This window comes from Brevibacillus panacihumi W25 (genome assembly GCF_000503775.1).
GTDB lineage: Bacteria > Bacillota > Bacilli > Brevibacillales > Brevibacillaceae > Brevibacillus > Brevibacillus panacihumi_A.
In genome coordinates this window covers 1-57,671 of the sequence record NZ_KI629782.1, presented here as the reverse complement: position 1 = coordinate 57,671, position 57,671 = coordinate 1, and the positions used below count along the sequence as shown (strand labels likewise).

At 48.5% G+C, this 57,671-nt stretch carries 32 protein-coding genes and 1 pseudogene (1 of these 33 running past the window's edge); 25 read left to right on the top strand and 8 right to left on the bottom strand.

Going from position 1 to position 57,671, the window contains the following annotated elements; all coding sequences use genetic code 11:
- The 15 genes from T458_RS29835 to T458_RS29775 form a co-directional block, all read left to right on the top strand.
- Nucleotides 1-1,935, top strand: partial view of a type I polyketide synthase gene (locus T458_RS29835; RefSeq protein ID WP_023554134.1) — the 3' portion only. The gene continues 726 nt to the left of window position 1, outside the view; 1,935 of the gene's 2,661 nt are visible here — the last part of the coding sequence; its start codon lies beyond the left edge, outside the window; it ends in the stop codon at nucleotides 1,933-1,935.
- 4 nt (nucleotides 1,936-1,939) lie between these two features.
- Nucleotides 1,940-6,628 (top strand): type I polyketide synthase, encoded by a 4,689-nt coding sequence (locus tag T458_RS0128190; RefSeq protein ID WP_031305268.1) that lies wholly within the window; start codon nucleotides 1,940-1,942, stop codon nucleotides 6,626-6,628.
- Nucleotides 6,625-11,334, top strand: coding sequence for a non-ribosomal peptide synthetase (locus T458_RS0128185; RefSeq protein ID WP_031305267.1), 4,710 nt, complete (start codon nucleotides 6,625-6,627; stop codon nucleotides 11,332-11,334). The genes T458_RS0128190 and T458_RS0128185 overlap by 4 nt, the downstream gene beginning before the upstream one ends.
- A gap of 28 nt (nucleotides 11,335-11,362) precedes the next feature.
- Nucleotides 11,363-13,075 carry a condensation domain-containing protein gene (locus T458_RS29830; protein WP_031305266.1) on the top strand — a complete coding sequence of 571 codons (1,713 nt, stop codon included), beginning with the start codon at nucleotides 11,363-11,365 and terminating at the stop codon, nucleotides 13,073-13,075.
- A gap of 13 nt (nucleotides 13,076-13,088) precedes the next feature.
- Nucleotides 13,089-17,735, top strand: coding sequence for a type I polyketide synthase (locus tag T458_RS29825; protein WP_023554133.1), 4,647 nt, complete (start codon nucleotides 13,089-13,091; stop codon nucleotides 17,733-17,735).
- Nucleotides 17,736-17,752: 17 nt separating this feature from the next.
- Nucleotides 17,753-18,265, top strand: coding sequence for a DinB family protein (locus T458_RS29820; RefSeq protein ID WP_171819344.1), 513 nt, complete (start codon nucleotides 17,753-17,755; stop codon nucleotides 18,263-18,265).
- A complete protein-coding gene (locus T458_RS29815) occupies nucleotides 18,262-20,199 on the top strand; it encodes a CocE/NonD family hydrolase (protein WP_023554131.1) in 1,938 nt (645 codons plus the stop codon). The genes T458_RS29820 and T458_RS29815 overlap by 4 nt, the downstream gene beginning before the upstream one ends.
- 34 nt (nucleotides 20,200-20,233) lie before the next feature.
- On the top strand, nucleotides 20,234-21,331 hold the full coding sequence (locus T458_RS29810) for an aminoglycoside phosphotransferase family protein (RefSeq protein ID WP_023554130.1): 1,098 nt from the start codon (nucleotides 20,234-20,236) through the stop codon (nucleotides 21,329-21,331).
- Nucleotides 21,321-27,875 (top strand): non-ribosomal peptide synthetase, encoded by a 6,555-nt coding sequence (locus T458_RS29805; protein WP_023554129.1) that lies wholly within the window; start codon nucleotides 21,321-21,323, stop codon nucleotides 27,873-27,875. Before T458_RS29810 ends, T458_RS29805 begins: the two co-directional genes overlap by 11 nt.
- Nucleotides 27,876-27,895: 20 nt before the next feature.
- Nucleotides 27,896-28,159: an acyl carrier protein gene (locus T458_RS29800; protein ID WP_023554128.1), complete on the top strand. Its 264-nt coding sequence runs from the start codon at nucleotides 27,896-27,898 to the stop codon at nucleotides 28,157-28,159.
- A gap of 20 nt (nucleotides 28,160-28,179) precedes the next feature.
- Complete coding sequence (locus T458_RS29795) at nucleotides 28,180-29,460, top strand: ABC transporter substrate-binding protein (RefSeq protein WP_023554127.1); 1,281 nt, start codon at nucleotides 28,180-28,182, stop codon at nucleotides 29,458-29,460.
- A gap of 18 nt (nucleotides 29,461-29,478) precedes the next feature.
- Entirely contained in the window at nucleotides 29,479-35,322 is a 5,844-nt protein-coding gene (locus T458_RS29790) for a non-ribosomal peptide synthetase (protein ID WP_023554126.1), read from the top strand.
- Nucleotides 35,323-35,422: 100 nt separating this feature from the next.
- Nucleotides 35,423-35,548 (top strand): hypothetical protein, encoded by a 126-nt coding sequence (locus tag T458_RS57735; RefSeq protein ID WP_290367260.1) that lies wholly within the window; start codon nucleotides 35,423-35,425, stop codon nucleotides 35,546-35,548.
- Between the two features lie 14 nt (nucleotides 35,549-35,562).
- Complete coding sequence (locus T458_RS29780; RefSeq protein ID WP_023554124.1) at nucleotides 35,563-36,426, top strand: 3-hydroxyacyl-CoA dehydrogenase family protein; 864 nt, start codon at nucleotides 35,563-35,565, stop codon at nucleotides 36,424-36,426.
- A 2-nt stretch (nucleotides 36,427-36,428) separates the two neighbouring features.
- Nucleotides 36,429-37,148: a thioesterase II family protein gene (locus tag T458_RS29775; protein WP_023554123.1), complete on the top strand. Its 720-nt coding sequence runs from the start codon at nucleotides 36,429-36,431 to the stop codon at nucleotides 37,146-37,148.
- A gap of 242 nt (nucleotides 37,149-37,390) precedes the next feature.
- Here the strand turns inward: T458_RS29775 and T458_RS29770 are convergent, their stop codons facing one another.
- The 3 genes from T458_RS29770 to T458_RS29760 form a co-directional block, all read right to left on the bottom strand.
- The gene (locus tag T458_RS29770) at nucleotides 37,391-38,851 is read right to left on the bottom strand and encodes a vWA domain-containing protein (RefSeq protein ID WP_023554122.1); all 1,461 of its coding nucleotides are present in this window, start codon (nucleotides 38,849-38,851) and stop codon (nucleotides 37,391-37,393) included.
- A gap of 177 nt (nucleotides 38,852-39,028) precedes the next feature.
- The gene (locus tag T458_RS29765; RefSeq protein ID WP_035316088.1) at nucleotides 39,029-39,370 is read right to left on the bottom strand and encodes a hypothetical protein; all 342 of its coding nucleotides are present in this window, start codon (nucleotides 39,368-39,370) and stop codon (nucleotides 39,029-39,031) included.
- A 258-nt stretch (nucleotides 39,371-39,628) separates the two neighbouring features.
- Nucleotides 39,629-40,582, bottom strand: a complete 954-nt coding sequence (locus T458_RS29760; protein ID WP_023554120.1) for a helix-turn-helix transcriptional regulator — start codon at nucleotides 40,580-40,582, stop codon at nucleotides 39,629-39,631.
- A gap of 91 nt (nucleotides 40,583-40,673) precedes the next feature.
- Between T458_RS29760 and T458_RS29755 the strand changes: the two genes are divergently transcribed.
- Nucleotides 40,674-42,941 (top strand): ATP-binding cassette domain-containing protein, encoded by a 2,268-nt coding sequence (locus T458_RS29755; RefSeq protein ID WP_023554119.1) that lies wholly within the window; start codon nucleotides 40,674-40,676, stop codon nucleotides 42,939-42,941.
- Between the two features lie 533 nt (nucleotides 42,942-43,474).
- Here the strand turns inward: T458_RS29755 and T458_RS56255 are convergent.
- Complete coding sequence (locus tag T458_RS56255; protein ID WP_246001054.1) at nucleotides 43,475-43,684, bottom strand: phospholipase A2 family protein; 210 nt, start codon at nucleotides 43,682-43,684, stop codon at nucleotides 43,475-43,477.
- Between the two features lie 322 nt (nucleotides 43,685-44,006).
- Here T458_RS56255 and T458_RS56250 point away from each other — a divergent pair, with 322 nt between their 5' ends.
- The 9 genes from T458_RS56250 to T458_RS29705 all read left to right on the top strand — a co-directional run bounded on the left by T458_RS56250 (nucleotide 44,007) and on the right by T458_RS29705 (nucleotide 52,999).
- Nucleotides 44,007-44,090: a YjcZ family sporulation protein gene (locus T458_RS56250; RefSeq protein WP_084567887.1), complete on the top strand. Its 84-nt coding sequence runs from the start codon at nucleotides 44,007-44,009 to the stop codon at nucleotides 44,088-44,090.
- A 508-nt stretch (nucleotides 44,091-44,598) separates the two neighbouring features.
- The gene (locus tag T458_RS29740; protein ID WP_023554115.1) at nucleotides 44,599-45,165 is read left to right on the top strand and encodes an SLOG family protein; all 567 of its coding nucleotides are present in this window, start codon (nucleotides 44,599-44,601) and stop codon (nucleotides 45,163-45,165) included.
- A gap of 1,030 nt (nucleotides 45,166-46,195) precedes the next feature.
- Nucleotides 46,196-46,870, top strand: a complete 675-nt coding sequence (locus T458_RS29735; protein WP_023554114.1) for a TnsA endonuclease N-terminal domain-containing protein — start codon at nucleotides 46,196-46,198, stop codon at nucleotides 46,868-46,870.
- On the top strand, nucleotides 46,852-48,798 hold the full coding sequence (locus tag T458_RS29730) for a hypothetical protein (protein ID WP_023554113.1): 1,947 nt from the start codon (nucleotides 46,852-46,854) through the stop codon (nucleotides 48,796-48,798). The genes T458_RS29735 and T458_RS29730 overlap by 19 nt, the downstream gene beginning before the upstream one ends.
- Nucleotides 48,799-48,814: 16 nt before the next feature.
- Entirely contained in the window at nucleotides 48,815-49,783 is a 969-nt protein-coding gene (locus T458_RS29725; RefSeq protein ID WP_023554112.1) for an ATP-binding protein, read from the top strand.
- A complete protein-coding gene (locus T458_RS29720; protein ID WP_023554111.1) occupies nucleotides 49,731-51,350 on the top strand; it encodes a TniQ family protein in 1,620 nt (539 codons plus the stop codon). The genes T458_RS29725 and T458_RS29720 overlap by 53 nt, the downstream gene beginning before the upstream one ends.
- A gap of 289 nt (nucleotides 51,351-51,639) precedes the next feature.
- Entirely contained in the window at nucleotides 51,640-52,176 is a 537-nt protein-coding gene (locus T458_RS29715; RefSeq protein WP_023554110.1) for a dihydrofolate reductase family protein, read from the top strand.
- 186 nt (nucleotides 52,177-52,362) lie between these two features.
- Nucleotides 52,363-52,584 carry a helix-turn-helix transcriptional regulator gene (locus T458_RS29710; RefSeq protein ID WP_023554109.1) on the top strand — a complete coding sequence of 74 codons (222 nt, stop codon included), beginning with the start codon at nucleotides 52,363-52,365 and terminating at the stop codon, nucleotides 52,582-52,584.
- Nucleotides 52,565-52,999, top strand: a complete 435-nt coding sequence (locus T458_RS29705) for a hypothetical protein (RefSeq protein WP_023554108.1) — start codon at nucleotides 52,565-52,567, stop codon at nucleotides 52,997-52,999. The genes T458_RS29710 and T458_RS29705 overlap by 20 nt, the downstream gene beginning before the upstream one ends.
- Nucleotides 53,000-53,301: 302 nt before the next feature.
- Here T458_RS29705 and T458_RS29700 read toward each other — a convergent pair whose 3' ends face one another.
- The 4 genes and pseudogenes from T458_RS29700 to istA form a co-directional block, all read right to left on the bottom strand.
- A complete protein-coding gene (locus T458_RS29700) occupies nucleotides 53,302-54,453 on the bottom strand; it encodes a DUF4362 domain-containing protein (RefSeq protein WP_023554107.1) in 1,152 nt (383 codons plus the stop codon).
- A 195-nt stretch (nucleotides 54,454-54,648) separates the two neighbouring features.
- The gene (locus T458_RS29695) at nucleotides 54,649-55,029 is read right to left on the bottom strand and encodes a DUF6262 family protein (RefSeq protein ID WP_023554106.1); all 381 of its coding nucleotides are present in this window, start codon (nucleotides 55,027-55,029) and stop codon (nucleotides 54,649-54,651) included.
- Nucleotides 55,030-55,826: 797 nt separating this feature from the next.
- Nucleotides 55,827-56,553: pseudogene (gene istB / locus T458_RS58020) on the bottom strand (IS21-like element helper ATPase IstB).
- A gap of 1 nt (nucleotide 56,554) precedes the next feature.
- Nucleotides 56,555-57,671, bottom strand: a 1,117-nt coding sequence (gene istA / locus T458_RS29680; RefSeq protein ID WP_023554104.1) for an IS21 family transposase, incomplete at its 5' end; no start/stop codon positions are given.

Genomic DNA, 57,671 nt, shown 5'->3' with positions numbered 1-57,671 from the left:
GCGAACGGAACGGTGTTTGGCAGCGGAATGGGCATCGTCGTCCTCCGTCGTCTGGAAGATGCGCTGCGCAGTGGCGATCAGATCCTCGCGGTGGTGAAAGGCTCTGCGGTCAATAACGATGGCTCCCTGAAGGTTGGATATACAGCCCCCAGTATCGACGGTCAGGCTGAGGTGATCGCGGAGGCAATTGCCAATGCAGGAATCGAGGCAGACAGCATCACCTACGTGGAAGCGCACGGGACAGGAACTTCCTTGGGGGATCCAATTGAAATTGCGGCACTGACACGGGCTTTTCGTCTCAGTACAGATAAAAATGCATTTTGCCGGATTGGCTCCATCAAATCCAATCTGGGTCATCTCGCGCACGCGGCAGGAGTTACTGGCTTGATCAAAACAGTTCTGGCGCTCCACCATCAAAAAATTCCGCCTAGCCTTCATTTCCGGGAGCCGAATCCCCAGATTGATTTTGCCAATAGTCCGTTTGTAGTCAATACCCGTCTGGTTCCCTGGAAAAGCCAGCATCAAGAAAGGCAAGATCAACCGCGTAGGGCAGGAATCAGCTCTTTTGGATTCGGGGGAACCAATGCTCATGTCGTTCTGGAAGAAGCGCCTACGTTGATTGCAGACCAGCATAAGCGAAAGGACCATCTGCTGATTCTTTCCGCAAAAAGTATGGATGCCTTGAAGAATGCCTCTTTACGACTAGCGGACTATTTGCAAAGGAATGCAGCAACCAACCTGACGGATATCGCCTATACGCTGCAAGTAGGTCGCCAAGTATTTCGTTTTCGTCGAGTAGTTCTTTGCCGTTCGGCAGAAGAAGCGTGCTCAGTCCTGAAAGATCCGAATCGCACCCTGCCTACAAAGACTAGACAGGAAACATCAGTATTTTTTTCTATGCGGTCATTCGTACATCCGGTTGTCTACTATGGCCATGATTTGTATGAGACAGAAGAAATGTTTCGCCATTCGTTCGATCAGATGTCAGGACTATTGAGGAAATACAAAGGAAGTGATGCGAAGTCGCTTCTTTACCCCGCAGCGGACAAGATATCGGACGCGGCAAGACAATTGCTGCTCCCAGCCAATCAAGCAGTAGTCAGCTTTGTTTTCCAGTACGCCCTGGCACATCTCCTGACGCATTGGGGCCTTTCGCCGCACACACTCATAGGCGACGAGGCAGGGAGACTGGTATCGGCAACTTTATCCGGCACACTATCCCCTGAAGAGGCTGCCATTCAATATCTCCGCAAGACGTCGGCATCCAGCACGGTGAATTTTGTTCAGCAGGACAGTGGGAAGTCGGAAGAAGGGTTTGTCGTGGACTTATGGGACGGTAGCCTGTACGAAAAGCACTGCGGGGTGTCATCCGAGATTCATGACAGTCTGGTCAGGAACCTGTTATCGACAGTAGGAACGCTTTGGAGCAACGGGGTCTCCATCGCGTGGGATCGATTATATGAAGGAGAGAGGCGGCAACGAGTCTCGCTGCCTACCTATCCGTTTGAACGGAAAAAGTACTGGATCGAAGCCAACACACCTACCCATGGCGAGAGTTCTGCCAAGGACAGAAGCATACCGGAGAAGGTCATTTATACCAGAGAAGAGATAGAGTCCATATTGACAGATATATGGAAAGACAAGATCGGACTTGAGCATGTTGGCCTTCACGACCATTTTTTCGAAAGCGGTGGCGACTCCTTTTTGGCGATCCAGGTCGTGAATGAATGCAGGCGAATCTTTCAAATCGATCTGCCTGTGGTACATGTCTACGAAAAGCGGACCATATCGGAATTGGCTGCCTATATCGAGACCTTGCTGGTAAATGAACCTTCTGTATTGGAGCCGGACAGGGAAAATATATTGACCGAAGCAGGACATGTTCAGCGGCGTAAACAACTGCTCCTGCAGCAGCGGTCGCGAGGAAGGAGATAAACGCATGGAGGAGAGGGACTGGTCCGTTTATAGGAATGGGTCCGAAGTTGCTATCATCGGGATGGCGGGAAGATTTCCAGGAGCCAAAAACCTGGAAGAGTTTTGGCAAAATCTCTGCGACGGAAGAGAAACCATCAAGCATTTCAAGGAGGATGACCTCAAAGGTTACGTAGATCCCGAGAAACTCCGGCATCCCGATTATGTCCCCCGGTCTCCAGTGCTGGAGGATATAGATTGCTTCGATGCGTCTTTCTTTGGGTATACGCCAGGGGAAGCGGAAATCATGGACCCTCAGCAAAGGCTTTTACTAGAATGCGCATGGGAAGCACTCGAGGCGGCCGGCTACACGCCGGACCAATGCCCGGGTAAGGTCGGTGTATTTGCTGGTTCCCGAATGAACACCTACCTGTTTCAGCTCATGACCAATCGAGAGATGATGGAACGGCTCGGAACGGTCACGATCGGCGCCGGGAACGATTTCGGTCTGCTGGCACCGCGCATCTCGTACAAAATGAACCTGACAGGTCCTAGCTACTCCATTCATACCGGCTGCTCCACCTCACTCGTGACTGTCCATCTCGCTTGCCAGAGTCTATTGATTGATGAATGCCAGATGGCGTTAGCCGGAGGAGTAGCCCTCTACACCCGGCCAAGCGGTTATGTATATCAACCAGGAGGAATGCTTTCTGCTGACGGGCATGTCCGGTCTTTCGATGAACAGGCAAGTGGCACGAATTTTGGAAGCGGAATCGGCATGGTTGTTCTTAAACGCTTGGAAGATGCTCTGGCTGACGGGGATGAAATCCATGCGGTCATCAAAGGATCTGCCTCCAACAATGACGGCTCGCGCAAGGCTAGCTTTACAGCTCCCGGCATAGAAAGCCAGCGAGCCGTGATCGAAGAAGCTCTGTCAGTGGCGGAGGTTCATCCAGAGACGATACGCTATGTCGAAGCCCATGGAAGCGGAACTCCCTTGGGTGATAGCATCGAAATGCACGCCTTGACCCAGGCATACCGTACACATACTGCACAAGTGGGATATTGTGCGGTCGGTTCCGTCAAAACCAATGTCGGACATCTGGAGGCGGCTGCAGGAATGGCTGGGCTCATCAAAACTGTCATGGCGCTCAAGCACAAAAAAATCCCCCCCAGCCTTCATTTCAGCAAACCGAATCCGGAGATTGGGTTTACGCAGAGTCCCTTTTATGTGAATACCCGGCTGACAGAATGGGAGGATGATACGGATTTCCCCAGACGGGCAGGGGTCAGCGCTTTTGGAATGGGTGGAACGAACGTACACCTCATTCTCGAAGAAGCGCCTCCGAGAAGTGAGCCCGGTCCGAGCCGCCCGTGGCAGCTATTGCTCCTCTCCGGCAAGACAGAGACTGCCTTGGAGCAACAGATGGAGGATATGGCACACTTTCTTTCCCGACAATCCGATTCCAAACTGGCAGATATCGCCTATACAAGCAAGGTCGGACGCAAAGCACTCGAGCAGCGCTGCGCAATCCTTTGCCGTGATCACAACGAAGCCCTACAAGCCTTGAATGGGCTTACTCCGGGCAAGCTGTTCAGACGGGAATGCGTGGACAAGCATCGTAATGTCACTTTCCTATTTCCGGGTTTGGGGGATCACTATCTCAACATGGGTTATGGACTCTATCAAAGCGAATCCATCTTTCGGGAAGCCGTGGATCAATGTGCAGTCAGCCTCCTTTCCAGTATTGGGGAAGACATTCGCGAAGTCCTTTTTGACCCTTCGCAGATCGTTTCAGAGGGTGATGGCCGGCTGGATTTGCGCGGTATGCTAGCCAGGGGTACAGCAGAATCATGTAAAGAGGATACTCGGTTGAATCAAACCCGGTTAGCGCAGCCTGCTTTATTTGTGATTGAATACGCACTTGCGAAGCTATTGGAATCATGGGGAATCCGTCCGAAAGCCCTCATCGGATACAGTATCGGCGAGTATGTGGCTGCTGTGTGTGCAGGCGTGATGACGTTGTCGGATGCCCTGACGCTCGTAGCCAAGCGCGCCGAGATGATCCAGAGGCTTCCGGGGGGAACCATGCTGGCTGTCCATCTTTCTGAAACGGAGATGTCCACGCTGCTGAATGAGCATGTGTCCATTTGCGCGGTGAATGGTGACACCATGTGCGTCATAGGCGGCCCCGAGGATGAAATTCTTCGTCTTGAACAGCAAATGCAAGTTCGCAAAGTGGCGTCCAGCCGCCTACCGACCACTCATGCTTTTCATTCTCGAATGATGGAACCGATTCGGGAGGAGTTTCGTCGGCTCGTGGATGGCATAGCCTTATTTCCGCCGAAGCTGCCTCTCGTTTCGACAGTAACAGGAGATTGGATGACGAAAGAGGAAGCGACCAGTCCTGACTATTGGGCAGAGCATCTGTGCGGAACAGTGCGTTTTCATTCTGCCTGCCAGCAGCTTTTCCGCAAGCATCCCAATCAGGTTATGATCGAGGCCGGTCCCGGATATTCACTAAGCAGTCTGATTATGCACATGCTCGATCAAACACAGGCCGAAGAAATCTGTGCGATCGCTTGTTTACGAAACCGCTACGAGAAAAAGGATGATCAGGAAGTGCTTATTGGTGCTGTTGGCCAACTCTGGCTTGAGGGAGTAGAGATCGATTGGCATGGATTTTATGCCGCTGAACAGCGCTTGCGAATTCCCTATCCAACCTATCCCTTTGCCAAGGAGCGCTATTGGATCGATTCGATTGAAGAGGGGACTGCTCCTCGTAAATCCGCGAAATCTGCAACTCGGTTGGAATCCGATAAATGGCTGTATACCCCTTCATGGATACGAAAGCCGATTACAGATGTAGATATGCAAAAGCCTGGAAACGCCCGAACCTGGCTGCTGTTCCTACCCGAACTGACATGGGCTGATGCGCTCGCATCCCAACTGAACGACAGAGGAGATACCGTCTTTACGGTGAGGATGGGAACCGATTTCGGGAACCTTTCCATGAATACGATGGTCATTAATCCTGCCAACCCAGCAGATTACCAGAAAGTGATCAAATCGTTGCTGGAAACCGGGCATCTTCCTACCGATATCGTCCATGCATGGAGCGTCACTGCTCCGAAAGAAGAGGAGACTCCTGCATTTGATGAGCTGCAATCACGAGGCTTTTACAGCCTTCTCTATCTGGCGCAGGCATTGGCCAAAAACCATGTGACGAGCGAGATTGCGTTACACGTCTTCTCAACCGGCTTGTATGACGTATTAGGAGATGAAGAGCTGATCCCGGAGAAAGCGACCCTCATCGGTCCGTTGAAGGTCATCCCGCAGGAATACATGAATCTTAGCTGCAAAAGCGTCGATTTTCTCCTGCCTGACGCGGAACAGGAGGGAGTGCTGGCGGCCAAGCTGATAAAGGAGATCATGACACAACAGGACGAAAAGGTCGTTGCTTATCGAGGAGGACAGCGATGGTGCCAGAGATTTGAACCGATTGAATTACCCGAGCCTGATACAGCTCCTCGTCTGCTTCGCAAGGAAGGCGTCTATTTGATCACCGGTGGATTGGGCAAAATCGGGTTGGTTCTGGCAGACTATTTGGCGAAAACGATGCAGGCTAAGCTGGTGTTGCTCTCACGCACCGGGCTGCCTCCGCGCACGGAGTGGGAAGCATGGCTGTCAGCGCATGGGGAAAACGAACAAGTCTGTCAGCGCATCCGTGAGGTCAAAAACTTGGAGAAAAACGGAGGAGAAGTGCTGATTGTCCAGGCCGATGTGACGTCCAAGAAGGACATGGAGGCAGCAGTCGAAAAAACGTTGATGCGATTTGGCACGATTCATGGCGTGATTCATGCTGCAGGTCGACCCGACCACGATGCACAGAAAACCATCCAAGAGACGGGAGTGGTAGAAGCGGACTGGCATTTTTCACCGAAGATCAAGGGACTCGCGGTCCTCAGAGAAGCGCTTCGAGACGTGCGGCTTGATTTTTGCTTGTTGACATCATCGCTATCCCCCATTCTCGGAGGATTAGCTCACGTGGCCTATGCTTCGTCCAATGCCTATCTTGATCTGTATGCTCACAAGTTTAAAGCGGGTTCTGAAGATGGTTTCCCCTGCTGGGTGATCAATTGGGAGGCATGGCATAAGGACGAAGAAATTTTTATCCAGACTGGACTAGGTGCGACCCTAAGTCCGTACTTCCTGCTTCCGGAAGAAGGTCAGGCGATTTTTGCCCGCCTGCTGTCCGCACCGGCGGTACCTCAGGTGATTGTTTCCACGGGAGAGCTCGAGGCGCGTATCGACCAATGGGTGCGAATTTCTCAGAAAGACGGTATGTCAAATCAGGTGGATTCCGACTCTGACCAGCGTCGTCCCCGTCCAAAAACCAGGACCCCTTATGTCGAGCCGTCCAATGAAATCGAGCGGAAGCTGGAAGGAATTTGGTCCCAGCTGTTGGGAATACAGGGAATCGGGGTTCAAGATCACTTCTTCTTTGATCTGGGAGGTCATTCCCTGCTCGGAACCCAGTTGATCTCTCGCATGCGGGAAGCCTTCCAGATCGATATCCCGCTCCGGGTCCTGTTTGAAGCACCGACTATTGGAGAATTGTCTACTCTTGTATTGGAAGAGCTGGTACGGGATCTTGATCCAGAGATATTGCATGAGCTGGAATTGATGGAGGAAAGGGAGGGACTGCTGTCTTGAGGGAAGACTTGCAAAAGCGCATCCGTGAACTGACGGCACACAATCTGGATCAGCTGATTAGGCTGAAGAAGAAGCGAAAACAAGGGGAGCGCCCGATTAAGAGACGCCCGCTTCATGCAGATCATCACCCGCTTTCCTTTTCGCAGCAGCGACTGTGGGTGGTAGACCAGTTGGAGCCCCATCATCCGGCGTACAGCATCGTAACCTCCGTCCGGATGCGCGGCCCAGTGGATGTAGAGGCGTTGAAAAGGAGCTTTGACCAGTTGGTTGTACGGCACGAGATGCTGCGGACGCGATTTCTGACAGTAGATGGGGAAGCGAGACAGATCATACAGCCAGCAGAGCCCTTTCATTTGCTGACCCAGGATCTGCGGGGACTTTTGACTGGAGAGAGAGAAAAAAAGTGGCAGGAAATTCTGACTCAGGAGTCGCAGCATCCATTTGATCTGGAAAAGGGGCCTTTGCTCCGCGCTAGTTTGTTTCGGATAGCTGAAGAAGAATACCGCCTACTCATCACCAAACACCATATCATTACTGATGGCTGGTCTTGCGGGATCATGGTACAAGAAATTATCCTTTGCTATGAAGCTTTTTCCACCGGTGCGAATCTAAGACTTCCGGAGTTGCAGATGCAGTACATCGATTATGCTTATGAACAATTGGAGGTATGCCAGGGAGAAAAACTGGAATCGCTCACCACCTATTGGAAGAACAGGCTGGGTGGAGAGCTGCCGGTTCTTCAGCTTCCTTCCGACCGTCCACGTCCGAGTACACAAAGCTATCGCGGTAATCTTATCCGCTTTTCCATACGAGCCGAACTGGCTGAGAAACTGCGGTGTCTGTTCCAACGTGAAGGCATCACGCTGTTCATGGGACTTCTGGCAGCCTACCAAACATTGCTCTATCGTTATTCCGGACAAGAAGACATTTTGGTAGGAACCCCTGTAGCAAATCGCCATCAGACAGCTGTGGAAAATATCATCGGTTTTTTCGTCAATACCCTGGTCATGCGTGTCGATCTTTCTGACGCTCCTAGCTTTCGGGAGCTCTTCCAACGCGTTCGTGAAACGGTGCTTGAGGCGTTTGAACATCAGGCGCTCCCTTTTGAAAAACTGGTAGACATCTTGCAGCCCGAGCGGAATCTCAGCTATCAGCCAATCTTTCAGGCTGAGTTCGCCGTCCAGAACTCTCCTATGCAAACAGCACAGGTCTCCAACCTGGAGGTGCAGATGGAGGAGGTGGGTAAGCACACTTCCAAGTTTGATCTGTCGCTCTTTATCCGGGAGCAAGGAGCGGAGCTGCTGGGGGAGCTGGAATACAGTACCGATTTGTTTGACGCAAGCACCATAGAACGAATGATCGATCATTTTGTCATCATTCTGGAAACGATGGCCAAGTCACCCGAGATCGGAATCAACCAGTTTTCTATTTTAACTGAAAGAGAATCCGAGCTGCTTTTGCATACATGGAACCAGACTCAGGTAGTCTATGAACCTAGTCTGCTTCTGCCTCAGCTCATTGAGGAGCAGACTGAAAGAACACCTGACAGAGAAGCGATTGTTTTCGGAACCGATCGTCTGACCTACCGGGAGCTGAACAGCCAGGCGAATCAGCTAGCGCATTACTTGCGACACCTGGGAATCAAGCCCGATGATCTAGTCGGTGTCTACATGGCTCGTTCCGTAGAGATGGTCATCAGCCTGCTGGCGATCATGAAAGCAGGTGGCGCCTACGTCCCGATCGATCCCGATTATCCTCGCGAACGAATTAGATACATGCTGGAGGATACACAAGCCAGCGTGGTTCTCACCCAGGAGACTCTTCGCCATACCCTGCCCGAAATAGAGAATTTGTGCCGAATCATTGCAGTCGACGGGGAAAATAGACCGTGGAATGCTTTATCCACAAACAATCTGTCGGTTCTAATCGAGGATACACATCTCGCATATGTCATCTATACATCGGGATCGACAGGAACGCCAAAGGGCGTTATGAATACGCACGCGGGGATACGAAACCGTCTTTTGTGGATGCAGGATGAATATGGGCTGGATGCCACTGACCGAATATTGCAAAAAACTCCGTTCAGCTTTGACGTCTCGGTCTGGGAGTTTTTCTGGCCGTTATTGGCGGGAGCGACGTTGGTCGTGGCTCGTCCGGACGGACACCGCGATCCTGAATATTTGAGGGAGGTCATGTTGTCGGAACGGATCACGACGCTCCATTTCGTCCCGTCCATGCTCATCCTGTTTTTGGAGCAGTCAAAGAGGGGGACATTTCCTCATTTGCGACGCGTCTTTTGCAGCGGCGAGGCGTTGCCGTATGAGTGTAAAGAGCGATTTTTCGAGGCACATCCCGAGACTGAACTCCACAATCTCTACGGTCCCACTGAGGCAGCGATTGACGTCACCTTCTTTTCCTGTCAGCCCGGGGACGAACGAAGGACAGTCCCGATTGGACGGCCCATCGCCAATACCCGCATCTACCTTTTGGATGGCGAAAAAAATCCGGTTCCCGTCGGAGTGACAGGGGAGCTTTACATCGGGGGCGTCAATCTGGCGCGCGGCTATTGGGGACGTCCCGACTTGACAGAAGAAAAATTTATCGCCGATCCGTTTTCTGTTCAAAACGGAGAACGATTGTACCGTACCGGGGATTTGGCTCGCTGGCAGCCAGATGGAAACATCGAGTATCTTGGACGTGCCGACTTTCAAGTCAAGCTCAGGGGACTTCGCATCGAACTTGGGGAAATCGAACATGTTCTTTGTCAGCATAAAGACATTCGCGAAGCTGTCGTCACCGTCGTTCAGGACCGTAAAGCTGCCCATCTTGTGGCTTATGTTGTGACCTGCGAAGGTGCTCAGTCAGACTCGGGGGCATGGCGGATTCATATCCTGAAGAAATTGCCGGATTATATGGTTCCGTCCCGATTTGTGATTCTCGATGAAATTCCGCTGTCCCACAATGGGAAAGTAGACCGAAAACGATTGCCCGAGCCTGAGTGGGAGCAGGAAACTAGGCAGGCTGTGCATATAGCCCCAAGAAATGACGTCGAGAAGATCATAGCCGAGATTTGGGCGGAACTCTTTCAATTGGAGCAGATTAGCGTTCATGACAACTTTTTTTCATTGGGCGGAGATTCGATCATGAGCATTCAGGCAGCGTCTCGTCTGAGGCAGGCGGGGTTGAAGCTGACACCCAAACAACTGATCCAGCACCAGACGATTGCCGAGCTTGCCCAAGTGGCCGTAACCAATCAACTTCCCCCGTCCGCTCCGGAAACTGCTTTGCATGGGAAAGTTTTGCTGACTCCGATTCAGCGCTGGTTTTTTTCGCGACAGCTCGCACACCTGCATCATGAGAACCAATCCATGCTGCTAGAGGTGTCTGCTGAGCTGGAAGCGACAACTATCCGACTCGGTTGGGAAGCGTTGGTTCGCCATCACGACAGTTTGCGTATGCGTTTTGTTCCTTCTGCGGGGGGCTGGAACCAGCAATATGAACATGTAACAGATTCTGTCTCCTTTTCCATCGAGGATCTTTCCAGGCTGCCGCTGGATGACCAGGAGAGAATCCAGCGGCAGAGAAGTGACGAGGCTCAAGCTTCTCTGGATATATCCAAGGGTCCATTGCATCGGCTGATCCTGTTTGAAAAAGGGGATCATCGCCAGCTACTCATTATCATCCATCACTTATTGGTCGACAGTGTCTCCTGGCGAATCCTGCTGGAGGATCTGGAGCATGTGTGCCTGCAGCTTTCCCGCGGGGAATCGATTTGCTTGCCGGCCAAGACTACTTCGTACCAGGAATGGGCAGATCGGTTGGCGACGTATGCCCGATCCGAAGTAATTCAGCGTGAGACAGGATACTGGATGGAGCAGGAACTATATGCTCCAGAGGACGAGTCGGGAGTAGAGCTATGCCTCAACACCGGGGACATGGCGCAGCGGTTCATAATAGAGTTGGACACGCACCATACGGACAAGCTCGTGCGTCTTTTACCGAAAATCAATCGTCTCAAAATTCAGGAAGTGGTATTGGCTGCCCTGATCCGTAGTGGCGCACTCGGTTCAGGTAATGAGGACTTTACAATCGACATGGAAAGTCACGGCAGGGAAACACTAGAGGAAGGGATGGACCTGTCCCGAACGGTCGGCTGGTTTACCAGTCTTTATCCGATTCGATTCTCGCCCGCAGTAGGCATGAGCCGGGAAAACACCCTGCTGCTTGTCAAAGAAAAATTGCGACGTGTACCTGCCCAAGGTATCGGGTACGGCATCATTCGCTATTTAGGCGAAGCTGAAGGTGTTCGCAACAAGTCGGAATCAACCACGTCACGGCTGCTGCTTTTCAACTATCTGGGGCAAATAGACTCCTCCATGGGGCAAAACGGTTTTTTCCGGCCCGTGCACAGATATGTCGGTCTTGATCGCAGCCCGAAAAATCAACGGTCGCATTGGCTCGAATTGAACGTTTCCATTTTCGGTCAACGTCTGCGTATGGAGTGGACTTACCATCCTCTTGTTCACTCCCCAGCGGAAATGCAAATCTATGCCGAAGCGACCTTGGAAGAAATAAAGGCGATGATTAGGCTGAGTGAACAACCTGACGCCATCGGTTACGCACCTGTCGATTTTCCGTTGACAAAGCTATTGCCAGAAGAGTGGAAGGAGATTGAACGACAGCTTGTCCGACTTGAATCCTAGGAGGTGAACAATACTGAAGCTGCCAAACGTGGAAGATATCTATCCTTTGACACCGATGCAAAAGCTGATGCTCCTGCATACGTTGTCCTCTCCTGATTCCGATGTTCTAATCGACCAGTTCCGTTGCACGCTTTGCGGAAGCATGAATATTCCAGCTTTTCAGGCTGCCTGGCATCGGGTCGTCAGACGGCACACCATATTTCGCACATTGTTTTTGTGGGAGGGCCTGCATGAGCCAGTGCAAGTTGTGAGACAAGAGGCGACCTTGCCTTGGGAGTTTTATGATTTGCGCGGAATGCCAGAATCAGACCAGGAAACTATAGTTTCCAGAAGCCAACAGGAGCGTCAGAATCAAGGCTTTATACTGACCCAGGCTCCCTTGATGCAGGTTACCTTGTTCCAGTTGTCAGATCACCGCTTTGAGCTAATATGGACCTTTCATCATCTCATTGCGGACGGTTGGTGTCATTCTCTTGTCCTGCAGGAGGTCTTTCAGTCCTATGGTGCTTCTGCTCGAGGAGTCGCTCTGGACGAAACCCCCACGGTACCCTACCTTTCTTATATTGCCTGGCTGCAACAGCGGGATCACGAGGAAGCCAGGGCGTTTTGGCGGGAGTACTTGGCCGGATTCACGGAGCCAACACTGGCGATTCCAAACAGCCAGATACGGATGAGGAATACCGCAGGTTTCCGCGAATACCAGACTGCCCTGACACCAGAGGATACCCAACAGATCGGGCGAAGTACGCGCGGGCACCAGGTTACGCTGACCTGCCTGCTCCAAGCCGCATGGTCATTCGTCCTCGCACGTCATACACAAAAAAATGACATCGTATCGGGTTCCACGGTATCCGGGCGACCACTTGATCTGCCCGGTGTTGAAAGCATGATCGGAATGTTGATCAACAATATTCCGATTCGAGTCAGGGTAGATGGTGATCGCCCAGTGGGGATGTGGCTGAGAGAACAGCAGCAAAAGCAATTGGAAATGCGGGAGTACGAATATATGCCACTCGGGGACATCCTGCAATGCAGCACCATCAAGCGGGGATCGCCTTTATTTGAGAGCTTGGTGGTCGTAGAAAATTATCCGGTCGGCCAACTGGCCCAACAACAAGATGCCGGATTTCGCATCGAGAACATCCGGGACAATCTCAAAACCGGATATCCGATAACGATTGTGGCTATCCCGGGGACAGAGCTCCAGTTCCGCGTGCTTTATCACGAAGAACTATTTTCTGTTCCGGACATTCGCCAGCTTGCAGAAGACCTGCTGACCATGTTGCGAACATTGGCAAAGGGAGAGGCAGAAACGGTAGGGGAAGCAATCGCCTGCATTCCTGCTCGATCGGAGCTGTTACGCTTTCCCTTTCCGGCGACCGAACCAAAAGCATTACCGGCATTTCGACTCTCACCGTCAACAGACACAGAGCGTACCATAGAGGCTGTGCTTGGGGAGTACCTCCAGTTGGATGCGATCGCATGTGACGAGCACTTTTTTGATCTGGGCTGCACCTCACTTCTGTTGGTTGAGATTCATGCCCGTCTGCAAAAGGAGCTGTCCCGTACCTTTCCCTTGGTGGATATGTTTACTTACCCGACGATCGAGGCGCTTGCCCGCCATCTGACTCCTGCGTCAATGGCAGAGAAACCATCCAAGGTGGCATCCGCATCGAATCGCGGGCAGATGCAGCGGGAGGCCATGAACCGGCAAAGACAGTTGATGTTGAAGAAAAAATGAGGTGGAAATCACGATGAGTATGGACGATACCCAAGCGTATCTTGGAGGAGTTGCCATAATCGGCATGTCGGGACGCTTCCCGGGTGCGCAAAGCGTCAGTCAGTTTTGGCAGAATCTTGTGAACGGCAGGGAAACGATTACGTTTTTCAGCAAAGAGGAACTGCTCGCAGCAGGAGTTGCGGAAGAACTGATCAACCATCCCGACTTCGTGCCAGCACAAGGAGTGCTAGAGGGGATTGAATGGTTTGACGCCTCTTTTTTTGGCTTCTCTCCTCGGGAAGCAGAGCTGCTTGATCCGCAGCAGCGATTGTTTCTGGAATGCGTATGGGAGTCGCTGGAAATGGCGGGCTACTCTCCCTATGATACGGAAGCCATCATCGGTGTATTTGCGGGAGCCCCTTCCAGTACCTATTTTCTTCACAATCTTCTGCCCAATCTGGAGCATTTGAGCTCGAGCGGAGCCTGGCAAATTGCCATCGGAAATGAGAAGGACCACATGCCTACGCGCACATCCTACAAGCTGAATCTGAGAGGACCAAGCGTCAACGTCAATACCGCCTGCTCAACGTCTCTAGTCGCAACCCATCTAGCTTGCCAAAGTCTGCTCAGCTACCATTGCGACATGGCGCTGGCGGGCGGCGTGACGATCAAGGTTCCGCAGCATACGGGCTATCTCTATCAGGAGGGCTGGATCGCTTCACCTGATGGCCATACTCGTGCTTTTGACAAAAACGCGCAAGGCTCCGGGTTTGGAAATGGGGTCGGAGTCGTTCTCTTGAAGAGGCTTGAAGACGCAATCGCCGACCGCGATTTGATCTATGCTGTGATCAAGGGCTCCTCCATCAACAACGACGGTTCCAGCCGCGTCGGATATACAGCTCCCAGTGTAGAAGGACAAATCGAAGTCATTGCTACAGCTCAGGCTGTCGCACAGGTTGAACCAAGAACGATTGACTACATTGAGACACACGGTACGGGAACTGCACTGGGAGATCCCATTGAAGCTTCGGCATTGATCCGCGTTTTTGAGGAAAATACCGATGAAAAGCAGTTTTGTGCACTCGGTTCGGTCAAAACCAACGTCGGTCATCTCGATTCTGCTGCCGGTATGGCAGGATTGATCAAGACAACCATGGCGTTGCACCATAAACAAATTCCTGCAACCCTTCATTTTCAGGAACCCAATCAACAAATTCCGCTCGCAGACAGCCCGTTTTACATCAATACCGAGCTGATGGAATGGAAAAGCAGCGAGGGTCCACGCAGGGCGGGAATAAGCTCCTTTGGAATCGGAGGAACGAATGCTCATCTAATCCTCGAAGAAGCCCCGCCTCGGGAAAAAACAGGATCTTTTCGTCCGCATCAACTGATTTTGCTTTCGGCTAAAACAAAGGATGCATTAGAACAAATGACAGATCGTCTGATCCGTCATATGGAAGAACAGCCACAGCAATCGCTTGCTGAAATCGCCTATACACTTCAGACAGGCAGAGCTCATTTTCCCCACCGTCGAATGCTTGTTTGCCAGACAGCGAAAGAAGCAAGGGAGAGGCTTGCCTTACGAGACGCAAGGAGAGTCTTGTCAGGTGAAATGAGCGGCACGAATAAGGAAGTAGCCTTTTTGTTTCCCGGCCTCGGAGAGCAGTATGTGAACATGACTTTGGGATTATACGGTCAAGAGCATGTGTTTACGCAAGAAATCGATCATTGCAGCGAACTCCTGAAACCACACTTGGGGGAGGATCTGCGGAACATTCTGTTTCAACCACAACAGCAAAAAGAGGTAGAGACATCCGAGCCCGGACGATTGGATCTGCGAAAGTTGCTCGGCCGAAGCCAGGAGGGAAATGATCCTGCACAGGAGTTGCTAAACCGCACAAAGTATGCGCATCCTACTCTCTTCGTTCTGGAATACGCCTTGGCACAACAGTGGATGGCATGGGGGATCAAACCCGCAGCGATGGTCGGCTACAGCATTGGCGAGTACACAGCTGCTTGCCTATCCGGTGTGATCAGCAAGGAAGACGCGCTGTACTTGATCGCCAAACGGGCAGAGTTGATCGAAACCCTGCCTCCCGGTGCCATGCTCGGGGCACCGATGTCCGCTGACGAGCTAATTGAACTACTGAAACCGGGACTGTCACTGGCGGCAGACAATGCTCCCGACCTGAGTGTAGCAGCAGGACCAGTTCATCTTATCGCTGCTCTCGAAGCAGAATTGGCCATGCGTGAAATTCCAACACGTCGATTGCAGACAACCCATGCGTTTCATTCTGCTATGATGGAGCCCCTGCGAGATGCCTTTCAAAGCATGGTGGCAGGCATCCGACTACATCCTCCGCAGATTCCTTATGTGTCGACGGTCACGGGGACGTGGATTACACCAGATGAGGCGACGGATCCCCGTTATTGGAGTGAGCATATGTGCAAGCCTGTGCGCTTTGGAAAAGCCGTACGCTCCCTTCACGAAGCATTCCCGGGTCAGGTCTGGCTGGAGGTTGGTCCTGGACACTCGCTGGGAAATCTGGTTATGCACAATGAGGAGGCGCTGTCCGGTGAAAGGCCAGCTGTGATTCCAACAGTCCGACACCTATACGATCTCTCTTCTGACGCTGAATTTCTTCTTCAGTCGATCGGCAAGCTCTGGCTCGAAGGGGTACGATTCGATTGGCATCATTATTGGGGAGAGGACAAGCCCTATCGCGCAAGCCTCCCCACTTACCCATTCGAAAGGGAGAGGTACTGGGTGGATCCTGTGGTGGCAAGAGAGGAGAAAAATGCGACCACAGTAGATGTCCGACTAGCGGTGAAAGATTGGTTTTCCTATCCCATTTGGGAGCAAAACGTGCAACCGGAGCGTCTTCCGCTGGAAAAACAGGCATCAGGAAAGACTCGGTGGCTCTTCTTTGCGAATGAATCTTTCGTCAGTCGGCATGTTCACACCGTACTGCGACAAGAGGATTCTGAGGCGGAAGTTTACACGATTTTCGCAGGGACGGATTATAAGCAAGCCGGACCCTATGAATTTACGATTGAGCCGGACAATCCAACACATTACGAAATGCTGGTGAAAGCTCTGCACAGCGGTTCCAGCCCGTTTCCTTCTCGAATCGTGCATGCCTGGCACGTGGACCACGACGAGGAGTCGAATGAGGAGATCACTTGGCCGCATGCGTTTTGGCAGCAGCAACGGCTCGGGTTTCGCAGCCTGCTTTCCCTGACACAGGCCATGTCCAGGCAACATGTCGATCAGAACTGCATGATTTCCGTCATCACCTCAGGATTAAGTGATGTGACCGGAGATGAAATACTTGTTCCCGAGAAATCAACCTTGCTCGCTCTACTCAAGGTCATTCCGCAAGAGTACCGGAACATGACATGCAGACATATCGACATCCCCGTAGCCCTTGCAAACAAAAGGGGAACGGAACGTTTACTCGCACAGCTGACGGAGGAAATTCTGTACCCGTCTGTGGATCCGACCGTTGCCTTGCGTGGGGCTCGCCGGTACCGGCAAACCTATGAAGCCGTTTCCTTGCCCAAGTCCGACACTACTCCTGCCATTCTTCGTCAGGGAGGAGTGTATCTGATCACAGGCGGATTGGGCCGCCTCGGGATGCTATTCGCTGATTATCTGGCGCAACAAGTACAGGCAAAGCTGGTCCTCACTGGCCGCACCATCCTTTCTGCGCTTGAGAATGAGGATAATCGTGGCTGCGAAGGGGACCAGTCACTTCGGGCGATCATCGAAAAATGGCAGAGCATCGGGGGAGAGGTGCTAATGCTGCAGGCAGATGTTGCATCTCTTGAGCAGATGCGTGCGGCAGTTGCTCAGGCAATCCATCGCTTTGGGCGCATCGATGGCGTAATTCATACAGCAGGTATCATGGGAGAAGCGGCTCATGCAGACATTCTGGATACGGATGAAGAGATGATCCAAAAAAATTTCTTGCCAAAGGTGCAGGGATTCTACGTCTTGCAGGACGCTCTGAAGGATGTGCCGCTTGATTTTACTCTCTATTTGTCTTCCTTATCTGCCACATTGGGGGGACTGGGAGCATCAGCATACGCGGCGGCTCATACTTTCCTGGATTACGCAGCTAGAAATTCGAGTCATGCAAAATCGTCCCCGGTGATCAGTGTCGATTGGGATGGAGCGGCAACGGATACTGAAACACTAGACGCGATAGATCGCATATTTGCAGCCAAGAGTCACGAGATACCACTAATCGTGTCTACCCGGCGGCTGAGCGATATGGTGAAAAAATGGCTCACTTCCGCACCTGATCCGCTTCATTCGGAAAAACAGAGCATCTCTACAGGCTCATCCTACGCCCGTCCACACCTGAAAAATGCCTATGTAGCGCCGCAAACCGAACTCGAGCAGCTGATTGCCGCGATTTGGAGCCCCTTGCTCGGCATTGAGCAAATCGGCGTCCATGACCGCTTTTTCGATCTTGGAGGAGACTCGTTGATCGGTACGCAATTGATATCTCGACTTCGTGCTACGTTTGAAATCGATCTGACACTGCGCATGCTGTTTGAAATCCCTACAGTGGCTGAGCAGGCTGCCTTAATTGAAGAAATACTTTTGTCTAAGGTAGAAGCGCTCGACGAAACCATCGTATCCAGCATGGAGACAGAATACATGAAGAATTGATGAAAAGAGGGATCGCCATGATTCATGGGGCAGAAGTGTTGAACAAATTTCTTGCCTTTCGTGACAACTACGTCTTGCTGCTCGGCATGGACGAAGGTTTGCTCAATGTACCGATGCAGGAAGGGAAGTGGTCCATTGTCGATACCGTCAACCATTTGCTTGGTTGGGATCAATACCTGCTTCATTCGGTTTTGCCGGATATCAGAACTGGCAATCAGGTTTCTTTTCCCGATCACGATATATTCAATCGTCAATCGACGGAATCGATCGCCGGTGTCAGTGCGCACGATGTCCTTTCAGCAGCAATCCAGCTCCGAGAAGAACTGGTGAACCAAGTCAATAATCTGACTGACGATCTTCGCAGCAAGCCTGTCACCGTCAATGAAAACAGCCATTGTCCCCATACCCAAGAAGCCTATACGCTGCTTTATCTCATCGGGGAATTCGTAGAGCATGACTGGCACCATCAAAAACAAATCGATGCCTATCTGAGCCGATCCGCTCATGTTGCGAAGGGGAACGGGGCATGAAGCTGAGGGTACGAAATCTGCAAAAATGCTTCTGGACACTACTGATTCTCGCCAGTCTGCTAACTGTTCCTCTGGGGACTCCGATTGGCGTTCTCGCCAATTCTGCTGGTGAGACGGAACTGGTTTCCACGCATGGCATGTACAAAGGCTATTCGCAAAAACGATACGACGAGTGGGTAAAGACTTCTCAATATGTCACCATGCCTGATGAAACGAAGATCGCAGTGGATATTTTTCGTCCATCCATCGGAGGGGTTCCGGTAGGGGAAAAGCTGCCAGTGCTCTGGACACATGCCAGGTATCACCGCTCATTTGAAGGTCGGACCATGCTTGAAGCAGATCCCTGGCTTAAGGAATTGCTTTTTCACGGCTATGTGATTGCAGTTGCAGATGCGAGGGGGAGTGGTGCTTCCTTCGGGAGTCGCTACGGGGAATTCATGGAGCAGGAAGCCCGGGATGCGTATACCATCACTGAATGGCTTGCATCTCAGCCATGGTCGTCAGGCAGCGTCGGCATGTACGGAAAATCGTATTTGGGGATCTCCCAGCTGTTTGCCGCCAGTGAGCATCCCCCTTCGCTGAAGGCGATTTTCCCTCAAATGACCATGTTCGATTCGTATGGCTTCCTGTATGACGGAGGCGTATTCAAGAAACCCTTCCTGGAGCTTTGGGGAAATCGGGTAAACCATCTCGACAAAATGGTACCAGGGGCAAAAGTCGATGAGGACCGAGATGGAATTCTGCGGGACCAAGCCATGAAGGAACATCAGCAAAACGTCGATCCCTATACCCTTTGGTCCCGGATGCCGTACCGCGACAGTCTGGATGCGGGAACCAAACAGGCTCTGTATGAAACCCGCAGCCCATCTTCCCGATTAAAGGAAATCAGCAGCTCCCAGGTGCCCGTATATCACTTGACTGGCTGGTATGACCTCTGGGTCAAGGATGCATTCCTTTTATACCAAAATTTGGATAACCCACAAAAAATTATGATCGGTCCCTGGAGCCATGGGAACAAGCAAGGAATTGTTCAAGAACACTTACGCTGGTACGATTACCACCTCAAAGGAATTGACAATGGCATCATGAAGGAGGACCCAATCGTTTATTACACCATGAGCTCGAGTGGCAAAGGAGGCTGGCGTACGTCAAAAGAATGGCCTTTGCCTGAACAGAAGCCGATGAGGTTTTATTTCGGACCAGAGCTTGCTAAACATCCACAATTTGTCCATCAAGGAAGCCTTCGCATACAACCGCCGACAAGCAGTGGACAGGATTTGTACACGGTGGATTACACGACTACGTCTGGACCCGGCTCACGCTGGAACAACGGAGCGGGGGGAGATTTTCACTATCCCGATATGACCACCAACGATCAGAAGGGTTTGACTTACACGACACCGCCGCTTACTGCCGACCTGGAGGTGACTGGCCATCCTGTGGTCAGCGTGACGGTATCATCGCCCGTCGAGGATCTGGACCTGTTTGTCTATCTGGAGGATGTCAATGAACAGGGGTATTCCCGCTATATCACCGAAGGATCATTGCGCGCATCCAGCCGAAACGAAACAAAGCTGCTTTATGACAATCTGGGTCTGCCTTTTCATCGAGGTAACCAATCGGACAAGCAGCCACTCCCGTTGAACAAGCCAACCGAGATGAAACTATCGCTGCTGCCGACCTCCTACATCTTTGAGGAAGGCCACCGCATACGCATTACCATTACGGGAGCCGATGCAGACAATGCGCTCACTGAAGTGATCACACCCTCACCGACGATTACGATGTGGCGCAGCCAGGATCATCCATCCTACGTCGAACTCCCCGTCATTCCCAAAAGGTCGGCGAGAAACGTATGCGGAATCCTGCAAGGACATCCATTGATCAAGTTGGGCACACTGTCGCTCTCCTGCACAAAGCCAGAGGCTTCCTGATCAGGTTCTGAAGGGAGGCTAGAGGAGGAAATACATGCTTAAACTCATGTCTTATGCTGAATCTGCAACGCCAGCCTGGCTAACCGAAGTGCTCACTCGCGAACAGAAAATCACGGAAGGACAGGTGGCGAGCATCAAAAAGAAGGCGGTGTACAAGACGCCAGTTACGTTCATTACAAATTTGCAGATCACCTATTCTGACGATGCCCGCGGGGAATTGCCCAAAACTTTGATTTTCAAAATCAAAAAACGGAATCAGGAGCTACAGACAGGAGAAAAGGAACTGCTGTTCTACCGCCATCTCTCACCAATGCTGCATCAGACACAGAAGATTCGCTGCTACGACGCATATATGGATGTCGAAAAAGGGATCTCACATTTGCTTCTGGAAGACTTGTCCCTTACTCATAGCCATCCAGAGCTACCGATCCATCCCCCGATCAAGCATTGCATCGAGGCTGTGCGAATTCTAGCTTCTTTTCATGCAGAATGCTGGAATCGCTCCGAGCTGCTGCAAAAGGTAGAGAGAATGGCGGGAAACCGGACGCAGCGTCTGTTTTTGACAAAGCAGTATGAGCAACTGGAACAGCAGGTACATGCCTTTTTCGCTGCTCTGGGGGACCGGCTGCTGCCGGAGCGCAAAGCCTATCTTCAGGAGGCGTTGAGCGCAGGGCCATACCTTTTCGCCCCGAGATGGGAGAAAGGACCAGTGACCATGGTTCACGGCGATGCCCATTTTTGGAATTTTCTTTATCCTCGTGAGGAGGAGGAGGGAATACGTCCTGCGTTGATTGACTGGGAGTATTTCGATGTGGGGATCGGGGCGATGGAGCTGGCGTATACAATCGGCTTGTGGTGGTTCCCCACTCAGCGCCGCTACTATGAAAAATCCCTGCTGCAAGTTTACCATGAAACGCTACTCGAGCATGGTGTGAATGATTATTCTTTTGCGCAATGTGAAGATGATTACCGGCTCGGACTGACTGCAAACTTGTTCATGCCAGCCTGGCATTGGTCTAACGGCGAACGGGCCGAGCTGTGGTGGCATCATTTGGAAAGGTGTACAGCAGCCTATGAGGATTGGAATTGCCGCGAATGGCTCGAAAGAGAGGGAATTGTGAGTGGAACGTAAAGAACACCTTCAACAGCGTCGCGAGGCACTATCCCCGGCAAAACAAACTTTGTTGAACCGGCTTTTAAAAGGGAAAGCAGTAGAGCAAAGTGAAACGCAACGAATCTCCCAGGGAAGCTTCGAGGGGAACATTCCCCTCTCCTTTGGACAAAAACGCTTATGGTTTATGCAGCGTCTGGTCCCTGACAGTCCCTTTTACAATGAACCGATCGGCATACAGATCACCGGCGAGCTCGACCGCGACGCCCTCGACAACAGCATTCAGGAATTGATTGGGCGTCATGAGGCTTTTCGCACAATGTTCCCGCTGGTCGACGGGGAGCCGGTTCAGAAGATTTTGCCCTACACTCCGTTTTCCCTGCCCATTCTCCTGGCAGCAGGCAATACCCCGGAAGAACGGGAGAGTGATGCACGCAACCTGTGCCAAAAGCTCGCCGCGAAGCCTTTTGAATTGACGGAAGAGGTGCCTTTGCGTGCCTGGCTGATCCAGGTGGAGCCGCATACGCATCTGCTGCTTTTTTCCTTTCACCACATCATCATTGACGGCTGGTCGATGAGCCTGTTGTTTCAGGAACTATCCCATTCGTACGCTGCATTGACGACTGATAAGCCGATTCCTGGTCTGGAGCTTCACTTCCAATACAAAGATTATGTTATGTGGCAAAAGGAACAGCTTAAAGGGGAAGTGCTGGAACAACAGTTGGCATACTGGAAAGAGCAGCTCCGCGACTGCCCTCCGCTCAACTTGCCTACGGACCATCCCCGTCGTGCAGAGCAGTCGTATCAAGGGGAGACGTGCTCGCTGACATTGCCTGCGGAGCTGGTCAGAGCTCTGCATGACGTAGCGAGGGAGCACGACCTCACCCTATATATGGTCCTGCTTAGCGCCTTTGCGGTCCTGTTGCATCGATACACTGGCGATGAAGATATTGCGATCGGCACGCCGATTGCCGGCCGTACTCGGCCAGAGTGGGAGCAGCTAATGGGCTTCTTCGCCAATACACTGGTGATTCGAGCAGATCTAAGTGACAAGCCCGATTTTCGAGAATTGTTCCACCGGATGAAAAAAGTCATGCTGGAGGCGTGGCAGAATCAGGATGTTCCCTTAGAAAAATTGATTGAGGAGTTGAATGTGCAACGAGACCGAAGCAGAAGCCCTCTGTTCCAGGTGATGTTTGCCATGCAAAACTCTCCAACACCGGACGTTCAGTTGGAAAATCTTCAGCTCTCTACTTTTACCGTAGACAAGAAAACGGCAAAATTCGACCTGTGGCTCAGCTTGACTGAAACCGAGGACGGTGTAACCGGAGTGTTGGAATACGCAAGCGATCTGTTCGAGCGGCAGACGATTGTGCGGATGATCCAACACTATGTACGAATCCTTGAGCAAATGGCTGCCCAGCCGCAAACGAGCTTGGGGGATTTCCCGCTGCTGAGTGTACAGGAAGAGGAACTGATACTCAAAGATTGGAATGATACGAACGTTCTGTTTGAAGAAGACGGATGGGTTCATCAACTTATCGAGAGGCAAGCGGCTTTGTTTCCTTCACGAATTGCTCTTTATTTTGGTGAGAACGCGCTGACTTACGAAGAGGTAAACCAGCGCTCCAACCAACTAGCACATTACCTGCAAGCACAAGGGGTAGGGCCGGATGTACTGGTGGGTATCTGTATGCATCGTTCTGTCGAAATGGTGGTCAGTCTGCTCGCCGTTCTCAAAGCGGGCGGAGCATACGTCCCGATCGATCCCTCCTATCCTCGTGAACGCATTGCGTACGTATTGTCAGATGCCCAGACTCCCTTGCTGTTGACCCAGGAAGAGCTTACACAGGAGCTGCTGTCCTGCGATTGGAGAAATACGAAACTAGTTATCGTCGATGGCGCAATCACAGAATGGGCTACAGAATCTTGCCAAAACCTGAATGACCACGCAACAGGGGAACAACTCGCCTACGTCATCTATACCTCGGGCTCCACTGGTATGCCCAAAGGAGTCATGAACACACAACAAGGTCTGCGAAATCGGCTCCTATGGATGCAACGCGAGTATGCTCTGCGCGCTGACGATGTAGTCATACAAAAAACCCCGTACAGCTTTGATGTTTCCGTCTGGGAATTCTTTTGGCCCTTGCTGGCTGGGGTAAGTTTGGTCATCGCACAACCTGACGGGCACAAGGACCCGGCATATTTGATTCGATTGATTCAGGACAGGCAGGTAACGACGATACACTTTGTTCCCTCTATGCTGCAACTGTTTCTCGAAGCGGAAGGAGTCGAATCGTGCTCTAGTCTGCGCAGAGTTTTCTGCAGCGGAGAAGCGCTTCCTCCTGAGCTGAAGGAGCGTTTTTTCACGAAGCTTAGGCAGACCGAGCTGTATAATCTGTATGGTCCAACTGAGGCAGCCATTGATGTGACAGCCCAAGCATGCCGGCCAGGTCCAGAGAAAGGCAGCGTCCCAATCGGTCGGCCGATTGCGAATACCCGTATCTACATCGTGGATCGCTATCTGCATCCGTTGCCTATCGGGGTTCCGGGCGAGATTTGTATTGGCGGAGTTCAGGTGGCGCGCGGGTACTGGAATCTCCCGGAACGAACGGCAGACGTATTCTTGCCAGATCCTTTTTCCGATCAGGTGGATGCAAGACTGTATCGAACCGGGGATCGAGGCCGCTGGCTTCCGGATGGCAGCATCGAATACCTGGGACGATACGACTTTCAAGTGAAATTGAGAGGACAGCGAATCGAGTTGGGCGAAATCGAGCATACCCTGACCCAGCTGGAAACGGTGCGGGAAGCCGTAGTTGTCCTGAAAAAAGTAAGGCAAATTGAGCAGTTGATTGCCTACATCGTTCCGTTTGATGGACAGGAAATTGATCGGGTAGCTGTCCTAAGACACCTGCACGATCGGTTACCCACCTATATGGTACCGGCACACATCATGGTGCTTCAGGACCTGCCGCTTTCACCCAATGGAAAAGTCAACCGCAATCAACTTCCCGAGCCAGACGAGGATGTGAGAGATACTCCTTATGAATCGCCACGCAATCAACTGGAGAAAAGCTTGACCCGCATCTGGCAGGAGGTCCTTCAGGTTGATTCGATTGGCATTCACGACAATTACTACCAGCTTGGAGGAGACTCGATCCAAAGCATACGCATACAGGCGTATGCGCAAAAAGAAGGGCTGTTCTTTTCCTTGCAGCAGATGCTCCAGTCACAGACCATTGCGGGTTTGGCTGAAAAAATGGCCGAAGGGACAAAGGATGCCGATCAAACCGAACGGGTGACCAAGACATCCGCTTTTGAACGAATTCCTTCCGAGCTGCGCAACCGTTTCCCGCATAATGCGGTAGACGCTTATCCGTTAGCCAGCCTGCAAGCCGGCATGCTTTTCCACAGCGTCTGGAATAAGCACGATGCCACGTTTCATGATGTTTTCCAATTCCGCCTGCACTATGATTTTGATCAAACTTTGCTGGAGAGAGCGCTGCATCTGCTCCAGGACCGACATCCGGTGCTTCGGACTTCCTTTGATTTCGTCCGCTTCGAACAGCCGTTGCAAGTGGTTTACAGTAGTGTACCCGCAACGATCGAGGTGGCTGATTTACGCGGGCTCTCACAAGCTGACCAGCAAAATCGGCTGGAGGAGTGGAGCCAAAAAGAAAAGAAAAAGGGGTTCGACTGGGAGCAGGCACCGTTGTTTCGGGTGACGGTCCATTTGCTGGGAGAGCGGGATTTTGTCCTTGCCCTTTGCTTTCATCACGCGATTATGGATGGATGGAGTGTCGCGAGTCTCCTCACAGAGTGGTTTCATACTTATTCCAGTCTGCTACAGGGAAGAGTGGTGAACGAGACACAGCTTCAGTCCGTTTACCGGGATTTCGTCGCGACCGAACAAAAAGCGAAGGAATCTGCAGATGCACGAGCCTACTGGGACCGTCTATTAAACGAGATATCCGTGACCTTGCTGCCTGGAGTAAATCCCGTCGAAAGCCGGGAGGGAAGCACGCAAGTCATCGGGCAAAAGCTGCCCAAAAAGCTGGCGGCCAGATTGATCCGTTTAGGCAAAAAACATGGATATCCTCTGCGAACACTCTTGCTGGCAGCCCACTTGCGAGTCCTCTCACATCTGAGCGGACAAACGGACGTCCTGACTGGTGTTTTGACCAACGGGCGTCTGGCAGAAGAAGATGGGGACCGGGTCCTTGGCGTGTTTTTGAATACCCTTCCATTCCGAAAAAATCTGGATGGTGGCACCTGGACAGAGCTTTGGCAAGCTATTGCGGATCGGGAACACGAGATGCACCCTTACCGAAGATTCCCGGCAGCAGAAATACGCCGTCTCCATGGCGGGGCTCCTTTATATTCTACCCTGTTCAATTTCAACCATTTTCACATCTACCGAAATTGGAAGGATGACGATCGACTGCAGATCGTCCATGCTGAGACCTTTGAACAAACGGATATACCCGTTTTTGTGCAATTCACGCAGGATGCATTTGACGCGGAAGAGATTGAGATGAAGATTATGTTCGACGACGTGCGATGTGATCCGTCTGCCATGGAACGGCTGGAAGAAGCGTTACTGCGAGTCCTCCAGTCGATGGCAGAGAACCCGCATGCCGACTATCGGATGAGCGATTTTCTGTCAGAGGAGGAGAGGAACCGCATCCTGATAGAGTGGAATGACACTGCCCGCGTCTGGCCGGACAAGCAGTCCATTCACCAGCTCTGGGAGGAGCAGGCAGCCCGGATGCCGGAAGCAATCGCGCTGACAGAAAGCGGGAGTCACTTTACATTCGATCTGGTGAACAAACGTTCAAATCAGCTGGCACACCTTCTCCGTAAGCAGGGAGTGGGGCCGGGTAGCTTCGTTGGCGTGTATATGAGTCGATCTGCTGACACGGTTATCGCACTGATCGCCATTCTAAAGGCGGGGGGTGCCTATGTCCCGCTCGATCCCGCCTACCCACAAGAGCGGATCTCCTATATGCTCGACGATGCGAAAATAGAGTTGCTGATCACGACCAACCAATGGGCACAGACCCTCTCACATCGGGAGGTTCGTCTCTTGCGGATCGATGGGGATGCAACGTCCATTCAAGCCATGCCGCAAGAAAATCCGCTCCACGCAACCACATCCGAGCAGGCAGCCCATCTGCTCTACACCTCTGGCTCAACTGGACAGCCCAAAGGGGTAGTGGGGACGCATGGCAATACCCTCAATCGTTGTTTTTGGATGTGGGAAACATATCCGTTTGCTGCAGGAGAGATATGCTGCCATAAGACTTCACTTAATTTCGTGGATTCAATCTGGGAAATTTTCGGGCCGCTTCTGCAAGGTGTTACTCTCGCCATAGTGGACGATGAAACGGTCAAGGACCCGTCTGCTCTGCTGGCTGATCTGCGAAAAAATCGAGTAAGTCGCATCGTATTGGTACCATCCCTGTTGCGCGTCATTCTCGACGAGCTCGAACGCACCGGAAGCACCTGGGAAACCCTGCGTATTTGTACGACAAGCGGGGAAGCATTGACCACGTCACTTGCGGAACAGTTTGCCCGCATTCAGCCTCACTCGGTATTGCTGAATTTGTACGGCTCCTCCGAGGTATCCGCTGATGTGACATTCTACGAGTTGCCGCGTACAGGCAGCGGCCAGCCGGTGTTGATTGGCAAACCGATCGCCAATACTCGGATATATATCCTGGACTCTCGACGTATGCCTGTTCCGGTCGGGGTTCCAGGGGAAATCCATGTTGGTGGTGCGATGGTGACAAAAGGGTATATCAATAAACCGGAGCTAACTGCTGAGCGCTTCATCCCCGATCCGTTCCTCGGAGAAGAAGGTGCACTGCTTTTCCGCACTGGAGACCTGGGTTGTTACCAGCATGATGGCGCAATCCTGTATTTGGGCCGTGCTGACCATCAAATCAAGCTACGCGGGTACCGCATCGAACCTGGAGAAATCGAAGCGGCCATACTAGCACATCCTGACGTTCTGGAAACTGTGGTGCTCCCGGACCAAACAGAAGAAGACCGCTTGCAGCTCGTAGCCTATGTCGTGCCGGCACATTCGCTCGACGTGAAGGATCTGCGCCTTCATCTTCACACTCATCTCCCATCGTATATGGTCCCGGGGCAATATGTCTTCCTAGATCGTCTGCCGCTGACCCCCAACGGAAAGCTCGATCGCAAAAGGCTGCCGCCTCCAGATCGGGAGCAATCGGATCAGGAGACTGATTTTGTGGCACCGCGGACCGAACTCGAGTCAGAACTGTTGACAATCTGGCAGTCTGTTCTTGGAAGGCAGTCAATCGGAATCCAGGACGACTTTTTCCGCATCGGAGGGGATTCACTCATCGCGACCAGCCTGGTCTCCCGAATTCGCTCGATATGGGACGTGGAGATTGCCCTGCGTGATTTTTTTGCTCAGCCCACGATTGAAGGAGTGGCTTCCCTCCTGGAGATCGCGTTACTAGAAGGAACTGACCCTGCCTGGTTTGAAGAGCTGATCGCAGCGACAGAGCCTTCGAAAAATAGCTAATGAAAAGGGAGGTAACTTGAATGGAGTATCGTGATATCGAAAGCAAGATCAGAGAGCTGTTGGCTGGAATTTTGGAATTGGAGCTTCCTGTCGAAGAGATTGACTCCTCGCAAAACTTGTTCAGTCTCGGTATGGATTCCATGGATTGTATCAAGGTGATCGTCGCAGTTGAGGAGAGCTTCGAGATTCATTTTCCTGACGAGGATTTGGTCGAAAATTTTGAAAGCATCCGAAGTCTCGTCCACTATATTGCCGAAAGAAGAAATGAAACCGTTCCGGGCTGATAAGGAAAGGAGCTGTATCGATGAAAATCACGACGATCGCTGCGATTTCTGCGTTATGTCTATTGACCGGTACCTACCAGACTAGCGGATGGCAAAATCAGGGTGCTTCGTTGAATCAGCCAGTCGAAATCACGTTTCAACACGTTCATAAAGGTCCGTACGGGACGGCTGTCGACACCTTGATTGACGCGTTCCATCAGCAGCATCCCCATATCCGGGTGACAGCAGTAGCGACTGAGAGCGGCGATTATGAGGGAATCCTGAGAGATTTGTCTACGGGAAGTCAATTTCCCCATGTCGTTCAAGCCGGGTACAGCTATACCCAGGAGATGATCGACAACATGCCGATCGTTCCTGTGGAAGCCTTTATAGAGGAAGAAAACATGGATACCTCCGATTTTTTCCCGGAACTGCTCTCTTTAGGCACTGACAAGTCGGATACCCTCTACAGTTTGCCGTTTGTAGCAAGCACTCCTGTTCTCTATTACAATCAAGACTTGCTGAAGGCTGCTAGCATCGACCCCGCTAAGCTTAAAACCTTTGACGATGTAAGGCAAGCAGCCAAAGCGATGACCAAGGGAGAACAGTACGGGATTTACTACAGCTTTACCATGTCTGGGAACTGGATCGTCCAGGCCATGATCGAATCGTTTGGAGGTCGAATGCTTGACGATCAAAAGGAGATCGCATTTGTCAGCCCGGAAGGTGAAAAAGCAGTACAGCATCTAGTCGATTTAATCCAGGTGGACCAGTCTATGCCTCCGGTAAATGAGAGTGTCGCTTACCAGCAGTTTTTGGATGGGAAACTGGCGATGTTCGTCAATACGAGCGCCACGCTTGCTGCTCTGCAAAGGGAGGCAGAGTTCCATGTTGGAACCGTTGCATTCCCTTCCGACAGCATTCATCCGAGGAAGATCCCCGTAGGTGGCAATGGACTGTTCATTATGAAATCCACACCTGAGAAGGAAAAAGCCGCTTGGGAATTTATCAAGTTCGTCACTTCTCCAGAAGGAAATGCCGCATTTGCCAAGGATACCGGGTATATGACGGTGCGTCAAAGCGCGGTGGAACGGGAGGATCTGCTCGGTCAGCTGTTACGCGAGAAGCCAGAGTACCGAACACCGTATTTGCATGCGACGGAATTTACCCGGTGGGTTTCCATTCCGACATCGGAATCTTCAGCCTATTACATTATGCAGAACAATATCATTCAAGCGCTCAGCTATAAAAAGACGGCGCTGCAAGCGTTGGAAGAGTCTGCCGAGCAAATCAGGGCACTTCGCCCGATCAAAAACCGGTAGAGACGGGAGGGCGCCAATATGAATCCACTGCAATACGAGAAATTCAAGAATTTATCGCCGCAGCAACAGGCGATCATCATGAAGAAAATCCGGGAAACACAACAGAATCAGCGCACGAAAAATCGACTTTCGCCCATTGTGCGGGCAGACAGGAACAAGCCGATTCCCTTGTCTTCCCCACAGAAACGGCTGTTTTTTCTCGAACATCTCGAGAAGAGTAATGCAGTCTATCATATCATCTTGTCTATCCGAATCTCGGGCAGACTGGACCATTCTGCCTTGGAGCAGGGGCTGCAAACCGTCGTAAATCGTCACGAAATCTTGCGGACTGTGTTTCTGCTCGGAGAAAGTCAGCCTGTTCAGCACATTATTCCCCATCTAGCTATCACTCTGGAGACCACAGATTTCTCTCATTTCCCAAAGAAAGAAGCTGAAGAGAGAGCGCGTGTCTGTGCAGCAGAGAAGGGAAGAGCCATTTTCGACATTGAGAAGGGGCCTCTTTACCAGACTCGGTTGTACAAGCTGACCGATACCGAGCACATCCTGGTCCTCGTCCTGCATCATCTCATTGCAGATGGCTGGTCCCGCGGCGTGCTGCTCAAAGAACTGTCAGAGTTGTATCGCGCTTATGCCGCGGCATCTGCTCCCCAGCTTCCTGCGCTTTCGCTCCAGTACGCCGATTATGCCGTCTGGCAGGAAGAATACGCTTCTGGCGAGCAAATAGAAAAGGACCTTGCCTACTGGAGGAGGCAATTATCTGGTCCGCTTCCAATCCTGGACTTGCCTGCCGACTATCCTCGTCCCAAAAAAGCTGGTCTTGCCGGCGCAAAGCAGCCCTTCCTGATTCCGGCACCTCTTGTCAAGAAAATCAAGGAGGTCAGCGAACGACAGGGAGCTACGCTTTTCATGACATTGCTGGCCGCTTTTCAGACATTGCTGTTCCGATACACCGGACAAAATGATTTGATGGTTGGGACGCCAGTCGCGGGTCGCACTGATCCGGAGCTGGAGCCATTGATTGGTTGCTTTATCAATACCCTGGTCATTCGTACCAGACCGGAGAAACATATGAGATTCGATACCTTGCTTCAGCAAGTGAAAGAGACTACCTTGCAGGCATATAGCCATCAGGGCCTGCCGTTTGAAAAGCTGATCGACAACCTCCAGATTGAGCGTGATCTTTCTCGGTCCCCCTTATTTCAAGTCATGTTTGTTCTGCAGAATGCACCGATACCGAAAGTGGAGCTTGGTGATCTGACCCTTCATCCGTTTGAGGTGGACAATCAGACGGCGAAATTCGACTGGACGCTGGAGCTCATCGAGGATGGGGATCAGATTCAGGGACATCTGGAATACAACACGGAGCTTTTCGCCAAAGACACGATCCAAAGGGCTACCACCCACTATCTGCGCATTTTGTCCAGCATAGCGGAGGACGATCAACAAACGCTATCCTCTCTGGATATGTTGACCGAGGAAGAAAAGCGGCAGATCCTGATTGAATGGAACCAGACCAATGTACCATACCCGCTGGAGAAAACGCTGGCGACATGGCTGGAAGAGCAGGCAGACCGAACTCCTGATCACCCCGCGGTTCTCTTCGGGGGACGCATGATGACCTATCAGGAGCTTAACCGCAGGGCCAATCAATTGGCTGCCCATCTGGTCAGATTAGGGGTAGAACCCGATACGCTGGTAGGAATCTCGGTAAAACGCTCGCTGGAGATGATGATCGGGGTGATCGGGATACTGAAGGCAGGGGGAGCGTTCGTGCCGATTGATCCCGACTATCCTCAGGAACGTATCGACTATATGCTGCAGGATTCCGCGGTCGAGGTGCTGTTGACTCAATCGACCGTGCACCTTCCTGAGACCTCACTACCTCGGGAAGTACTTTTTCTGGATACCTGGCTGGAACAGGCAGGTGAAGATATAGCTGACGTATCCAATCCTGAACCGAGAAGCACTGCCGAGCACCTGGCATATGTCATCTACACATCAGGAACGACCGGACTGCCAAAAGGCGTCATGAATACCCATCGAGGCATCGTCAATCGGCTGCTCTGGATGCAGGACGAGTATCCCCTCACTGAAGACGACCGGGTGCTGCAAAAAACACCTCTCAGCTTTGACGTGTCAGTCTGGGAGCTGTTTTGGCCGCTGATGACAGGCGCTGCACTCGTGATTGCCAAGCCCGATGGACACAAAGACAGCCGTTATCTTGTTGATCTGATTAATCGGGAAGGCATCACGACACTTCATTTTGTCCCGTCGATGCTGCAAGCATTTTTAGAGGAAGACGGGCTGGCTGCTTGCACAAGTCTCAAACGGGTGATCTGCAGTGGAGAAGCGCTCCCTCTCGAATTGCAAAAGAGATTTCAGCAGCGGCTCACCGCTCAGCTCTACAACCTATATGGGCCCACGGAAGCTGCGATCGACGTGACTGCCTGGGATTGCCAGGAAACTCGAAGCCGGGCATCCGTGCCAATCGGACGCCCCATTGCCAACACCCGGCTGTACATTCTCGATGCAATCATGCAGCCAGTCCCGATCGGAGTTGCTGGCGAGTTGTATATTGGCGGAATTGGGGTAGCTCGAGGCTATCTTCATAAACGCGAATTAACGGAAGAACGATTTCTTCCCGATCCATTCTCATCCATCCCGAGCGATCGCCTATACAAAACAGGAGACCTATGCCGGTATGGCCCGGATGGCGTTATCGAATATTTGGGACGGCTGGACAACCAGGTCAAATTGCGCGGCTTTCGGATCGAGCTCGAGGAAATTGAAGCGGTATTGTCCCGATTTGAGGGGGTCCGAGAATCCGTTGTCCTGTTGCATGATCTGGCAGGGGATAAAAAACTGGTTGCCTATCTGACTGTCCAAAAAGGGGAGACGATCGACAAAAGCCAGTTGAGACAGTATGCACAGTCATATCTGCCTGAATATATGATTCCTGCAGCTTTTGCCATAGTCGAACAGCTTCCTTTATTGCCAAATGGCAAGTTGGATCGATCAAAGCTGCCCTCTATCCAAGCGCTTTTCGCAGAGGCGAAAAAGGGATATACCGCCCCGCGCACAGAAGAGGAGTGTACCTTGGTTGGAATATGGCAGGACGTTCTGCGGATCGAGCAGATCGGGATTCATGACAACTTTTTTGAGCTTGGAGGCGATTCGATCCTTAGCATCCAGGTGGTTTCCCGTGCCAACAGAGCAGGACTTCATGTATCTACCAAACTCATGTTCGAGCATCAGACGATCGCTGCCCTATGTCAAGCCATGCCTGCGTTCCGGAAGGGAGGGGCAGAACAGGGGATGGTTCAGGGTGAAGTCCCACTCACTCCGATCCAGCACTGGTTCTTTGAACACGATCTGTCCTATCATCATGCCAATCAGGCGCTGATGTTGCAGGTAGAACCGGCAGTAACCCCAGATATACTTCAGACCGCTGTCTACCATCTCGTTGCGCATCATGATGCCTTACGCTTGCGCTTTGTGCTGGAAAGCACTGGCTGGAGACAGGCTCAAGGCGAGCTGGCGAGCTCCTATCGCTTTGAAGTCGTTCCCTGCCGATCCCAGTGTCAGGAAGCCTTGCGAGCCGAGCGTTACCGGACAGCAGAGAAGCTGCAGGCAGGTCTCCATCTGAGTGACGGACCGCTAGTTCGATTTGCCTACTTCACGGCGCTCGAAGAAAAGCCGTATCTTCTAATTGTGATTCATCACCTCCTCGTAGACGGTGTATCCTGGCGTATATTGCTCGAGGATTTGCAGACGATCTGTGAACAACTCATGCGTGGAGAAGCCATTTCTTTGCCTGCCAAAACAACCTCTTACCAAGCTTGGGCAAACCACTTGGCAGCGTATGCTCAAACGATCACCATGAATGGGCAGCACGACTTCTGGCGTGAGCACGAAAGAACAACGATTCCGTACGACTTCGAACAAGACTACAGCATCAACACCCACTCTCTGGCGGAGACAGTCACGATCTCTTTTACTCCAGAGGAGACCAAACAAATTGTCGAAGAGCTGCCCTTTGCGACAAAAACAAAGGTAAACGACATCCTGCTGACTGCCTTGCTGCAAACCATGACCCGGTGGATGGGAACGGACTCCGTGTATGTAGACCTCGAAGGTCATGGTCGGCATGAGCTGTCTGATGAGATGGATCTTTCGCGCACGGTAGGCTGGTTCACCGCCATTTTTCCAGTGTGCTTGCAGTTGCCTGGTAACAGCGCTCCGGGAGAAGCACTTCGTTCTGTTAAAGAACAGCTTCGTCAGCTTCCGAACCATGGTCTGGATTATGGAATACGTCGCTATCTCGGATCTGCCGACGTTCCCCGAGTTCATCACAAGCTGCCGAAAGTAGAAATTTGCTTTAATTATATGGGCAAATTTGATCCTCCTCGAAGGACTGACAATCTCTTTGCCTTCACGGATGAATCAACCGGTCCGCTTCATGCGCCGGAATCCAAACGGCCCTATGTCCTGGAAATCAACGGGATCATCGTGCATGAACGGCTGCAGATGATGTTTACGTACTGCAGTCGCTTGCATCGGGAATCGACGATACGCAAATTGGCTGAATCCTTTCGAAACAACTTGCAGGTGCTCGTTTCCTCCGCTCAAAATAAGGAACTCTGCGGATGGACGCCATCTGACTTCCCCTTGGCGGGACTGACACAAAAGCAGCTCGATGATATTCATGCTACTGCGCAGCAAGAGATCGAAGACGTGTATCCCTTGTCATCCTCACAAATGATGATGATCTCACACCACTTGTTTTCAACCAAATCGAATAACCATACCCAATCCTTCCGCTGTGTTCTAGAGGGAGAACTGGATGTGGAGCTGTTTTTGCAGGCGTGGCAACGGACTACCGACAAACACCCACTCTTGCGGAGTACGTTTCGGTGGAGAGGGGTAAAGGAACCTATACAGATCGTCCATCGCCGAACACCCGTGGTCATCGATCAACAGGATTGGCGCTCGTATGCGGCTGAATGCCAGGAAGAGAGCCTGGTTGCTTTTCTTGCAGAAACGGAGAATAAAGGATTCGATTTTACTTCCCTTCCTTTGATGCGACTCACCTTAATCCGCTTGGCGGACGAGAAATGGCACTTTGTCTGGACGTACCCGACTTCTCTATTCGATGGCTGGAGCTGGTCACTGGTCCTGAAGGAGGTGTTTTCTGTATACACCTCCCTGCGAACCGGTCAGGGAGCAATGGATTCCATGGTCATTCCATATAAACCTTACATTCAATGGCAGCGCACTCTGGATCAGAACACATCGGAAGCTTTTTGGAAAGAGGAGCTCGGCGGTTACCGCAGCAGAACAGTTCCGTTTGGCATCAAGGACAGCGGAGCGGTTTTGAACGCCGATTACCACCAAGCCGAGCGAAGGGCATTTCTGGATGAGATACAGTTCGCACATCTTGTTCTGCTTTGTCGCCAGCACGGCCTGACATTACCAGCTGTGCTGCAAGGCATATGGGCGGTCATTCTGGGAGAGCACGACCAAAGCGAGGACGTCTTGATTGGAATGCTTTCGTCGGGCAGACAGATTTCGCTTGATCGCATCGAATCCATGGTCGGCGTATTCGTCCAAACCCTTCCGGTACGAATCCGACTAGCTAAGGAACAGCCTCTCCTCGACTGGTTTAAAGAGATTCACGCCAAGCAAGCAGATTTCTCCTTGCATGGATTCATGTCCCCACAACAAGTCGCCAAGTGGAGCGGAGTACCGAAAAGCGTCGTCCAACAAGCCATCTATGAACGAACCATTGTGTATGTACATCAGCCAGAGGAACTGGCTGAGTTGCCGCCTGAAGTAGGCTTGAAGCATTCGGGATACACATAACAGAGTCCATTTCAATGTTCCATTGCGCGTCTACGGGATTCCAAGCGAACGACTAGAACTCTCGATCAAATACAACGAGCTGTACGTCGACAGGGCCACTGTGAATTGGATCGCAGACAGCTTTATCATGCTCTTGCGGTCGTTGCCGGACAATATGGTCGGGACGCTTGGGGCATTGACGGACGCATGGCAAACGCAAACACCAGCGATGCAGGAAAAAACATAGAAAGGATGAACAACATGAGTCATACCATTGGTGTCGTAGGAGCGGGGACGATGGGCAGGGGGATTGTGGCCGATCTTGTATTGCACGGCATCCATGCAGTTCTTGTCGATCTTGAAGAGGAAGTATTGGATGAGGCGAGGAAGGAGATTCAACAAATCATTCGCTTCTCCCGCATGCTGAAAAAAAATCTCCCCCCAATCCAACAACAGCCCATACTTGATTCGATCAGGTTTACGACCTGTCTCGAGGATGTAAGGGACTGTGAATTTATTATTGAAAACGTCACGGAAAACTGGGCAGTGAAGCAGGCCGTTTATCATCAGCTTGATCAAATCTGCCCGCCAAACGTTTGCTTTGCCGTCAATACGTCATGTATTCCCATTACGAAAGTGGCAGCCGCGACCAAACGACCGGATCAAGTGATCGGCATTCACTTCATGAATCCGGTATTTTTGAAACCAACTGTGGAAGCCATACGCGGTTATTACACTTCGGAAGAAACCATTGCAGAGGCCAGACGCTTTCTGGCCCTGCTTGGCAAAGAGGCAATTCTGGTGGAGGACTACCCCGGCTTTGTTTCCAACCGAATCTCTCATCTGTTCATGAATGAAGCTGTCTTTGTCGTCATGGATCAGATTGCTCGTCCCGAGGAGGTCGACCGCATTTTTCGAGAATGCTTCGGACATCCAATGGGACCGTTAGAAACAGCGGATCTGATTGGATTGGATACGGTCCTTGATTCTCTCGGAGTTCTGTACGACAGCTATCAGGATCCGAAGTATCGCGCGGCACCCTTGCTGCGAAAAATGGTGGACGCGGGATTGCTCGGGCGCAAAACGGGGAAAGGCTTCTATTCCTATGCAGGGGAGGAAAGGTGACCATGAAAATGTTTTGTTTGCCGTATGCTGGTGCATCGGCGAATGTCTATTCCCCCTGGAGCAAGCATCTGTCTCCAGAAATCGAAGTTATTCCCGTTGAGCTGGCAGGCAGAGGAAGGCGATTTCTCGAACCCCTTTATCCAACCTTGGATCACGCCGTGGAGGATTTGCTGCCTTTCATGCAAGAACAGCTAGCCGATGGAGAGCCGTATGTGCTGTTTGGACACAGCATGGGTGCCTTGCTGGCATACGAATTGACCATCCGAATCGAAGAAGTAGCGCTGCCAAAACCAATATGCTCCATCTTCTCTGGAAAAAATGCACCTGGCACTGCCATGGACAAGCTTCGTCATCAGCTGTCTGACGATGATCTTCTTTCGGAGCTGATGCTCCTTGGGGGAACACCAGAAGAGCTCGCCCGTGATCGAGAAATGAGACAGCTCTTTTTACCTGTGATCCGAAACGACTTCCGGTTGGTAGAAGAATACAGGCACAAAATAAAAAGAAACAAGGTGACGTGTCCGATCGCTATTTTGACAGGCTTGCATGACTCACTGACGACTTCTGCGTACATCCGGGAATGGACCCATGTCTCCGGTCATTCTTGCAAGTTTTATTCCTTTCCCGGAGGTCATTTTTTCATCCATGAGCAGACAGCAGAAGTGCTCGGTGTCATACAAGAAATTGTCCTGTCGTCCCTGTACCCGTACCACGCGAGATGAAACGATCATCCTGCTAGTTGTCTCATGGAAGTCGAAGAGAGGGGGAGGGTTCACACCGAACCCTTTCCTTCTTGGCAAAATGGCATAGATTTACAATGCTACTCATTTATCACGAAAGCTGGTAAGATAAACATTCATGCAGACCCGGTTTTGAAGATAGGAAGCGAAAAGGCCTGATGAAATCTCTTAAAGAGAGCATCAGGCCTTTTTTGGTATGGAATACTACATGCCGATCGAATTTTTTAAAAATCGGTTCGAATCGGCTTGATTCGCAGTGGTTTGACACGTATTTTCGGTACACGAAGGCTCGGGATCCGTAGGGCGATTTTTCCGGATTTAGAGTCAAGGAGCTGTCCATTTTCCATCCAGCGATGCTCCACTTCCTGAGAAGCATCGATCCATTCCGTATCCATCCTGTTCCCGAGATCCTCCCAGCGGTTATCCGCATACGTGCTCAAATCCAGCCATCGGTCATCGATCCAGGTGAGAAGCTTTGACTTTTGCTTCTTTTCCAGCAAGTCCTTTTCCCGCATATAGGCGACGGCTGCTTGCAACCGGTCATATTCGGCTGATACCTTGTTCAGCATCTGTTTTCGGGTATCGATAAGTTCTTGTTCCTCGGTCTCGTACTGAGTCCACACGTCATCGATAGCCTTTTGCATCCAATTGCTGTTCTCCTTGTACAATTCCTCCAGATATTTTTGAAATACCTGTTCCAACGCTTTTTTATCCTTCACGGTGGTGTAGGTACCGCCGCCCGCTTCGGCCACAGCCTTGAGCTGACGCTGCGCTTCATCATCGACATCAAAGCCGATCACATTGACCACAGCCTGCAAATCGAACTCATGAAGTGATTTAGCTACTTCCACCGGGTTGCCACCGCAAGTTTCAATGCCATCCGTCACCAGATAGATAATCGTCTCGGCCCCTTCACTGTGAACGTTTTTCAGATCATCCCGCGCAGCTTCAAGAGCAGTGGCAATACCAGTCCAGCCTTTGGGGCCAAAGCTTTGCAGCGAGTTTTGGAATCTAGCGGCATCATAGCCTCCGAGCGGGTATACCAGCTCGGTTTGCGCACACGAGAGGGCTTTATCTTTATCCGCTCCTGAGCCTTTGTGCCCAAAAACGCGGAGCCCCACATTTGATTGCTGGGAGCTGCTAGCCAAAAAGTCTTGAATGGATTTCTTCGCGAGCTCCATCTTGACCCCGCCGTTTACCTTTCCCGCCATGCTCCCGCTTGCGTCCAGCAAGACCTCGATATTCATCTTTCTTTCCGTCGGCGGCGCAGAAGCCGGATCTGCAGGATCGATAGACAGAAGAGCCTGTCTGTAATTGATTTGCTCCAGTCGGTCGAACGTACCTTTTTCCTGTTGATAATTCTCGCCAATCAGCTGCAAAAGTCTGGCGTAGATCTCCTCGTCGGCCATACCTTTCGACATCTTGTCCAGTTCAGCTTTTACCCTCGATTCATCATAATTGCTCCCTGCAAAAAGCCCTGCCGGTTCTTCGTAGGAAAGAATCTCTTCCAAGGCAATAGGAGGTTTGGGCAATGCAGGTGCAGGGCTTTCTGCTGATGCAGATGTCGAAGAGGGTGAGGGGATAGCGGTTGCTTCGGTCTGAGTTGCTTGCGGAACTGCTTCGCTGCAGCCTGAAGCAGACAAAAGAAGTGCGGCGGCCAAAAATAGAATGGGTAGCTTTCGCATTACCATTTCTCTCCTCCATTGGATGAACTCATTTTTACTTAACTATAACAACAGTCCGAATGGAAGGATATAGGAGAAAAAGCGTTATTTTAAAAACGCATCAAAGTCATTGACTCGATGCGTTTTTTCACCCTTATGGCAGCGAATTTCTTCTATTGGATTCGATGGTATAGCCGATTACTGATGGAAAACAGAGAATCCAGTGTTTTGTTGATTCGGTTGAGCAAAGCCGGTAACAGTACGGGAAGCGCTGCTTGCCATCTGATTGCAGAGGTTCGAAATCTGCTGCAATTGCTGCAAGGCTGTCTGGTGACCCTGGAGGGCGGTTTGGATCATTTGGGCAGCTTGACGTTCGCGTTGAGCCAACTGCTCCAGCTGCTCCGCATTTCGTTGTTCTTGCTGCAGCAGCTGTTGATATTTCATCGATGCTTGTTGGGTTTGTTGTGCTAGTTGCTGGATGAGCTGTTCGCACTGTGCAAGTTGAGTGGAAAGAGATTGCGAATTCGAAAACAGATTCATATTCATAGGATCCTCCTGTTTAAACATGATTAGACTGTGTTAGCTTGTTCTTCTTTCCATCCCGTTATTCTGTAGATTTGGGAACAAGCAGCCTGCTATACCGAATCGAGTGGGAAGCAATTACTACTTGACGATAAAGTTATACAACATCGTTCTGACTGGCGATTGGGTTGGATCCATATTTCGGATATTGTGAGATAGGATCACCATTTTGCTGGACGGCTATGTATTCAAAGGGTCTTGGAAGGGGAGGGGGCGTTACATCTCATCCGAAGCGTAATGATGAGCGAGCTCCTGGGCTTGCTTGCGAATACGATCCACCATCTCGCGGGGCTCGATTACTTTGACAGCAGTTCCCAGCTGGAAAAAATAATCGGAGACGAAATCCCAATCCTCTTGGTCAATCACGGTCTCCACGTAGCCTTGTTGTGGGTTGACCATCACGATGTGAGGCTCCAGCCAAGGCTGGCTGCGGCATTGCCTCAAACCTTCCTGCGTTAGCTCTACATAGATGCGAACGGGTTTTTTCGGCGTTTGTGCCGTATAACGGTCTAGCCAATCAGACAGAGGGATTTGCTGAGTGAACGTTTGCTGTGTTCGTTCCATCCAGACAATCCGGTCAGTCCGAAACAATCGGATTTGGTCATAAAACGGATCAAATGCAGGCATGTACCAGAAGCCATCATAGGCGTAGATGCCGACTGGAGCCACTTTTCTCACGGTATTTCCCGACTTCGACACGTATTCGATGGAAAGCAGCTCATGAGCGATGGCTGCTTCCATAATTTCTTTCAAAAATGGGGAGGAAACGCTTCTTTTCTGATTCCAAAAGGCTAAAACCGAATCAAGGCGGTCTACTTTTCTTTTCATATCGTCGGCCAGGCTCGCGTACAGTTTTGCGAAGACGGAACCTATGTGGATGTCAAAGGGAAGCGATTGATAATACTTCAATGCCTGAAAAGCGAAAAAAACAGCAAAAGCTTCCTCCTCGTCAAACATGGTCGGCGGCAGCGTCCGGTTGTTCAGTACCCGGTAACCGCCGCCTCTGCCTGGTTCCGTATAGATCGGAACCCCCATGTCGCCAATATCTGCAAGATACCTGTGCGCAGTCCGTACGGAAATGCCGAATTCATGTGCGACATCCTGCGCGGTAAATCTGCGTTTCGTATTGACATACAGGATCAGGTCAAACAAAAGTTTGGCTTTGTTCATAAGATTCGCTCCTCCGCTTAAAACATGACAGTTACTGACATGTTTTAAGCGTATACTATTTTTTACGAATAGCAAGAGGAGGAGAGGCCCCATGCAAAAAGAGGATGCCATTCGTGTCATCGGTGCGAGGGAAAAAAATCTGAAGGGAATCAATGTAACCATCCCCAAGAAGCGGATTACGGTATTTGCAGGCGTATCGGGTTCCGGCAAATCCGCGATCGTCTTCGATACGATCGCGGCAGAATCGCAGCGGCAATTGAATGAGACGTACTCCAGCTTTATCCGCAATCGGCTTCCGCAGTACGGACAGCCGGAGGTAGATGCCATTGAATGTTTGCCGGCGGTTATCGTCATGAACCAGAAAAGAATTGGAGGCAACGCAAGATCCACGGTCGGGACGGTCACAGATATTTATGCGCTGCTGCGGCTTTTGTTTTCCCGTTTCGGCATTCCTTTCGTCGGTTATGCTGACGTATTTTCCTTTAATAACCCCCAGGGGATGTGTCCGGAATGCGAAGGCTTGGGCAAGTCGAAAGCAGTCAACATCGATCGGCTGATTGACCGGGAGAAATCGCTGAATGAAGGGGCCATTTTGTTCCCAACCTTCAGGCCAGGAGACTTCCGGTGGAAGAGATATGTGAGCACCGGCCTATTCGATAACGACAAGAAATTGAAGGACTATACAGAAGATGAAATGGATACGCTCCTGTATAAAACCGGATTCAAGCCTGCACATCCGACGAAGGATTGGCCGCCGACGTCCCTATATGAAGGTGTAGTTCCGCGTATCAAGCGCACGTTTTTAAACAAGGATTCGAGAGACGCTGCGAGGTACAAGGAAGCGATCGATCACATCATGACCGAGGAAATGTGTCCTTCCTGCCGTGGCGGTCGTTTGAACCCGCAGGTGTTGTCATGCAAAATAAACGGGAAAAACCTCGCCGATTGCGCAGCCATGCAAATCAGCGAGCTGATCGAATTCATTCGTTCGATCCGCGAGCCAGATGCGCAAACTGTTACAGAAGCGATCGCAAAACGTCTTGCCTATTTGCAGGTGGTCGGGCTCGGGTATCTGAGCCTGAATCGCGAAACGTCCAGTCTGTCTGGCGGCGAATCGCAGCGGATCAAGATGGTGCGTCAGCTCGGGAGCAGCTTGAGCGATTTGCTGTATATTTTCGACGAGCCGAGTATCGGCCTTCATCCGCACGATGTCCACACAATCAACCGGCTGCTGATACAGCTACGGGATAAAGGTAACACGGTGTTGGTCGTTGAGCATGACCCTGATGTCATCGCAATTGCCGATCATATCATTGAGATGGGGCCATACGCCGGAACAAGGGGCGGAAACGTCATATTCGAAGGAAGCTTGCAGCAGATGGTGTCCGCCGAGACCTTGACAGCCGTATGCATGAACCGTAAACCCACATTCAAAAGCGAGGTTAGAAAGCCTGCAGGTTGGCTTCCTATCGAGCATGCGGCCCTAAATAATTTGAAGGATGTCAGCATTCGCATTCCTACCGGCGCACTGACGGTCGTGACCGGAGTGGCAGGATCGGGAAAAAGCACCTTGATCCGTCAAGTGCTCCCGAAGTTTTATCCGGACGCGATCCTCATCGATCAAGGAGCAATCGGGGCGTCCAACCGCTCCAATCTGGCCACCTATTTGGATATATTCGACGCCATCAGAAATTTGTTTTCGAGGGAAAACCTCGTGAGTGCTTCCCTGTTCAGCTTCAACTCGCAGGGGGCTTGTCTTCATTGCAAGGGCTTGGGGACCATCTATACTGATTTTGCCTTTATGGATACAGTCGCCAGCATCTGTGAGGCTTGTCAGGGAATGCGTTATACGCAGCAGGTTCTGTCTTATCGCTTTCGCGGAAAAAACATTGGAGACATCTTGGCCATGACCGTTGAAGAAGCGCTCCACTTTTTTCATGAGGATGAAGTAGTATCAGCGCTTACAAGACTGAAAGAGGTAGGCGTCGGTTATTTGTCGTTGGGGCAGCCGCTTAGTACTTTATCAGGAGGCGAGCTGCAGCGGATCAAGCTGGCAGCGGAGCTGGAGGGCAACGGAACCCTTTATGTGCTGGACGAGCCGACCACCGGGCTTCACATGTCAGATGTAGAGGTGCTAATCCGCCTGATGAATCGGCTCGTTGATAGAGGCTCTACCGTGATCGTAATCGAGCATAATCTGCAAGTGATCTGTCAAGCCGACTGGATGATCGATCTCGGACCTGGAGCGGGAGACGAAGGGGGCAAAGTCATGTTTGAAGGCATACCGAAAGAAAGTATTCATTGCGTTTCCTCGTTAACGGGTAAGTATGTTAGGCAAGCCGTCCTTGGAGTAAAGTAGAAGGCCAATGCAGCCCAAAATACCAACTTCTGACCCGACGACATCGTCCCGCAGGCATGCTTCACCATGTGCAGGTGACGATTTCGAAAAAAACAAACCCATTTCCTTTTTCATGGAGATGCGCCGTTCCGGCAAGATGTTCTTTTATCATAGAGTAATGGGACACCGCTCAGGAAAGCGAGGAGAAGGAGTATGGCCAGAAGGAGAAGAGAAGTACCGGTTCAAAACACTCCGGAATTTCAAGCGTGGCTGAGAAGCAAGAAAGTAGGTAGACGAGAGCGTAAAGATCCGGAAGCTTTGCGCGCACATTATCAGGAATGGCACAATCTAAACAGGCAGAGGAGAAGACGAAGCCCCTTGCTGAACTTCAAAATGCCGTCCCTGGGGAGCATTGATTTGAATCAGTTGGGAAACGGCATAAAAACAGCACAGGATATTTTCGGTGCATGGCAAAACATAAGAGGAATGTGGGACATTATAAAAAAATAGATGTAAAAAAGGAGTCAAGAGCTATATACGCTCTTGACTCCTTTTTATCTACACCAGCTCTTTTTATAAAATGAGTACATCTTTGCCGCTTTTCTGCCTTTCGCAGTGGATCGATCTCTTTGATTTTCTAAGCATTTCAAAAATCGTTGGTCACACTTGCAGGAAAAATACCCATGACGTTCATAGCAGAAGTCATGTTTCTGGCAACAGCGGTCCACGTCATCGATAGGCGCACCTGGACCACTGCAGCCCATGCCGCACCAATTCCCGTAGAAGCAGGGAAAGCCACGAGTCGAACCAAAGAGATTTTTTTTTCGTCTGGATGCCATGTTGGAACATCTCCCATGTAAGAATGCGGTTCAATCCTGACGATTCATTGATTGCTGTAACGCTTCGCATACAGTATATTTTCGAACGGATCATATTGCGCGGGCTGTTCACTCAGGGCAGATCACTGTTTCGCGTTTCAAGCGATAAGATGAATACGGCGTTCATTTATTTTATCTACAGGCAGACATTCATCCAAACATTACGAGAGCCGTCTACATATGTTGAAATACAGAAGGAGGGAGTTCAATGAGTGGTTTCTTCGGAGATAACTTCGCTATGATCCTGGTTCTGTTCGTTTTGCTCGTAATCGTTGGATGTGATTGTGACTAATTTGAAAAAGATCTGTTCCAAATGCCGCAAATGGCAGTGGGACGGATCTTTTTTCATATGTGAGACAAATTCGATGAAAGGTCCGATCAGCAGCGTTAACGGACCTTTCATCGTTATGGTGCAAAAACGATGCAAAGGTGCTTTTCCCATAGGCAATATATGTATGGGCTTGCTTTTCCTTTCGGTCATTACCTTTTTGTATGCTCCGTTTTATGCCCTTCTTCTGCAAATCGGCCTCCACTCGAAGATCATCCGGTCACTTGGAGGCACACTATTCTTTATCGTTTGCATCATTTTGTACATGTTCTTCCGTTTTCGGAATAAGACAGGGGAGCGTTAACGGGTTGGTGTTTCCTATGAACCTGCGGCTGGTTAAGCCATACTCAACGAATTCTATTTTGTGATAATATATGGCAAGACAAATATGAGATGAAACACAAATGACGAGATAGCTAGGGAAAAGATATCTATTTTCTGCTGGAGCTACTTTAAACGTAGAGGTGGCATGATGGTAAAACGTTTATTTGTTTCAGGATACAAGGCACACGAGCTTGGCATATTTAATGAAAAAAATCCTGGGTTAGCAATTATTAAGAAAGCACTGAAGCGTGAACTCGTAAGATTCCTAGAGGAAGAATTGGAATGGGTCATCATCTCAGGTCAGCTCGGGGTAGAAATGTGGGCAGCCGAAACTGTGCTGGAATTAAAAAAGGAGTATCCACATCTAAAATTGGCAGTAATTACCCCGTTTTTGAATCAAGAGGAAAAGTGGAAAGAAGAGACCCAGGATTACTACCGAAATATTGTGATGCATGCCGACTATATGAATAGTGTCTATCAAACACCTTACCAGGGAGTTTGGCAGTTTGTAGAGAAAGATAAATTCTTGCTATCCAATTCAGACGGCATCTTGTTAGTTTACGATGAAGAAAACGAAGGCTCGCCGAAATTTTTAAGTAAGCTCGCCGCAAAAAAAGCGGATACTGACGATTATCGGTTATTTCGCATTACCGCATACGACTTACAGACCATTGCAGAGGAACAGCAGCAAGAATTATACAATGACTATTTCTAATGAAAGAGAACTGATGAGACCATCCTGCGATTATGGGGTCATAGTTCCTATAATGAAGGGTTAAAAGAAAGGGCAGGGGAAATGTAAAAAGGTTGACTTCAACCTAAAAACACGAAGACGTGGTGGACCTTGGATCATGTGACTTGAGATATGACGAAATAGGCGAAAGGTAGTGTGCAAGTACGAAATAAAAGTTTCAACTATGATACTTGAATTCAGTTCATGAAAACGCCATTTCATGAACTGAAACAAATATGAATCTTAGAAGAGGAACAGACACTTTAGAGTGGATCTCACGATAAATCACTCTTAAAGAATAGCGCTTTGGTGTAACTCTACCTACATATGTATATCTGCTTGGACATATGATTTTGCATGAGGCTATAAATATAATTTGTTAGTACCGCCTGAAAATTGGACTTATCAGGGTTCCGTATGCTATGACATAACGTTACGATACTTATTTGTGTCACAGATAACATAAGAGGCATTAGAATATATGTTTGAGTCACTTTGGTATACATGTTTGCGTCACTTGACAACAACACGTGTCTGGCGACACAAACATACTACCAAACGGCAAGTTTGAAAACCCTTATTTCAAGGGTTTTTTGTTTTTTAGCAGTATGTTTGTGTCGTAGTTTTGTACGACACAAACATACTACCATAAACGAAAATCGACGCAAACATACTACTATAACATGAGAATCCAATTACGCTGTCCAGCGATCAATAATCTAAATTACCATACATCCGTTAATAAAAAAGGACTTCTTGTTTCAAGGAAAAGTCGAAAGATGTAGCAGACTACGTGATTTTATTGCAAAAACTGCCTTATTATTAGAACCTTTGTCGATACCATTGAACTGACAGTCGGTTTTTAATATTTTAACAGCATATACCTCAAATTTCATCGAAATATAAATTTACTAAATACTTCAATCGTTAAGACTTAATTCGGGATATTCATCTAATACTATGTAAGAGAATCACTATGCATTCTTAGAATTCTTTCAAAAGGGTGGTATATATGTATAAACCTATCCAAAGCAAAGGGAGAGGCCATTACGGCAATAATTTATGGGATGCGTATAGCCCAAAACTAAATCGAATGGTTCGACTATATAGTGACTTGGAGAGAGATCATTGGGTTTTAATCGAGACCAATCCCAATGTTAGAACATTTTGCGAGCAACCTTTAAAAGTATCAGTCCCAGTTGAAGGAAGAATTGTGTCCACCATTTTTGATATGTGGGTTCAATGGACAAACGAGACAGAAAGTTTTATTGAGATAAAATACAGTAATTCATTTCACCAATCACATCCAAATTATGAAGATGTCCGTGTCCAAACTACTGCTCAAAAAGTGTGGTGTTTGGAAAACAAATACGAGTATATTATTCGCACTGAAGAAGAAATTCGTAAAAATACTTTACTTATTTCCAATATGAAACGCATTTTGTCATTCATTAGAAATCGCTCAAATCCCGTTGAAACTGATTGCTTTCAAATAATGCGGAGTATTCAGCAACATGGAAAGATAAGTGCCCAACAACTTGAAATAATGCTTCCAAATATTTCACAGTCTCGGATTTACGAAGCATTGAGCTGGTTATTTTATCGTTCGGAAATACAAGCAAACTTTGAAGGAGATGAGTTTGGGCCAAAAATGGAGGTATCAAGAACATGCCAAGAAGAAAGATGATTGAAAGACCTAGTGCTGACATTGACATTTCAAAATGGCCAATTGTAAACATCGAATCTCTTTCTGAAAATGAACAGGTGAAATTTCAAAAAAGAAAAGAAGCAGTTAATTTATATATTAACGACAAGGCGACATTAGAACAGATAAAGCAATTGACTGGCATAGCTCCAATTGATGTTCGTCGTTTTACCTCTCGTTGCCTTCTGTATGACGAAAATGGAAATCTATTCGGTTACCGTGCTCTTATTCCCCAAGTTAAAATTAAACCCTACAAAAGAATCCTTCCTTTACCTAATATGGATGAATCCAAATCTATTTTCACTGGAGCTTTTACGAAGCTCCTTAACGAATATCCAACGATCAAAGAGGCGATAGACGACTTATATCTGAAGCGAAATAAGCGTAAGGTACACGAGCCTCGCATCAGGATAAAAGATCTGCATAGAAAGTTTTTACATGCGTGCAAAGCTGCTGGCATTGCAGAAACAGAGTATCCTTTCAATACAGTCTCAATGGGAAAGAGAGCATTAGAAAGATATATAAAAACTCTACATAATCAACATTTTAATGAGGCTTCAGCAAAACGTTTTGGAGAAGAAGCCGGAAGGAGGGCAAGAAATTCATTACATTTTAATCCTGACAAAAGAATCATTACACGACCGTTTGAACAAGTTCAATTCGACGGTCACAGGATTGATGCTATATTCACGATTACGTTTACGACCCCATCAGGAAACGTCGTTACAGATGTAATCGATAGACCTTGGCTGTTAACTGTAATTGATGTAGCAACACGCGTTATACTAGGGTACCACTTATGTTTAAAACCGGAATATGATCGAAGTGATGTATTAATATGCTCGAGGAACGCAGTAGTCCCTTGGAAACGGAAAGAATTGACTATAGATGGTTTAACTTATCCAGAAGGAATTGGTTTTGCATCGGAAGTTATACCTGCTACAAAATGGGCGCTCTGGGATGAAATTCTATTTGATAATGCCAAATCCCATTTAGCAAATATGGTAAAAGATCGTCTGAAAAATGTAATTAAATGTGATGTAAATTTAGGACCTGTAAAAATGCCAGAAAGGCGGGGTTTAATCGAAAGGTTCTACGGGTTATTGGAAACTAATGGATACCAGCGTTTGCCAAACACAACAGGAAACAATCCAAAAGATATTAGGAGAAATAAACCTGAGGTAGCTGCTAAAAAATACAACATCTCGATTGGGGACCTTGAAGAACTTACCGAAATATTAATAGCAACATATAACCTTTCACCACATTCCGGTGTAGATTACCTTTCTCCCTTACAATCAATGGAACAAAAAATATCTCGTGGAGAGGTGCTACGGATTATGCCAATCGAAGAACAAAGCGAAATTTCATTTTTAACACTAGAAGCTAAGAGAAATGTAGTTGGTAACGCTAAGTATGGAAAAAGGCCTCATATCGAATACGAAGGAGTAACTTATCACAACGAGATATTATCCAGGTCCCCTGATCTTGTAGGAACGAAACTCACTATTTTTGTCAACATTGAGGATTTAAGGTTCGTTCGCGCATTTCTTCCTTGTGGTAGTGAATTAGGAATTCTAACTGCAAAAGGGAAATGGGGTGTCACCCCCCATAGTTTAAAAACACGAAAAGCGATCAATCAACTTAAACGAGAAAAAGTAATCACCATAATGAGTATGGATGATCCAATTGATATTTTTCTAAGATATCTTGAAAAACGTGGAGTTAATGACAAACGATCTAGAACAAAACTTGGACATTTACAGTACCAAAACAAGGAACATGCCCTTAAACAAGAAAACGTTCCTGCAGAGCCGAGCGTCATTGTGTCGGATTTGGACAAGCAATTAGAACAAAATGGAGGTCCAGAACAGATAACCAGAAAATTAAGAAGAACTATTGTTTACTAATTTGGAGGTAAAAGGAATGATAATCAGGCCGAATGTGCCTACTGGGTTACATCCAATTGAAACTGGTACCTACTTAGTGGCAACTCATAAAATTGATTCAATGTTTGAAGTCATTCAACAATGGTACGACGAAAGAGCTACCGGCGGGATCATTTTCGGAAGACCTCGTCTCGGGAAGAGTAGAGCAATAAAGTACATTATCCAAACCCTCCCTTTATTTTTGGAAAGAGAGGTTCCGATATTTCATATTTGTTGTAAACAGTACAAACAGCCGAATCCAGGTGAGTTCTTCGAAGATTTATTACGTGGTGTCGGACACGCTTTTGCCTCGAGTGGAAAACCTAGTGCTAAAAGGGATCGTTTGACAAAATTTTTAATAGAACGTGCTGAATCAACAATTTTTAGACGGATCATTATGTTTATTGATGATGCCCAACTTCTTCACGAACTACATTATGGCTGGTTAATGGATATCTATAATGAGTTAGATCGTATCGGCATTACTTTAACGGTCATTTTAGTCGGCCAGGAAGAGTTAGAGTTTCAAAGATCTGCTTTTCTAGCCTCGAAAAAAACACAAATTGTTGGTCGCTTTATGGTCAAGCAACATAAATTTTCAGGTATTGAATCTGTCGAAGAACTTCGTGTTTGCTTAACAGGCTATGATGAAGACTGTGAATATCCCATGGGAAGTGGTTGGTCATTTACCAGATACTTTTTTCCAGAGGCATTTGCAGAAGGTTATAAACTAAGTCAGTGCACAGACGATTTGATTGAATTGTATGAAGAAAAGAGAAAAAATGCAGGGATCAAAACATCTTTTGAAATACCAATGCAGTATGTTACAGCAACAATAGAGTACGCTTTTAAAAAATTTGGGGCAAACGGAAAAGGTGTCGAATGCTTAAATAAGTCACATTGGAGTGAGGCTATTGATAAATCCGGTTATATTGACTCCGAAATATATTACGAAATCGCCTTATGATCAACTTACTAAGGAAAATATCTTTACATGGAGGTCTGAATGGGTTGCCCCATTTGAATCTCCCTGGTCCATTATCGAAAAGTTCAAATTCGCAAATGAAATGAGTTCTAAGCAATTTCTCAAAGAATTCGGAATTGAGCATGTAAAAAGTTTAAAAGCAAATATTGGTACCTGTCACCGAGATCTGACCGTAATGCAGGGATTAGATGATATCCTCATTCAAAAGACGTTTCAGTTATCTATAAAAAAACATAATGACTACTTAATTCAGAAAATGATTGGTTATTTGCCATACGGAGGGAACAAACTATCTCCTATAAGGTATCTTCGTAAACAATTAGTACTTTGTCCTGCCTGTGTGAGTAACGGATTTCATAGCCTCTTACATCAATTCTCACTCATTCATGCATGTCCTTATCACAAGATTCCGTTAATGAAGAGCTGCCCTAAGTGTGGGGATGGATATCCGTATGAATTATCCGATAAAACAATGGTTCGTCCATTCACTTGTCACTGTGGAAATGAATATTTCAAAGTTGGTCAAAAAGAACTGTATTACTCAAAATGGGGGAAAAACATAACGTATAACCTGTCATGTGAAAAGGTAAGACGCTGGTTTGCACTTACTAATCAATCAGCACTCAAATTCACCAACATTTTCTTTTTTACGGAACAGCCTTTGGATCAAACTAATGGACTGTTGGACTACCTACTCACAATTGCATGTCCCAATCTTCATTCCAGTAGAGATGAAAAACATTTCTCTGTTAAAACGAGCAAGTTTATTCTATCGATTAAAGGTCATGAAGAAAAACTTGAACATCGGAAATATTCCCAGCATTCATTACCACATCGTAGCGAATATGCCAAACTGGAGAGAAGGTTCCAAACTTTTCAACGCGAGCTTTATAAAGGATTTACTCAAACAATTAAAGCTGTAGCTCGGCATTTGCGGAAAAAGGTTCTCCCAAGACATAAAACATGCATCAGAAGATTTGTACAATATGGAGTTGAAGATTGCAAATGCCCATACGCATATGCTTATGTTTTCTGGCGTCAATTTGTTCACCAATTTCCTTTTTATTTTTATGTTGATAATAAGCATAGTCCACACCGTCACTATAAGAATCGTATTGAGTTCCCTAATGACATGGATTCTGGGTACTTGTATAAGCTATATAATGCTTGGGAAAGCAACTTTGACGATATTACCTTAACAAGTCTTGCTGCAACCAAATGGGTCTTGAATAGAAATATGGTTCATTTGTTACTCAGCCATTTTAACGATTGGTTAAGAGTTTCTATGTATTATGTAGAGAATAAAAGAGCTCCAAAATCAGAACCCTTTCACTATGAGAACTTGCCATATTTTATCAACATTATATCTACTTATACCGATCAGCCTTTAGAATTTCATTGGTGGAAAAGAGAAGAACATTCACTTTCACATCTCCTTTTACAGCTTGAATGTCCGTATTCCACAGTGAAGCAAAGAAGAAAGCCCCCGTACGATCCTGAAAAACGTACGATTGGTTGGTTAACCTTTATGGGGAAATTCAATAATTAAAGCCGGTGTCCAGAGATAATAAAGTTTTAGACTAAATAATATAGTATTAGACTGAATAATAAAGTTGTAGACTGGCAGTTGAGTTAAGCTAACGGGCAGAATTGTTTCATTTACCATCCTTCGTAAATTTAAATTTGTATTCGGTCAGGTCAGGACTGTGCACATTAGCAATCCATGAGAAACCGGACATGCTGTTGGATGATAAAATGTAGACATAAAGGAAGCTGCATATGGAACGTGTAATCTTGATGATGAATGTGCGAGAAAACCAGGGAGGAGAGTCAGTCGCATGGCAAAGATCGTTTTCGCATTGAACCAGTCTCTGGACGGATTCGTCGACCACGACCACCCGGCATTTCAGCCCGACCCCGTGCTATTCCGTCATTTCATCGACGACGTGCGCGGCCTGGCGGGCAGCCTGTACGGGCGCCGCATGTACGAGACCATGCGGTATTGGGACGGAGACCATTTTGAATGGGATGCGCCGGAACGGGAATACGCAGCGGCGTGGCAAAGCAAACCGAAGTGGGTGGTGTCGAGGACGTTAAAGTCCGTCGGTCCGAACGCTTCTCTGATCGAGGGCGACCTCGCAGCGGCCATACGTGGGCTGAAGGCTCAGCATGAAGGGGAGATTGAAGTTGCCGGGCCGGAGTTGGCCCACAGTCTAACGGAGCTCGGTCTCGTTGATGAGTATCGACTCTATCTCCATCCAGTCGTGCTGGGTCACGGCAAGCCGTTCTTCGCCGGTCCGCGGCCGCCGCTGCGCCTCGTGGCAAGCGATCGAATTGGCGAGAAGGTGATCAGGTTGACCTACGTTCCAGCTTAGTTGTGCGGTTGATAATCGTTCCTTATTCCATTAAAGGGCCATTTTGTTGCATAAAAAGGAATCCATTTTGATCTTTTCAAGATGGGTTCCTTTTTGTCTATCGCTAAATATTGATCTGTGAATTGAACGTAACATATAATTTACATATTGTAATTTATATGTTACATTGTAATTGGAGGATATGCTATGAAAAATAACGTAAAGCTTGCCCGTATAAAAGCGGAGTTAACACAGCAGGAGCTTGCCGATGCGGTGGGCATTACCCGGCAGACGGTCAGTCTGATCGAAAAAGGAAAATATAATCCATCATTAAAATTGTGCCTACAAGTTTGTTATGCAGTGAATGCCACGTTAGATGAGATTTTTTGGATAAGCAGGGGGGATTTTGATGAAAAAAATCAAGGATGAACGATTGATAGCGCAGAATTTACAAAACACAAGAATAGCCTATATCGTACAAACAATAGGTATTTTTGGTATTCTTGGCTATGAATTTTTCAAAAATGGAATGGAGGGAATGACGAAAAATCCTCTATGGTTGGTCTTTATGTTGACCGCAATCGTTTACAATTACTTAAACATGAGTGTAAGCGTTGAGAACGAAAAAAGGCCAAAAAAGCCAGTCAAGTCGTTTATTATTAGTTTTGTTGTAGTTACAATTATTGCTGTTGCTTTTGGAGTACTCACATCAATTACCCCAAATTTTAATTGGAGCGATGGACTGCTAATAGGGGGTACTATATTTGTCAGTGGGATTATCCCTATTTCATACATTTATCGACTTAGAATAAAACAACAAAAAGATATGGAAGAGGATGAGTAATATTAAATTAAGCAATCGGGCGCTTTAACGGAGCAACGAAAAAAGCCTAATTTCTCAAATATAAATGTTGAGAAATTGGACTTTTTAATATGGGAATTTCCTTAACGTTGTAAATTTAACGTTATCTTAACTTTGATGTGAGAACTATTGGAGTATCAATGTTCTCACATCATTTACATGTATTCAATGTCAATACTGGTTTTTAAAAAATTTGATCATTAATGGTTTCTTGTTAAATTAAAGTATCCTATGACGAAATAAAATTGTAACTTTTAAACTACACGGAAAACATCACAAGGAAATCAGCGTGATTCTATTTCATTTGAAAACACTAGTTTCTTAATATCCTTTACTTTGGCTCTCCCTGGCTTTGAACCTCTTATGCTTCCTTCTATGGTTGCTTGGATTTTATCGCCTGGATTGAACTCCTTTGTATTAACACCTTCTAGGATGGTAAAGTCAAAGATATAGGCATCTAGGTCCATCTGTTGTATTTCATCTTTGAGCCATTCATAATCTATCATGTTTAGGCCTTCCCCAATTAACAGTGTGTCGTCCTTCACTTGAAGTACATAACCTTGAACCGTGACCTCAGACTTTTCAGTTTGCTTCTTTTCGGATTGCTTGATGATATATTCTGCTATCTCAGTAAATTTCAGGCCTTCGAGGCTTTGATCACACTCAGACCAACGAAATTCACGCTGTCCCCCGTTAATGTATACCTTTAGATAATAATTCATGGATTCCTTAGACGCACATGTAGTTTCTAAATCTTTTTCAGCTAGGTAATTCGCAAACACTAATCTTTTATACACCTCTTGCTTCACACTTGCTGCCACGACAGAATCACCTTTTACGTTTGTTTCGATTGTACTATTTTCTTTTTCCGTCGTGATTGGTTTTGTAATAACTTCGTTTTCCAGATTTACTCCGTATTTCAGCTCAAACTCAAATAGATCCTGTTGATTCATGTTATAGCTAATTTTTAAGATCTCTTCTTTCCCGAAATGTCCACTGTTACAGTCGACCGCGATATAGGAGGTGTTGGTGGGGTTTACTTCCTCGATCATATTGCTACAGCTATTGGTTCTTATTTCCCCACTGCCATACTTGTCTCGGGTGGTATCATCTTTCACCTTAAGCAATTTGCCGTTATATGTTAGATCAGTAATCATTGGATCTCCTTCAGTCGTGTAGTGGACAATTCGTAAATCAGAGGGAACACCATTCCGCATATTGTCATAGAAACTATGCATTCTTTCCAATCCTTCAATGCTTCCATGAGTATTCAGAACATCTACATTTTCTACCCCCTGTACGTACGGTTTGGTGCTATCTGCTGACTGAGGTCCACTGTCGGCATTTGTTCTATTTGTTTCATTATCGTTCGTGTTGCAGGCAGCTAGAATGAAAATTAACATGATTAAGAGATTTATTTGTGTCATTTTCTTCATCAGTTTCTCACGTCCATTCTTGAGATTTGTACATAAAGTCATAAAAGGAATAACCAACTAACATCGTTGTTTGTTTTTTTATTTGGAAATAGATACACTCCTTATTAAATAGACGTTTGTATAAAAAAAGGTCGCAATAAGTTATTCAACATTACTGTCTCGTTACAATAAGTGAATTCAAAACACAATAGACTCTCAGAATTTATCATAAACCATTCCACGCAATTTCAATAATTCATCCCTTAGACGTTTATTTTCTTCTTCAAGTTTTTTAATTCGGTTATTTTTGGCTGCGATAAGCGCATCTTTACTGGCATCTGTCATATTACGTTTTATGGTTTGCGGTGAATTAAGACCTTCTTGCTGCTTTCGTAATCCTTCTATTCGGTTCCGTATTTCTTGATTGTTATAGAGAAAAGCCTTAGATACACCTGACTCCATCGCAACCTGATTAAAATTAATTTTAGCCTTCGTTTTGATAAGACGTTGTATAGCTTGATCAACCTTTTGAGCCGTCTCTAGGCTTTTCATTTGGGCATGTTTTTTAACGCCTTTAACTTTGTTATCACTGAACAACTGGAGAATTCAATTATGCGAGTAATATTTTCTAGGTATACTTGTGAATTCTAGAAATAAATGTCGCTATGTTATTGTTAATTAAGATCGTTCTAACAAATATCAAAAACCGGTTCTCACCCTGACAACGGTGCAACCGGTTTTTTGTTTGGAATTACGTAATCTTGATAATTAGCACGCCGAATACGTATCTATCCGGAGAACCAATCAATATGTAGGTTATACAGTAGCCGGTTCATTCTGTTTCAAATTCTGGATTACTTTTTCAAATTGTTTTCTTCTTTCTAATACCCCATGTAATCTCGACTCGTAGAAATAAATGATCTTTTGAAATTCGAGGGGGCTTCGGGGCAAAAAATATCCTTTTCCGATATTTGCTACGCATTCTAGATCGGAGTAACGGGAGCAGATAGTATTGATTTCTCTTCGAAGGGCTTCCTTCTCGCGTTGTGTGAGTTGGAATCCCAGATGAGAAGCAATACGCTCCAGACTCCACGGATCACTTTCGTAACTGTTTCGCAATAGGTTGGCCAACTTGTACCGTTGAAGATCGTTAAGCAAGGCTATCAACCTCCTTCTTTTACTTATCATTCTGTTCAAGATAGGAAGAATATATACAGGAAGATTGTAACAATTTCAAAAATAGGTCTCTGCATTGATACCATATCGGCTGGGGTCGTGCTGCAGGTGGAAAGACGGCTCACCGCTAGGGGCAGGTATTGTGGGGTGTGTTTTGCAAGTAGAAAATGCCTAGTTTTGCAGCCGAAATTGCCTAAGCACTTGCCAGCGGTTTGAAACTAAACAGGAATCCTATCCATTGCTTGCTTGAAGCGGAAACTCTCACCTGTGAATGAGAGGATATGAGCGTGGTGTACCAGGCGATCAACGAGCGCCGACGTGAGCTTTGTGTCTCCAAACACTGATGTCCATTGACCGAACTCTAGGTTGGATGTAACGATCACACTCTGTTGCTCATAGCAATCCGCAATCACGTTAAACAATAACTCAGACCCGGTTTGGCTGAACGGTACGTAGCCGACTTCATCAAGAATGAGTAAATCTGTCTTCTTCAATTTCTCGCGAAATCGACTGAGTGTACCCGCCGCAAATTTTTCCTGAAGCACAGAAACCAAATCGGAAGCCCGGTAGAACTGCACCGCCTTGCCCCGGCGGCAAGCCTCCACACCAAGTGCCGTTGCCATATGAGTTTTCCCTGTGCCTACGGCACCCATTGAGAGTAGATTTTCTTTTCGTTCGAGCCAATCCAATTCCCGAAAGCAGCTCCGGACTACTACCATTAGGGAAAGAGATATGGTCATACACATACCCCTCGAAAGTCTTAATATGTGGGAACCCCGCCTGCTGAACAAGTTTACCCAACTTGGCACGGCGGCGGCCGTCCAGTTCCGCAACAAGGATTTGCTCCACATTGCTACGAATCTGCTCATTCTGCTGAGCGGATACGTAGTCCACGACATGCGCCAATCGGAGTTGTCGGCACAAATCTCCCAATGCCGTCGGCATCTCAATTCACCCCCACAAGTTGATCATAGCGTTGGAGGGAACTTTCTACGCGAGTTCCCGGAGGGGACAACGTCTCTTCCCACGTGACAGGAAGATCGCGACTTCCGTATTTTACACCTAACACAGCCGTGATACGTGTAACCGGTGTGTTTTGACCTAGTAGAGCAATTATTTCCTGAATCTGTTCGATTGTGTAAATGTCACACCAGTGCGCCAATGCCTGAAGACGACCTTTTCGCTCTGTCAGATCCTTCACAGTTACATACTCTTGCAAGATCTCTGGTAGCATACGGAGAAACTGCGAGTGTGTCACACTACGTGGTTTTTTTAGCCATCCATTGCATATTAGTGACCACGGAATATCCATACTTCGTCCCGTATAAGGTCTGGATACTTCCCGGATTAACTGGTGTTGGCCGTTTAGAATGACGAGACGATCCCAAAACGTTTGGATCAGTACCTCGCTGCCTGGAGTTGACATCCCCAGCAACGGAACCGTCATTTCATCCATCCGAATCTCTCCATACTTATTCACCACTGCAGCACCCAAGCGAAAAGCCTCAAATCCTTGCTCTGGTAGGGTAAGCAATTTACGACGATCATCCTCCCACAGATCTGCGATGCAACGATTTAGAGCATAATGCTGACGATCACGATCTCGTTTTGCTTGCTCGGCGAAGTAGGAGGCTAACTGTTCATGATCTTCATAGATGGGAATCGGCACAGCCCAATTGCGCTTGGAGTACCCACATTTGTTCTCGACGTGCCCCTTCTCATGACCGCTGTATGGGTTGCAAAAGACAGCTTCAAACCGGTAGTGAGCGCAAAATCGTTGGAAGCCTTCCGTTAATTGCCGTTCGCCCTGCTTCTCAATATGAACGACGGCAGCGGAAAGATTGTCAAACCAGATTCTCTGAGGAACTCCTCCCATTTGTTCAAAGCACTGCTTCATTGCCTCCAAAAAGCATTCCTGATTCTCCGCCGGTGTCGGATAAACGAAGGCGGCATTACTGTACGGAAAAGACATGACGAGCAGTTTGTATGTGAGTAATCGATGATCTTGGCATACCTCAATGGTTGTAAAGTCCACCTGTGCCTCACCCGGTGGATGTTCTAGC

Excerpts from the sequence above, each read along its gene's own strand:
- T458_RS0128190 (WP_031305268.1), top strand. The coding sequence starts at position 1,940 with ATGGAGGAGAGGGACTGGTCCGTTTATAGGAATGGGTCCGAAGTTGCT.
- T458_RS29825 (WP_023554133.1), top strand. The coding sequence starts at position 13,089 with ATGAGTATGGACGATACCCAAGCGTATCTTGGAGGAGTTGCCATAATC.
- T458_RS29820 (WP_171819344.1), top strand. The coding sequence starts at position 17,753 with ATGATTCATGGGGCAGAAGTGTTGAACAAATTTCTTGCCTTTCGTGAC.
- T458_RS29815 (WP_023554131.1), top strand. The coding sequence starts at position 18,262 with ATGAAGCTGAGGGTACGAAATCTGCAAAAATGCTTCTGGACACTACTG.
- T458_RS29810 (WP_023554130.1), top strand. The coding sequence starts at position 20,234 with ATGCTTAAACTCATGTCTTATGCTGAATCTGCAACGCCAGCCTGGCTA.
- T458_RS29800 (WP_023554128.1), top strand. The coding sequence starts at position 27,896 with ATGGAGTATCGTGATATCGAAAGCAAGATCAGAGAGCTGTTGGCTGGA.
- T458_RS29795 (WP_023554127.1), top strand. The coding sequence starts at position 28,180 with ATGAAAATCACGACGATCGCTGCGATTTCTGCGTTATGTCTATTGACC.
- T458_RS29790 (WP_023554126.1), top strand. The coding sequence starts at position 29,479 with ATGAATCCACTGCAATACGAGAAATTCAAGAATTTATCGCCGCAGCAA.
- T458_RS29780 (WP_023554124.1), top strand. The coding sequence starts at position 35,563 with ATGAGTCATACCATTGGTGTCGTAGGAGCGGGGACGATGGGCAGGGGG.
- T458_RS29775 (WP_023554123.1), top strand. The coding sequence starts at position 36,429 with ATGAAAATGTTTTGTTTGCCGTATGCTGGTGCATCGGCGAATGTCTAT.
- T458_RS29770 (WP_023554122.1), bottom strand. The coding sequence starts at position 38,851 with ATGCGAAAGCTACCCATTCTATTTTTGGCCGCCGCACTTCTTTTGTCT.
- T458_RS29765 (WP_035316088.1), bottom strand. The coding sequence starts at position 39,370 with ATGAATCTGTTTTCGAATTCGCAATCTCTTTCCACTCAACTTGCACAG.
- T458_RS29760 (WP_023554120.1), bottom strand. The coding sequence starts at position 40,582 with ATGAACAAAGCCAAACTTTTGTTTGACCTGATCCTGTATGTCAATACG.
- T458_RS29755 (WP_023554119.1), top strand. The coding sequence starts at position 40,674 with ATGCAAAAAGAGGATGCCATTCGTGTCATCGGTGCGAGGGAAAAAAAT.
- T458_RS56255 (WP_246001054.1), bottom strand. The coding sequence starts at position 43,684 with ATGGGCTGCAGTGGTCCAGGTGCGCCTATCGATGACGTGGACCGCTGT.
- T458_RS56250 (WP_084567887.1), top strand. The coding sequence starts at position 44,007 with ATGAGTGGTTTCTTCGGAGATAACTTCGCTATGATCCTGGTTCTGTTC.
- T458_RS29740 (WP_023554115.1), top strand. The coding sequence starts at position 44,599 with ATGGTAAAACGTTTATTTGTTTCAGGATACAAGGCACACGAGCTTGGC.
- T458_RS29735 (WP_023554114.1), top strand. The coding sequence starts at position 46,196 with ATGTATAAACCTATCCAAAGCAAAGGGAGAGGCCATTACGGCAATAAT.
- T458_RS29730 (WP_023554113.1), top strand. The coding sequence starts at position 46,852 with ATGCCAAGAAGAAAGATGATTGAAAGACCTAGTGCTGACATTGACATT.
- T458_RS29725 (WP_023554112.1), top strand. The coding sequence starts at position 48,815 with ATGATAATCAGGCCGAATGTGCCTACTGGGTTACATCCAATTGAAACT.
- T458_RS29715 (WP_023554110.1), top strand. The coding sequence starts at position 51,640 with ATGGCAAAGATCGTTTTCGCATTGAACCAGTCTCTGGACGGATTCGTC.
- T458_RS29710 (WP_023554109.1), top strand. The coding sequence starts at position 52,363 with ATGAAAAATAACGTAAAGCTTGCCCGTATAAAAGCGGAGTTAACACAG.
- T458_RS29705 (WP_023554108.1), top strand. The coding sequence starts at position 52,565 with ATGAAAAAAATCAAGGATGAACGATTGATAGCGCAGAATTTACAAAAC.
- T458_RS29700 (WP_023554107.1), bottom strand. The coding sequence starts at position 54,453 with ATGAAGAAAATGACACAAATAAATCTCTTAATCATGTTAATTTTCATT.